The 49,826-nt window shown below is 67.3% G+C and carries 48 protein-coding genes, 1 tRNA gene and 2 pseudogenes (1 of these 51 cut by a window edge); 20 read left to right on the top strand and 31 right to left on the bottom strand.

Going from position 1 to position 49,826, the window contains the following annotated elements; translation table 11 throughout:
- Positions 1–214: pseudogene (locus ROA7023_RS13355) on the top strand (IS3 family transposase); the annotation flags it as partial.
- A gap of 19 nt (positions 215–233) precedes the next feature.
- Positions 234–719, top strand: coding sequence for a hypothetical protein (locus ROA7023_RS13350; protein WP_085879534.1), 486 nt, complete (start codon positions 234–236; stop codon positions 717–719).
- 131 nt (positions 720–850) lie between these two features.
- Here the strand turns inward: ROA7023_RS13350 and ROA7023_RS13345 are convergent.
- From ROA7023_RS13345 to ROA7023_RS13330, 4 genes are all read right to left on the bottom strand, one after another.
- A tRNA-Pro gene (locus ROA7023_RS13345) sits at positions 851–927 on the bottom strand.
- A 45-nt stretch (positions 928–972) separates the two neighbouring features.
- Positions 973–1,935 carry a DMT family transporter gene (locus ROA7023_RS13340; protein WP_085879533.1) on the bottom strand — a complete coding sequence of 321 codons (963 nt, stop codon included), beginning with the start codon at positions 1,933–1,935 and terminating at the stop codon, positions 973–975.
- Positions 1,936–2,082: 147 nt separating this feature from the next.
- Positions 2,083–3,183, bottom strand: coding sequence for a 3-isopropylmalate dehydrogenase (leuB, locus tag ROA7023_RS13335; RefSeq protein WP_085879532.1), 1,101 nt, complete (start codon positions 3,181–3,183; stop codon positions 2,083–2,085).
- A gap of 57 nt (positions 3,184–3,240) precedes the next feature.
- A complete protein-coding gene (locus tag ROA7023_RS13330) occupies positions 3,241–4,134 on the bottom strand; it encodes a LysR family transcriptional regulator (RefSeq protein WP_085879531.1) in 894 nt (297 codons plus the stop codon).
- A gap of 89 nt (positions 4,135–4,223) precedes the next feature.
- On the opposite strand from ROA7023_RS13330, the gene ROA7023_RS13325 reads away from it, so the two are divergent.
- Positions 4,224–5,129: an NAD-dependent epimerase/dehydratase family protein gene (locus tag ROA7023_RS13325; protein WP_085879530.1), complete on the top strand. Its 906-nt coding sequence runs from the start codon at positions 4,224–4,226 to the stop codon at positions 5,127–5,129.
- Here ROA7023_RS13325 and ROA7023_RS13320 read toward each other — a convergent pair.
- The 5 genes from ROA7023_RS13320 to ROA7023_RS24455 form a co-directional block, all read right to left on the bottom strand.
- Positions 5,064–5,996 carry an endonuclease/exonuclease/phosphatase family protein gene (locus ROA7023_RS13320; RefSeq protein WP_306372493.1) on the bottom strand — a complete coding sequence of 311 codons (933 nt, stop codon included), beginning with the start codon at positions 5,994–5,996 and terminating at the stop codon, positions 5,064–5,066. The genes ROA7023_RS13325 and ROA7023_RS13320 overlap by 66 nt on opposite strands.
- A 119-nt stretch (positions 5,997–6,115) precedes the next feature.
- Complete coding sequence (locus ROA7023_RS13315; protein WP_085879528.1) at positions 6,116–6,961, bottom strand: hypothetical protein; 846 nt, start codon at positions 6,959–6,961, stop codon at positions 6,116–6,118.
- 351 nt (positions 6,962–7,312) lie between these two features.
- Positions 7,313–7,918, bottom strand: coding sequence for a 3-isopropylmalate dehydratase small subunit (gene leuD, locus ROA7023_RS13310; protein WP_085879527.1), 606 nt, complete (start codon positions 7,916–7,918; stop codon positions 7,313–7,315).
- Positions 7,919–7,929: 11 nt separating this feature from the next.
- Positions 7,930–9,354, bottom strand: coding sequence for a 3-isopropylmalate dehydratase large subunit (gene leuC / locus ROA7023_RS13305; protein ID WP_085879526.1), 1,425 nt, complete (start codon positions 9,352–9,354; stop codon positions 7,930–7,932).
- A gap of 249 nt (positions 9,355–9,603) precedes the next feature.
- Positions 9,604–10,209 carry a VPLPA-CTERM sorting domain-containing protein gene (locus ROA7023_RS24455; RefSeq protein ID WP_085879525.1) on the bottom strand — a complete coding sequence of 202 codons (606 nt, stop codon included), beginning with the start codon at positions 10,207–10,209 and terminating at the stop codon, positions 9,604–9,606.
- A gap of 197 nt (positions 10,210–10,406) precedes the next feature.
- On the opposite strand from ROA7023_RS24455, the gene ROA7023_RS13295 reads away from it, so the two are divergent.
- Positions 10,407–11,750: a mechanosensitive ion channel family protein gene (locus ROA7023_RS13295; protein WP_085879524.1), complete on the top strand. Its 1,344-nt coding sequence runs from the start codon at positions 10,407–10,409 to the stop codon at positions 11,748–11,750.
- A gap of 125 nt (positions 11,751–11,875) precedes the next feature.
- Here the strand turns inward: ROA7023_RS13295 and ROA7023_RS13290 are convergent, their stop codons facing one another.
- Entirely contained in the window at positions 11,876–13,390 is a 1,515-nt protein-coding gene (locus tag ROA7023_RS13290; RefSeq protein WP_085879545.1) for an ABC-F family ATP-binding cassette domain-containing protein, read from the bottom strand.
- Positions 13,391–13,733: 343 nt separating this feature from the next.
- On the opposite strand from ROA7023_RS13290, the gene rsfS reads away from it, so the two are divergent.
- Positions 13,734–14,132, top strand: coding sequence for a ribosome silencing factor (gene rsfS / locus ROA7023_RS13285; protein ID WP_306372492.1), 399 nt, complete (start codon positions 13,734–13,736; stop codon positions 14,130–14,132).
- A 6-nt stretch (positions 14,133–14,138) separates the two neighbouring features.
- On the top strand, positions 14,139–14,609 hold the full coding sequence (gene rlmH / locus ROA7023_RS13280; protein ID WP_085879523.1) for a 23S rRNA (pseudouridine(1915)-N(3))-methyltransferase RlmH: 471 nt from the start codon (positions 14,139–14,141) through the stop codon (positions 14,607–14,609).
- Between the two features lie 128 nt (positions 14,610–14,737).
- Here rlmH and ROA7023_RS13275 read toward each other — a convergent pair whose 3' ends face one another.
- The 4 genes from ROA7023_RS13275 to fghA are packed head-to-tail and all read right to left on the bottom strand — an operon-like array spanning position 14,738 to position 17,536.
- Positions 14,738–15,643 (bottom strand): ornithine cyclodeaminase family protein, encoded by a 906-nt coding sequence (locus tag ROA7023_RS13275; protein WP_085879522.1) that lies wholly within the window; start codon positions 15,641–15,643, stop codon positions 14,738–14,740.
- On the bottom strand, positions 15,640–16,260 hold the full coding sequence (locus ROA7023_RS13270; RefSeq protein ID WP_085879521.1) for an HAD-IA family hydrolase: 621 nt from the start codon (positions 16,258–16,260) through the stop codon (positions 15,640–15,642). The genes ROA7023_RS13275 and ROA7023_RS13270 overlap by 4 nt, the downstream gene beginning before the upstream one ends.
- A complete protein-coding gene (locus ROA7023_RS13265) occupies positions 16,257–16,715 on the bottom strand; it encodes a YaiI/YqxD family protein (RefSeq protein WP_085879520.1) in 459 nt (152 codons plus the stop codon). Before ROA7023_RS13265 ends, ROA7023_RS13270 begins: the two co-directional genes overlap by 4 nt.
- Positions 16,706–17,536, bottom strand: coding sequence for an S-formylglutathione hydrolase (gene fghA / locus ROA7023_RS13260; protein WP_085879519.1), 831 nt, complete (start codon positions 17,534–17,536; stop codon positions 16,706–16,708). The genes ROA7023_RS13265 and fghA overlap by 10 nt, the downstream gene beginning before the upstream one ends.
- Before the next feature lie 127 nt (positions 17,537–17,663).
- Here fghA and ROA7023_RS13255 point away from each other — a divergent pair, with 127 nt between their 5' ends.
- Positions 17,664–18,317 carry a trimeric intracellular cation channel family protein gene (locus ROA7023_RS13255; protein WP_085879518.1) on the top strand — a complete coding sequence of 218 codons (654 nt, stop codon included), beginning with the start codon at positions 17,664–17,666 and terminating at the stop codon, positions 18,315–18,317.
- A 6-nt stretch (positions 18,318–18,323) separates the two neighbouring features.
- Here the strand turns inward: ROA7023_RS13255 and ROA7023_RS13250 are convergent, their stop codons facing one another.
- Both ROA7023_RS13250 and ROA7023_RS13245 read right to left on the bottom strand, forming a co-directional pair.
- On the bottom strand, positions 18,324–19,265 hold the full coding sequence (locus tag ROA7023_RS13250) for an AEC family transporter (protein ID WP_085879517.1): 942 nt from the start codon (positions 19,263–19,265) through the stop codon (positions 18,324–18,326).
- A gap of 1 nt (position 19,266) precedes the next feature.
- A complete protein-coding gene (locus ROA7023_RS13245; RefSeq protein WP_085879516.1) occupies positions 19,267–20,238 on the bottom strand; it encodes an asparaginase in 972 nt (323 codons plus the stop codon).
- Positions 20,239–20,431: 193 nt separating this feature from the next.
- Here ROA7023_RS13245 and ROA7023_RS13240 point away from each other — a divergent pair, with 193 nt between their 5' ends.
- From ROA7023_RS13240 to ROA7023_RS13230, 3 genes are all read left to right on the top strand, one after another.
- Positions 20,432–20,962 (top strand): invasion associated locus B family protein, encoded by a 531-nt coding sequence (locus ROA7023_RS13240; protein ID WP_085879515.1) that lies wholly within the window; start codon positions 20,432–20,434, stop codon positions 20,960–20,962.
- A 159-nt stretch (positions 20,963–21,121) separates the two neighbouring features.
- A complete protein-coding gene (rlmN, locus tag ROA7023_RS13235) occupies positions 21,122–22,303 on the top strand; it encodes a dual-specificity RNA methyltransferase RlmN (protein WP_085879543.1) in 1,182 nt (393 codons plus the stop codon).
- A gap of 3 nt (positions 22,304–22,306) precedes the next feature.
- Positions 22,307–23,077, top strand: a complete 771-nt coding sequence (locus ROA7023_RS13230) for a hypothetical protein (RefSeq protein WP_085879514.1) — start codon at positions 22,307–22,309, stop codon at positions 23,075–23,077.
- Here ROA7023_RS13230 and ROA7023_RS13225 read toward each other — a convergent pair.
- The 8 genes from ROA7023_RS13225 to ROA7023_RS13190 form a co-directional block, all read right to left on the bottom strand.
- Positions 23,074–24,552: a hypothetical protein gene (locus ROA7023_RS13225; protein WP_085879513.1), complete on the bottom strand. Its 1,479-nt coding sequence runs from the start codon at positions 24,550–24,552 to the stop codon at positions 23,074–23,076. The genes ROA7023_RS13230 and ROA7023_RS13225 overlap by 4 nt on opposite strands.
- A 145-nt stretch (positions 24,553–24,697) precedes the next feature.
- Positions 24,698–25,828, bottom strand: coding sequence for a Gfo/Idh/MocA family protein (locus ROA7023_RS13220; RefSeq protein WP_085879512.1), 1,131 nt, complete (start codon positions 25,826–25,828; stop codon positions 24,698–24,700).
- Positions 25,829–25,841: 13 nt separating this feature from the next.
- On the bottom strand, positions 25,842–26,588 hold the full coding sequence (locus tag ROA7023_RS13215) for a sugar phosphate isomerase/epimerase family protein (protein WP_085879511.1): 747 nt from the start codon (positions 26,586–26,588) through the stop codon (positions 25,842–25,844).
- Positions 26,589–26,604: 16 nt separating this feature from the next.
- Complete coding sequence (locus tag ROA7023_RS13210; protein WP_085879510.1) at positions 26,605–29,025, bottom strand: beta-mannosidase; 2,421 nt, start codon at positions 29,023–29,025, stop codon at positions 26,605–26,607.
- Entirely contained in the window at positions 29,022–30,125 is a 1,104-nt protein-coding gene (locus ROA7023_RS13205; RefSeq protein ID WP_085879509.1) for an ABC transporter ATP-binding protein, read from the bottom strand. Before ROA7023_RS13205 ends, ROA7023_RS13210 begins: the two co-directional genes overlap by 4 nt.
- Before the next feature lie 4 nt (positions 30,126–30,129).
- On the bottom strand, positions 30,130–31,143 hold the full coding sequence (locus ROA7023_RS13200) for a carbohydrate ABC transporter permease (protein ID WP_085879508.1): 1,014 nt from the start codon (positions 31,141–31,143) through the stop codon (positions 30,130–30,132).
- Positions 31,144–31,150: 7 nt separating this feature from the next.
- Complete coding sequence (locus tag ROA7023_RS13195) at positions 31,151–32,023, bottom strand: carbohydrate ABC transporter permease (RefSeq protein ID WP_234992205.1); 873 nt, start codon at positions 32,021–32,023, stop codon at positions 31,151–31,153.
- A 163-nt stretch (positions 32,024–32,186) separates the two neighbouring features.
- A complete protein-coding gene (locus tag ROA7023_RS13190) occupies positions 32,187–33,419 on the bottom strand; it encodes an ABC transporter substrate-binding protein (RefSeq protein WP_085879506.1) in 1,233 nt (410 codons plus the stop codon).
- Positions 33,420–33,594: 175 nt separating this feature from the next.
- On the opposite strand from ROA7023_RS13190, the gene ROA7023_RS13185 reads away from it, so the two are divergent.
- The 3 genes from ROA7023_RS13185 to ROA7023_RS13175 are packed head-to-tail and all read left to right on the top strand — an operon-like array spanning position 33,595 to position 36,839.
- Complete coding sequence (locus tag ROA7023_RS13185) at positions 33,595–34,629, top strand: LacI family transcriptional regulator (protein ID WP_234992204.1); 1,035 nt, start codon at positions 33,595–33,597, stop codon at positions 34,627–34,629.
- 39 nt (positions 34,630–34,668) lie between these two features.
- On the top strand, positions 34,669–35,724 hold the full coding sequence (locus ROA7023_RS13180; RefSeq protein WP_085879542.1) for a sugar phosphate isomerase/epimerase family protein: 1,056 nt from the start codon (positions 34,669–34,671) through the stop codon (positions 35,722–35,724).
- Positions 35,721–36,839, top strand: a complete 1,119-nt coding sequence (locus ROA7023_RS13175; RefSeq protein WP_234992203.1) for a Gfo/Idh/MocA family protein — start codon at positions 35,721–35,723, stop codon at positions 36,837–36,839. Before ROA7023_RS13180 ends, ROA7023_RS13175 begins: the two co-directional genes overlap by 4 nt.
- A 22-nt stretch (positions 36,840–36,861) precedes the next feature.
- Here ROA7023_RS13175 and ROA7023_RS13170 read toward each other — a convergent pair.
- Positions 36,862–37,706: pseudogene (locus ROA7023_RS13170) on the bottom strand (LOG family protein).
- Between the two features lie 91 nt (positions 37,707–37,797).
- On the opposite strand from ROA7023_RS13170, the gene ROA7023_RS13165 reads away from it, so the two are divergent.
- On the top strand, positions 37,798–38,715 hold the full coding sequence (locus ROA7023_RS13165) for a threonine/serine dehydratase (RefSeq protein WP_200812514.1): 918 nt from the start codon (positions 37,798–37,800) through the stop codon (positions 38,713–38,715).
- Between the two features lie 64 nt (positions 38,716–38,779).
- Here the strand turns inward: ROA7023_RS13165 and ROA7023_RS13160 are convergent, their stop codons facing one another.
- A complete protein-coding gene (locus ROA7023_RS13160; RefSeq protein ID WP_085879502.1) occupies positions 38,780–39,052 on the bottom strand; it encodes a hypothetical protein in 273 nt (90 codons plus the stop codon).
- Positions 39,053–39,263: 211 nt separating this feature from the next.
- Between ROA7023_RS13160 and dapD the strand changes: the two genes are divergently transcribed.
- From dapD to ROA7023_RS13145, 3 genes are all read left to right on the top strand, one after another.
- A complete protein-coding gene (gene dapD, locus ROA7023_RS13155) occupies positions 39,264–40,091 on the top strand; it encodes a 2,3,4,5-tetrahydropyridine-2,6-dicarboxylate N-succinyltransferase (protein WP_085879501.1) in 828 nt (275 codons plus the stop codon).
- A gap of 161 nt (positions 40,092–40,252) precedes the next feature.
- Positions 40,253–40,429 carry a GlsB/YeaQ/YmgE family stress response membrane protein gene (locus ROA7023_RS13150; protein WP_306372491.1) on the top strand — a complete coding sequence of 59 codons (177 nt, stop codon included), beginning with the start codon at positions 40,253–40,255 and terminating at the stop codon, positions 40,427–40,429.
- Positions 40,430–40,481: 52 nt separating this feature from the next.
- A complete protein-coding gene (locus ROA7023_RS13145; protein WP_085879500.1) occupies positions 40,482–40,805 on the top strand; it encodes a DUF8846 family protein in 324 nt (107 codons plus the stop codon).
- Positions 40,806–40,807: 2 nt separating this feature from the next.
- On the opposite strand, the gene ROA7023_RS13140 is transcribed toward ROA7023_RS13145, so the two are convergent.
- Entirely contained in the window at positions 40,808–41,878 is a 1,071-nt protein-coding gene (locus ROA7023_RS13140) for a Hint domain-containing protein (protein ID WP_085879499.1), read from the bottom strand.
- 255 nt (positions 41,879–42,133) lie between these two features.
- Between ROA7023_RS13140 and dapE the strand changes: the two genes are divergently transcribed.
- From dapE to ROA7023_RS13125, 3 genes are all read left to right on the top strand, one after another.
- Positions 42,134–43,303 (top strand): succinyl-diaminopimelate desuccinylase, encoded by a 1,170-nt coding sequence (gene dapE / locus ROA7023_RS13135; protein WP_234992202.1) that lies wholly within the window; start codon positions 42,134–42,136, stop codon positions 43,301–43,303.
- Between the two features lie 147 nt (positions 43,304–43,450).
- Positions 43,451–45,712 carry a ribonuclease R gene (gene rnr / locus ROA7023_RS13130; RefSeq protein WP_085879498.1) on the top strand — a complete coding sequence of 754 codons (2,262 nt, stop codon included), beginning with the start codon at positions 43,451–43,453 and terminating at the stop codon, positions 45,710–45,712.
- A 144-nt stretch (positions 45,713–45,856) separates the two neighbouring features.
- Positions 45,857–47,095, top strand: a complete 1,239-nt coding sequence (locus tag ROA7023_RS13125; RefSeq protein WP_085879497.1) for a lytic murein transglycosylase — start codon at positions 45,857–45,859, stop codon at positions 47,093–47,095.
- Between the two features lie 34 nt (positions 47,096–47,129).
- Here the strand turns inward: ROA7023_RS13125 and ROA7023_RS13120 are convergent, their stop codons facing one another.
- From ROA7023_RS13120 to ROA7023_RS13105, 4 genes are all read right to left on the bottom strand, one after another.
- Positions 47,130–47,525: a nuclear transport factor 2 family protein gene (locus ROA7023_RS13120; protein ID WP_085879496.1), complete on the bottom strand. Its 396-nt coding sequence runs from the start codon at positions 47,523–47,525 to the stop codon at positions 47,130–47,132.
- 87 nt (positions 47,526–47,612) lie between these two features.
- Positions 47,613–48,095, bottom strand: coding sequence for an RNA pyrophosphohydrolase (locus ROA7023_RS13115; RefSeq protein ID WP_085879495.1), 483 nt, complete (start codon positions 48,093–48,095; stop codon positions 47,613–47,615).
- Between the two features lie 151 nt (positions 48,096–48,246).
- The gene (locus tag ROA7023_RS13110; protein WP_085879494.1) at positions 48,247–49,587 is read right to left on the bottom strand and encodes a S41 family peptidase; all 1,341 of its coding nucleotides are present in this window, start codon (positions 49,585–49,587) and stop codon (positions 48,247–48,249) included.
- On the bottom strand, positions 49,584–49,826 hold the 3' end of the coding sequence (locus ROA7023_RS13105) for a murein hydrolase activator EnvC family protein (protein WP_085879493.1). Its footprint extends 897 nt past the window's final position; the window shows 243 of its 1,140 coding nt (coding positions 898–1,140); the start codon falls outside the window, past its right edge — the gene reads right to left on this strand; the stop codon is at positions 49,584–49,586. The genes ROA7023_RS13110 and ROA7023_RS13105 overlap by 4 nt, the downstream gene beginning before the upstream one ends.

Genomic DNA, 49,826 nt, shown 5'->3' with positions numbered 1-49,826 from the left:
GATCAAGGACGCCACGGTCAAACGCTACCACTACGACAGCCACGGCCAGTTGCGGACGCACCTCGCCGACTTCCTCGCAGCGTACAACTTCGCGCGAAGGCTGAAGACCCTGAACGGCCTCACGCCTTACGAATACATCTGCAAAATCTGGACGTCAGAGCCAGATCGATTCATCCTCGACCCGATCCACCAGATGCCGGGACTGAATACCTAGGGGGGCGGAGCGGCGGCAGATGACCTATGAAGACGTCGAGCCATTGAGGGCAAGGTATCGGCCCGCGAAGATCAAGGTCGTTTTCGTCGGAGAAAGCGCGCCCGCCGGGGGCGCGTTCTTCTACAAACAGACCGGTCAGGTTCACGGGCAGTTTCGCCAAGCCCTCGCGCCACACATCGGAGACAGCCCGTCCTTTGTCGAAGCGTTCAAGCAAGCGGGCTTCTATGTGGATGATCTGGTGCTGGAACCGGTGAACTGGCTGTCCCGGTCGGAGCGACAGGCGATCCACGATGCCAGTATTGCCTCACTGACAAAGCGATTGCGGGACTACGATGCGCCGCTTGTTGTGGCCTTCATGAAAGGTATCGCGGCACCAGTCAAAGCAGCGATTGCAGCGTCGGGAACACCGTGTCAGTTTGCGGTTGTGCCGTTTCCCGGCAATGGGCGACAGGGTGAGTTCCGTTCAGCTATGACGGCGATCATGCCGAGGCTTCTAAACCTTTAGCCGGAAGGGCCAGATAGCCCGAAGGGCCAGATTCGACCGGAAATGACCCGGATTTACCCGCGCCGTGCTTACTATGTGCTTGCCGCATCAGTAAGCGCATTCGTGGAGGACTTGTAAGTTATTGAAATCATTGGTCGGAGTGAGAGGACTCGAACCTCCGACCCCTGCCTCCCGAAGACAGTGCTCTACCAGGCTGAGCTACACTCCGACCGTGGCGGTGCAGGTAGCCCCGTGACGCCCCGTTTGCAAGCCTTCATTTGCCGTTCGGGTGCGTTCCGCGCATCCGCAGGAAAGGCCCGATGCGAAAGCTGGTGCCGGTCTCGGCCCGGGACCGGGTGCGCAGAACCGGCGTAGTGCGCGAAGCGCCCGACCGGCTCTCTCGAAGTACGATGTAGAGCCCGCTCGCGATGATGATTCCCGCGCCCAGCGCGGTGTTCAGATCGACGGTCTCGTCGAAGAACAGCAGGCCGTAGGCGCTGGCCCAGAGGATCTGGGAATACTGCATCGGCGCGACGATCGCAGCCTCGCCCACGCTGTAGGCCGAGACGATCAGGCGCCCGCCCGTCCAGCTGAGCGCGGAAATCACCGCGAGCAGGCCCAGATGCTCTATCGGCATCGGCTTGTAGACCCAGTAGAGCGCGGCCCCCATGATCAGGAAATTGGCCACCATGGGGTAGAGCAGCAGGATCACCGGACGCTCGTCCGCGCCGATCTTGCGCACCACGATGGAGGCGACGGAGCCGCCCATGGCCGCGGTCAGGGCGGCAAGATGGCCCAGCGTCAGCTCGGTGCTGCCGGGGCGCAGCACGACGAAGACGCCGATGAGGCCTACGATGACGGCAAGCCCACGACGGATGCGCACGGTTTCGCCCAGCACCGGGATTGCAAGGATGGTGATAAGCAGCGGCGCCGCGAACAGGATCGAGTAGGTCTGTGCCAGCGGCAGGACGGAGAACGCGTAGAACGCCGAGATGCCGGTGATGACCGCCGCCCCGGTCCGCAGCGCCATCCACCACGGATGCACCGGCAGCAGGGTTCCGGGCTTGGAATCGCGCATCATCATCAGGGTCGCCAGCGGAAAGCTGAGCAGGACCGAGAAGAAGACGATCTGCACCGGTGAATACTGCCCGCCAAGGAACTTCACGATCACGTCGTGGCTGGCGAAGACCCCGAAGGCCACGAGCGCGATCAGCGCCCCTTTTGCATTGGCGGACATGGTGGCTCTTTCACTCTTCGGGTGGTGGCTGACCATCGGACAGGGCGCCTCGAAGGTCAAACGACGGTTCTGCCGCCCCGCGCAATCCCGGCGGTCCCGATCCCGAGGGCGACAACTTCGCCCTCGGCGATCAGTCGCGGATGCCGGTCAGCTGGCGGCGAGGGCGGCCACGATCGCCTCGCCCATCTGCGAGGTCGTCACAGGCTCGACACCTTCCTCGCCCAGCAGGTCGGCGGTGCGCAGCCCGTCGGCCAGCACCTTCTCGACCGCGGCGTCGACCCGGTCAGCCTCGGCCCCGGCGTCGAAGGAATACCGCAGCGCCATGGCGAAGCTGAGGATGCAGGCGATCGGGTTGGCCTTGCCGGTGCCGGCGATGTCGGGAGCGGAGCCGTGCACCGGCTCATACAGCGCCTTGGGCCGGCCATTGGCCATCGGCAGGCCGAGCGAGGCGGAGGGCAGCATCCCAAGCGACCCGGTCAGCATCGCCGCCAGATCCGACAGCATGTCGCCGAAGAGGTTGTCGGTCACGATCACGTCGAACTGCTTGGGCCAGCGGGTCAGCTGCATGGCCCCGGCGTCGGCATACATGTGCGACAGCTCGACGTCGGGATATTCGTCGTCATGGATCCGCTGCACGACCTCGCGCCACAGCACGCCCGATTCCATCACGTTGGCCTTCTCCATCGAACAGACGCGGTTGTCGCGCTTGCGGGCCAGCTCGAAGGCGGACCGGGCCACACGGGCGATCTCGCTTTCGGTATAGCGCTGGGTGTTGATGCCCACACGCTCGTTGCCCTCGGTGAAGATACCGCGGGGCTCGCCGAAATAGACGCCCGAGGTCAGCTCGCGGATGATCATGATGTCGAGGCCGGCGACCACGTTCTTCTTCAGCGAGGAGAAGTCGGCCAGGGCGTCGAAACACTGGGCGGGGCGCAGGTTGGCGTATAGGTCCATCTCCTTGCGCAGGCGCAGCAGGCCGCGTTCGGGCTTCACGCTGAAGTCGAGATTGTCGTATTTCGGCCCGCCAACGGCGCCCAGCAGGACCGCATCGACGTTCTGCGCCATCTCCATCGTCTCGTCGGTCAGCGGCGTGCCGTGGGCGTCATAGGCCGCGCCGCCCACCAGAGCTTCGGAGACGTCGAAGGTCATCCCCCGGGTGCCGAACCAGTCGATCACCTTGCGCACCTCGGTCATGACCTCGGGGCCGATGCCGTCGCCGGGAAGGATGAGCAGGGAAGGGTTCGCCATGGGTCTGATCCTGTCTGAGCAATGTTGGCGTTGCGGTAGCCTGACAGGGGGCGAGGTTCAAGTGACGAGCGGCCTCAGCCCGTCGGCCAGGATCTCCCACACCCGGCGGACGCGCGGTGTCTGGCGCATCGCCTCGTGGGCCGTCAGCCAGACCGGAAGCGTCGGCAGATCGAAGCCGAGCGGGATCTGCTCTATCCCCGGGGTCCGGTCGGCCACGACCTCCTGCGCGAAGCCGGCGCCGGCGCCGGCGCGGACCAGTTCCCAATAGACGGCGTTGTCATCGCAGCGCACCACGAACCAGTCGCGGCCGACCTTCCGCCCGGCCGCGGCGAAGCCTTCGAGGATCATCGGGTTTTCGTCGTAGCCGATGAAATCGAGCCTCATGGTGTCCTCGGGCCCGGTCGGGCGGCCGACCCGGTCGAGATACCCGGTCGCTGCGAAAAGCCCCAGCCGGAGATCGCCCAGGTGGCTGGTCACAAGGTCAAGCTGGCGCGGGCGATACATCCGCACGGCGATATCCGCCTCGCGGTACATCAGGTTGCGGCTGCTGTTGGTCGGGACGAGGTCGATCCTGATCGCAGGCTCATCGCGCCGGATCCGCGCGATGATCGCCGGCATGTGATAGAGTGACATGGCGACGCTCGCCGTGATCCGCACGGTGCCGTCGAGGCGTTCCGCCTGCCCCGCCGCCGCGAGGCTGATCCGCGTCGCCGCCTCGCGCATGGCGCGGGCGGGGGCGACCATGGCGGCGCCGGCCTCGGTCAGCGCCAGGCCCTTGGCGTGGCGGCGGAAGACAGGCGTGCCCAGCGCGGCCTCCACCGCCTTGACCTGTCGCCCGAGCGTCGGCTGCGAGGTCCCCAGGCGGCGGGCGGCGGCAGAGAGGCTGCCTTCCTCGGCGACGGCGAGGAAGACCTGGATCAGGGACCAGTCGAGGCGGGCGAGGGCATCCATTCAATAATGAATACACGACCGTCATTTTTTGGCAATTCCTATTCATTTTGCCGCGGGTGAGAAGAGGGCATCAGCAAAGGAGACCCCGAATGTCCAAAGTCCTCATCCTCGGTGCCAGTGGCAAGATCGGCGCCCGCGCGGCCGACGCCTTTCAGCAGGCGGGCTGGTCCGTCGTCCGCTATCGGCGCGGCACGGACATGACCGCCGCCGCCATGGGATGCGATGTCATCGTCAACGGCCTCAACCCGCCGAACTATCACAACTGGGCGCAGATCCTGCCCGAGATCACGGCGCAGGTCATCGCCGCGGCGCGGGCCTCGGGGGCGACGGTCATCCTGCCGGGCAACGTCTACAATTTCGGCGACCGGGGCGGTGTCTGGGATGAGACGACGCCCCAGCGGCCGTTCTCGCGCAAGGGTCGGCTGCGGGTCGAGATGGAGGCGCAGTATCGCGCCTCGGGGGTGCGGACGATCGTGCTGCGGGCCGGCAATTTCATCGACCCAGAGCGCAAGGACGATGTCATGGGCGTGGTCCTCATGCGGGGCATCACGAGGGGAAAGCTCACCTCTCCGGGGGATCCGGGCGCGATGCAGGCCTTTTGCTATCTGCCCGACTGGGCGCGGGCCGCCGTCATGCTGGCCGAAAGGCGCGGGGACCTGGCGTGTTTCGAGGATGTGCCCTTTGCCGGGCACAGTTTCACCGTCGAGGCGCTGCGGGAGGCCGTGAGCCGCGCCACCGGCCGCGAGATCCGGATCGCAGGCTTTCCCTGGCTGGCGTTGCGCCTGCTGGGCCCGGTCTGGGAGATGGCGCGTGAAGTGGTCGAGATGCGCTATCTCTGGTCGGTGCCGCACCGGCTGTCGGGGGAGAAGCTCGCCCGGCTGCTGCCGGAGTTCCGGGCGAGCGATGCGGAGACAGTGATGCTGGCCGGGCTACCGGACCAGGTCCGCCCAGACCAGGCGATGGGGCCCGGCAAGCAGCCCGTCGTCACCCAGTAGCGCGGCGCCGGGTTCCCCCGGGGCGGGCCAGAAGACGCCCGCCCCGGAGACCGTCCAGTCGACCGAGGGCAGCACGTAGCTGACGCGCAGGTTGCCGGCCCAATCCTCGGCCCAGTCGGCGGTATCAAACGCGTCTCCGCCGGGCGCCTCGGCGCCGCCCCGGCTTTCGGGCCGCGGGTCCTGAATGTCGGGGCGGGCGAGGAAGGTTGCCATGGCTTCGCGAAGGCCGTCGCCGTCCTGCGGGTCGAGGTTGGTGTTGGCCAACAGGACAAAGCCCGCGTCGGGGCGGGTACCGAGCTTGCCGTCCAGAAAGACCTCCCACAGGTGCAGTTCGTCGCGGTTGCGCAGGCCGTTGCGGTCCTCGGGGCCGTCGAAGACCGGCGGTGTCGCCGAGGAGACGAGCAGGGTGACCGTCCCGCCGGGCGCGGTGATCGGCACGACCCAGTGCCCGGTCGACGACAGGCGCTGGACCGCCTGCGCCTCGGCGCTGGGGAAGGGCGCGCCATCGATGACGGGCAGGATCGCGCCGGGCAGGTCGCGCCAGAGAAGGCCCGAGAAATCCTGCACCGCCTCCACCTGCACCGGCCAGCGGGACAGGATCGCAAGCCCGCCGTCACCCGAGAACCGGCCATATCCCTGGGCGTCGCGGGCGTTGTCGTCATAGCCGTCGCCATCGAGGTCGAGGCCCGAGGGCAACCCCGCATTCGGCCGGAGCGCGAAGGCGTGGGGAAAGCCCCCGGCTGCGGCGGCAAATGTGCGCAGCGTGGCCAGCCCGGCATCATAGTCGAAATCGGTCAGAACCAGGATATCCGGAGAGACTTCGGCGACGATCGCCGCGGCGGCCATGGCCTGCGGATCGTCCCGCAGGATGTCGCGAAGCAGCAGCCCCGGCCCGTCGCGCGACAGCGGGGCCGCGAAAGTCGCGACCCGCAGCGTCTCTGCCCCCGCCCAGAGCGGCCAGAGCAGCGCAAGCAGAACGGGAAGGATCAGGCGGTGATCAGGCCGTCTTCGCCAGCTTCGGCCGCCGCGTAGACGCGGCGCCGCTGGTTTTGGATCATCTGTGCGACCCGGTTCATCGCAATCCCGCGCATGAACAGGGACGCCGGAAGGAATGCCCATGCCGTCATCGTCCAGATCAACGTGTGCGGATTCTCCAGAGAGATCGGGTTCAGGAGATCCGAGGCGAGCTTTACGAGCGCCGGTATCACGAATGGCAGAAGGAACCCTAAGATCAGGTTAACGGAGGCATCCCGCTGCAGCCGGGCCACCACGTCGTCGCCGGCCGTGGGGTCGAAGGTCGGCAGGTTGACCCAGACGTTGAACCCGCCGTGCCGCGCCGGCCAATGGGCCACGCGCATCACCATGACGAAGATCGACAGGGACAGGATAGAGATCAGGTAGGACAGCCCCGCCGCCGTGCGCACGTTGTCGAGCAGGACGCGGCTCGTCTCCTCGGGCATCATCAGAACCACGAGGCGGACGGGCGAATAGGGAAAGTCGATCATGTCGCCGACCCGCCGCCCGATCACGGTGAAGAAATCGGTGATCGTCGTCGGGTCGTGATGGCCGCGCGCGATCACCGACAGAAAGAAGACGCAGGCGAACAGCGCGAAGAACCGGACCCGGTTGAAGGGCGGCGCCTCGCGGAACTCGACCAGGCTGGGATAATGGGAATTGTACTCGATGAAGGTGAAGACGAACGCGAGCAGCGCCACAAGCGCCACGATCTGCGTCGTGTCGGCATGCGTCGTCGGCAACAGAATCGACGGCGTCGCGATCAGCAACACCACCATCAGCGCACGCAAAAGCGCTCCTGTCAGCCGCGAAATCATCGCCCGATTCCCTCAATCCGGTCGCGGACGATGCATTGCCGTCCGCTTCTCCCGTTTTGATCTCGGCCGAGTGCGGCCGGATGCCTCATTCTTGCCATACTTTTGCCCACTTCCCACAGACCCAACAAGCCTGTGTAATATATGGCATTTCGAACGGGGCAGTTTTGCGGCATCACTGGTGCGGAACTGCAACCATTTCGCAGCCCACCTGTGACACCGTTAACGGGGTACCGAAATGTAGCGGGAATCCGTGTGGCGCACCCCACCATCTAGCGGTATTCGGCAGGCCTCGCGTTAATCAATGAGGCACTGCCGAAATACTGCGAATACACACCAAATAAGTGTATTCCGTCAGACCCAGGGGCGCGCCTGGGCTGCCGCGGCCTCGAACGCGTCGATGGCGGCGGCCTTTTCCATGGTCAGCCCGATGTCGTCGAGGCCGTTCAGAAGACAGTGCTTCTTGAAGCTGTCGACCTCGAACGAGAAGACCTGACCGTCCGACGAGGTGATCTGCTGCGCTTCCAGATCGACCGTCATCCGGGCGTTTGCGCCCTTTTCAGCGTCCTGCATCAGGATATCGACCTGCTCTTGCGGCAGGACGATGGGCAGGATGCCGTTCTTGAAGCAGTTGCTGTAGAAGATGTCGGCGTAGCTGGGTGCCACGATGCACTTCAGCCCGAAATCCTTGATCGCCCATGGCGCGTGTTCGCGCGACGAGCCGCAGCCGAAGTTCTCGCCGGCCACGAGGATCTCCGCCTCGCGGTAGGCGGGCTGGTTCAGCACGAAATCGGGGATCTCGTTGCGGTCGTCGTCATACCGCATCTCGTCGAACAGGCTGACGCCGAGGCCGGAGCGCTTGATCGTCTTCAGGAACTGCTTGGGGATGATCATGTCGGTGTCGACATTGATGATCGGCAGCGGGGCGGCGACGCCCGTGAAGGTTTCGAATTTGTCCATGGGTCTGGTCCTTATGCCGCCACGCCGTCGGTCATCATCTTGCGCACGTCCGTCAGCCGCCCGGTCACCGCCGCCGCCGCCGCCATGGCGGGCGACATCAGGTGGGTCCGGCCTCCGCGGCCCTGACGGCCCTCGAAGTTGCGGTTGGAGGTCGCGGCACAACGCTCGCCCGGGGCAAGCTGGTCGGGGTTCATGGCAAGGCACATGGAACAGCCCGCGAGGCGCCACTCGAACCCGGCATCCTTGAAGATGTCGGCCAGCCCCTCCTCCTCGGCCTGGGCCCGCACCAGGCCGGAGCCCGGCACGACCATGGCGCGAAGCCCGTCCTTGATCTTCTTGCCCTTCAGGATCGCAGCCGCTGCGCGCAGGTCCTCGATCCGGCCGTTGGTGCAGGAGCCGATGAAGACCGTGTCGATCTCGATCTCGCTCAGTTTCTGGCCGGGGGTCAGGCCCATGTAGTCGAGTGCGCGGCGCACACCGGCGACCTTGCCGCCGGTAAAGCTTTCGGGGGTCGGCACGTATTCGGTGATCGGCAGGACGTCCTCGGGCGAGGTGCCCCAGGTGACGACGGGGGCGATATCCTCGCCGCGGATGGTGATGACCTTGTCCCAATGGGCGTCGTCATCGGAATAGAGCGTCTTCCACCAGGTCAGCGCGGCCTCCCATTGGGCACCTTTCGGGGCGTGGGGGCGGCCTTTGACGTAGTCGAACGTGGTCTCGTCCGGCGCGATCAGGCCGGCGCGGGCGCCGCCCTCGATGGCCATGTTGCAGACGGTCATCCGGCCTTCCATCGACAGCGAGCGGATCGCCTCGCCGCAATACTCGATGACATAGCCGGTGCCGCCGGCGGTGCCGGTCTTGCCGATGACGCTCAGGGTGATGTCCTTGGCGGTGACACCGGGCGCAAGCTTGCCGGTGATCTCGACCTTCATGTTCTTGGACTTCTTCTGGATCAGCGTCTGGGTGGCGAGCACATGCTCGACCTCCGAGGTGCCGATGCCGTGGGCGAGAGAGCCGAAGGCGCCGTGAGTCGCCGTGTGGCTGTCGCCGCAGACCACGGTCATGCCCGGCAGGGTCCAGCCCTGTTCGGGCCCGACGATATGGACGATGCCCTGGCGGACGTCGTTCATCTCGTAATAGTTGATCAGGCCGAAATCGCGGGCGTTCTTGTCCAGCGCCTCGACCTGGATCCGGCTTTCGGGGTTCTTGATGCCGGCGGTCCTGTCCGCGGTGGTGGGCACGTTGTGATCCGGCACCGCGATGGTCTTGTCCGGCGCACGCACGGTCCGGCCCGTCATGCGCAGCCCCTCGAAGGCCTGCGGGCTGGTCACTTCGTGGACGAGGTGGCGGTCGATATACAGAAGGCAGGTGCCGTCCTCGCCTTCGTGGGCAAGGTGGGCATCCCAGATCTTGTCATAGAGCGTCTTGGGGGACATCGGTCCTCTCCATCTGGCTGAAATCAGGTCGAAACGTCTACAGGCGCACGGCAAGGTGCGCGGCGGCTCATAGGAGGCCGAGGATCGAGAAGGTCGCGCCGTAGAATCGCCAGGGGAGGCGGGCGCGGTCGTCCATGTCGAAGAAGCGTTTCATGTCGGCTGGAATAGCTGACGCCGCGGGCTTGCGCAACACGCGGTTGCGCGGCCGGACCTTGCCCCGCCGCGCGGAATGCAGGTTGCGGGACAGGGTCAGGCTGCCTGGCGCCGCAGTGCGAGGGCAAAGGCGCCCAGCCCGGTCAGCAGCAACAGCGCCCCCGCGGGCAACGGCACGGTCGAGATGGTGAAGCTCGCACTGCCCGAGGGGGCCAGGCTCTTGTACACGCCGAGCCGATAGGACGCTGGAAGTATGTCGTTGATCGGGCTGTCGCCGACCTCGGCGACGGGCACGCTCAAGCTCCCGGGATCGACACCGAAGAAATTGCAATTGCCGGCGATCTCGGCCGCCGCGCCAGAGCAGGCACCGGTCTCGGTCGACAGGTCGTTGAGCCGGGCACCGACGGGGCCGCTCGTGTCCGGCACGAAGAAGATGTATCCGGCGGTGCCGCTTGTGGGGGTGTAGCTTGTGAGAGTGAGGGAGTAGCGCGTGGAGGAAGAGATGCTGAAATCCACCCATTCGCTCGCTGCGCCCGGCCCCCATGCAAAGGTGAAGGTCTGCGCGAGGCCGGTGCCGGAGGCGCTGGCCCCAGCCGTCGTGTCCGTGACCGTGATGGTCGGCAGGGCCGCGGCGGGCGCGGCAAGCCCGGCGTAAAGCGAGACCGCGGCGGCGGCGCAGAGCGCCTTGGCAGTCTTGATCACCGGCCCCCCCCCCCCCCCATCCGCTTCGAATGCCAGACTGTCGCCGGAACCGGGCTTACGCGAGGGAATAGTGCGGCGCGTTGACGGGAAAACGCGGTCGGGGTCCGGATGAGGCCGGGGTCCAAACGGCTCTCGACCGTTTGGCGGTGACGTCCCCGTGTCTTGCGGCCCCAAGCGCCAGGGGACATGATCGGGCGATGGATCCGGAAACGTCAGACCTGGCCGATCAGGCCGAGCAGATCCTCGAGATCGGCCAGGGGCTTCTTGCGCAATCGCAGGGAGTGCTGAACGCCATGTTGCGGCCCTGGAACGCCTACCAGATCGCCATCGCACTGGGGCTGTGGATGGTGGCGCATGTGCTGATGAAGCTGCTGCGCCCGCGCCTGCATGAGTGGATGCGGGCGCGTGAGGGCTGGCCGAAGTGGCAGCTGCGGGTGCTTGTCGTCATTCACCGCCGGCTCCGGATGGTCTTTTTCGTGGCGCTCATCTGGACGGTCGTCGTTGTCATGCGCGAAGTGACGTGGCCGTCGCGGAGCTATGTGCTGGGGATCATCGCCAACCTGGCGCTGGCCTGGCTGATCGTCGCGCTGACCACCCGGCTGATCCAGAATTCCCTGCTGCGCGGGGTCGTGCGCTATGGCGCCTGGGTCTGGATCACCCTGCGGATCCTGGGGCTGACCGACGAGGCGGCGGAGTTCCTGGATACCGTCGCGATCGAGTTCGGGGCGACCCGCATCTCGCTGCTCATCCTGTTCCACGCGGCGCTGGTGATCGGGGTCCTGTTTGCCCTCGCGCGGCTGATCAGCCACCAGACCGCGGTGCGCGTTCAGACGAACGAGGACATCAGCCCGTCGATGCGGGTGCTCGTGGTCAAGGCGGCGCAGGTGCTGCTGTTCGGGGCGGCATTATTCATCGGGCTAAAATCGGTGGGCGTCGATCTGACCGGGCTCGCGGTGCTGTCGGGGGCCATCGGTGTCGGCCTCGGTTTCGGTCTGCAGAAGGTGGTCTCGAACCTCGTGTCCGGGATCATCATCCTGCTCGACAAGTCGATCAAGCCCGGCGACGTGATTTCCTTGGGCGAGACATTCGGCTGGATCAACAGCCTTGGTGCGCGCTACGTCTCGATCACCACGCGGGACGGCAAGGAATACCTGATCCCGAACGAGGATCTGATCACCGGGCAGGTGGTGAACTGGTCGCACAGCAACGATTTCGTGCGGTTGGACATTCATTTCGGCACGGCCTACGGCGACGACCCCCATACGGTGCGGCGCATCGCCGTCGCTGCGGCGATGAAGGTCGACCGGGTGCTGAGCGACCGGGCGCCGGTGTGCCATATCGTGGGGTTCGGCGATTCGTCGGTGGATTACATCCTGCGGTTCTGGATCCGTGATCCGACGGGCGGGCTGACCAACATCCGCGGCAATGTCTACCTCGCGCTTTGGGACGCGTTCCGGGAGAACGGCATTTCCATTCCCTTCCCGCAGCGCGAGGTGCGCGTGCTGGAAGGATCGCGGCTGCGGACCTCGGCGCAGGACTGATCCGTCCCGCCCCGACCTTGCGGCGCGACGGACCTGCGGCCCGCCGCACAGGTCTTGTCCGGCCCCTGCTGGCGCAGGGACCGTCCGGATTGCAGGTCGCCGATGGTGGACCCCCGCGGCCTGGTTCAGGCCTGCATCAGGCGGTCGAAAACCCGGTCCGGGGTCTCGTGTTCGACCAGGCGGCCGTTCTCGATCGACCAGACGCGTTCGGCAACCGCCCGGACGAAGGCGCGGTCGTGGGACACGAGCAGGCAGGCGGCGCCCTGCCGGGCGAGTTCGGCCTGGAGCGCCTCCTGCCCCTCGATGTCGAGGTGGTTGGTGGGTTCGTCCAGGAGATAGAAGTTGGGCTCTGCCAGCCGCAGGATCAGCATCGCGAGCCGCGCCCGCTGGCCCCCCGACAGGGCGGACATCGGCCCGGTCTGCAGGTCGATCCGCAGCCCGGCGCCCGCCAGCAGCGCCCGCGCCCGCGCGTCGCCGCCGGTGAAGGTCCGGGTGACGGCCTCCATCGGGGTGGCGAAAGCGTCGAGCAGCGAGAGGTGCTGGTCGACCTCGCCGAGCCGGACGGCGGCCGCCGTCCGGACCCCTTCGGACCCGCCGTCGATGGCGCGGCGGATCCGGGCGATGAGCCGGGATTTTCCGGCGCCGTTGGGGCCGAGCAGGACGATCCGGTCGCCCGGTTCGATCCAGGCCCGGGGAAGGCAGTAGAGGGCGCGGCCGTCGGGCGCGGTCAGGACGCCTTCGTCGATGCTGACCAGTGCGCGGGCATGGGTGCCGCTGCTTTCGAGCCTTATGCGGCCGGCGCTCTCGTCTCGGTGGGCGGGGCGGGCGGCAGCCTCCATCTTCGCGGCGCGGTCGGAGAGCTGCTTGGTCTTGGTGATCAGCAGGTCCGAGCCGGAGTTGATGCCGATGTTCTTGAGCTTGGCCGCCTGTTTGCGCAATTGCTGCGCCCGCTTCATCTCGTTGTCGAAATGGCGCCCGTCGGCGGCGTCGGCCTCGTCAAGCGCGAGGCGGGCGGCGCTGTAGGGCAGCGGGAAGCTGCGGCTGGTCTCGGGCCGCAGAAACAGGGTGCGCGTGGTCACGGCGTCGAGGAAGGCGCGGTCGTGGCTGGTCACGATCACGCCGGTGTCGCGGGGCAGGGCCGCGATCCAGGCCTCGAGCTGGCCGAGGCGGGCGAGGTCCAGGTGGTTCGTGGGCTCGTCGAGCAGCAGCAGGTCCGGCTCGGTCACGATCGCGGCCGCCAGCAACGCCATCCGTTGCCAGCCGCCCGACAGCGTCTGCATCGGCCGGTCGCGCAGGTCTTCGGGCACACCGAGGTCATCCAGCGCGATCTCGGCCCGCCAACTTTCGTAGTCGAGCGTTTCGGGGTCGAGCCGAGACAGGGCGGCCTCGCGCGCCGTCGCGTCGCGCAGGGCCGGCGGCGTGTCCTGCGCCAGCAGGGCGGTCTTGAGGCTGCGGGCGGTCGTGATCTCGCCGGAGGTGGGCTCTGTGCCCTCGGCAATCAAGCGCAATAGCGAGGATTTGCCGCGCCCGTTGGCGGCGATCAGGCCGAGGCGGTCGCCGCGTTCCAGCGTGAGGTCGAGGCCGGCGAAGAGCGGCGTGCCAAGGGTAAGGGACAGGGATTTCAGGGTCAGGAGGGACATGGTGATCTCGTGGGTCAGGGGCCGGGTGGCAGGGCCGTCCACGGGGGGACTGCCCGGTCGGGCTGACCGGAAGAGACGCGTCTCGCTCCGATGTCAGCCCTGCGAACGAATCCACAGGGCAAAGACAGGGCCGCGCGTGCGATGTGGGTCCATCCTGAGGATCATCGGACCGCCTCCTTTGTGTCGTCGGGATAGCAATCCCGCATCGTTCTGTCCATCTGCGGTGACGCCGGCGGGCTGTTCATTGAAAAGCGGGGGCGGCGATGATATAAACATCCCATGCCCGGTGCCGGGGTTGATCAGGTGCGCAAACCAGGAGGACATCGACCTGTCTTTCACTTCATTGGCGGCATCACCCGCTTCTGACGGCGCGGCCCGTGCCGCGCATTCCAAGGCGACAAGCGATCTGATCCTTGCCGCCATCCTCAATTCCCTCGATGACGACAAGGCCGAAGAGGTCATGCAGATCGATCTGCGTGGGCGCTCGGAAATGGCCGACTGGATGGTGATCGCCTCCGGGCGGTCCTCGCGCCAGGTCGGGGCGATCTCGGAGAAGCTCGCGGATCGGCTGAAGGCCGAACTGGGGGTGGTCTGCAAGGTCGAGGGCAAGGAGACCGGTGATTGGGTGCTGATCGACGCGGGCGATGTCATCGTCCATGTCTTCCGGCCCGAAGTGCGCGAGTTCTACCAGCTGGAAAAGATGTGGCAGCCCACCGGGGCCGCCGCGGGCTCCAGCCGCTAGGGTTTCGTGCGGGTCGCGATCTGCGCGGTCGGCCGGCTTCGGGCCGGGCCGGAACGCGTTTTGCTTGACGATTACCTGAAACGATTCGACCGGACCGGCCGCGGACTGGGGCTTGGGCCCGCCTCCGTGGTCGAGGTCGAGGACCGCAAGGGAGGTGGCCCTTCGGGCGAAGCGCAGCGGCTGGAGAAGGTCCTGCCGGAGGGGGCGGTGATCTGCGTGCTCGACGAGCGCGGGGCGGTCCTCTCGTCGCCGGATTTCGCCGAGCGGCTCGGCGGCTGGCGAGATGCCGGCCGCAGCGCCGTGGCCTTCGTCATCGGGGGGGCGGACGGGCTGGATGCGGCCCTGCGGGACCGGGCAGAGATGCGCCTGTCGTTCGGAAAGATGGTCTGGCCGCACATGCTGGCCCGGGTCATGCTGGCCGAACAGCTCTATCGCGCTGCCGCCATTCTGGCCGGGACCCCCTATCACCGGGCTTGACGCGCCGGGTCCCGCGTCCGGTGCCCGTTGCTGTCGGTGGAGGCCTCCGGCGGGGATATTTTCAGGCAATGAAGACCGGACGGGCCGCGCTTGCTGGCGCGGCTCCGGTTCGTGTGGGGCTGTCGGGATCAGGGGGCGCCGACGGCGTCGAGAATGTAGCGGGCGGTCATCAGGTCGAGATGAGCGCCGCCGCCATTTTTGAAGAGCGTGATCTCGTCGTCCGACGTCCGGGCGAAGGGACCGTCGTAATAGTCGGCGCGGACATCGGCCTCGGTGATGGCGCCGGTTTCCAGGGGAATTTTCAGTTCTCCGATATGGTGCAGCGTTGTGTCGCGGCTGTCGACGAAGAGCGTGGCGCGGCCGAGGGCCGCGTCGTCGGCCTCGCGCATGTCGGGGCGGTAGGCGCCGATCAGGTCGATGTGCTGGCCGGGGCGGAGCCAGGCGCCCTCGATGATCGGCGCGGTAGACATCGTGGCGCAGGTCACGATGTCGGCGGCCTGAACCGCCGTGGCCAGATCGCGCGCCACGGTCGTGTCCTGGTGATCGGCCGCAAAGCGGTCGGCCGCGTTCGGCGAGCGGTTCCACACCACGAAAGAGGCATTCGGGAAGGCCGCGCCATAGGCTGCCCGCAGGGAGCGGCCCACCGTGCCCGCGCCGACGATGAGGATCGTGCGACTGTCGGGCCGTGCCAGGCGCCGCGCGGCCAGCAGGCTGTCGCCGGCGGTCTTCCACTTGGTGACCAGGTGGAAGTCGAGCAGCGCCTCGAGCATCCCGGTCTCGTCGGAGAAGAGGTTGACGGCGCCGTTGACCATCGGCCGCCCGGCGGCGGGATTGCCCGGAAAGACGGTGGCGCATTTGACCGCAAGGCCCAGCCCTTCGATCCAGGCGGAGCGGTTCAGCAGGGTGTCCGTGTCGCGGTAGAGGAACACGTCCTCGATCCGGGCGCGGGGCCGGTCGTGGCCGGCAGCCATGGCGTCGGTGAGGGCGATCCAGTCGAGGTGGCGCTCGGCGTCGAAGGGAACGATCTGGGTCATGCGGCGGTCTCCTCGGTCAGCAGCCCTTCGGCCACCAGGCGGGCGGCAAAGGCGGCGGGGCCATCGAAATGGTGGGTTTGCCAGCCCCGCGCGGCGGCGGCGGCGATGTTGTCGGCGCGGTCGTCGGCAAAGAGCAGCGCCCCAGGGGCGACGCCACAATCCTGTTCGACCATTTCGTAGATCCGGGGGTCGGGCTTGATGACGCCCATGTGGCCGGAGATATAGCGCCGGTCGAACTCCTCTAGGAACGGGTATTCGGCCTCGCCGATCGCGAAGGTTTCTATCCCGAAGTTGGACAGCGCAAAGACCGGAACCCGGGCCCGGCGCAGGCCTCGTAGCAGCCGCACAGAATGGTCGATGGCGGGCGCGGCGAGCGCCGCCCAATTGTCGTGCCAGGCCATGATCTCGGGGGCCCAGTCGGGGTTCTCGGCGGCGAAGCCCCGGACCACGGCTGTGAAATTCTCGCCCCGGTCCACGCGGTCGTTCATGCCGTGCAGGTCCAGCGCGGCGAACATTGCCTTGCGCTGTTCAGGGCCGATGGTGCGGTCGTAATACCGTTCGGGTTGCCACTCGATCAGGACGTTGCCGATGTCGAAGATGACGGCGCCGACTTTCATGGGGTCTCTCGCTTGATGGCTTGCAGGATCCGCTCCAGCGCGTCGAGAAAGCGGGACCGGTCGGCCTTGGTGAATCCCTTGCCGCCGCCTTGCCGGAACGGGTCGGCGGCGCGCAGGTCCGCCATCAGGTCGCGCGTCGCCAGCACGTTGCCGATATTGGCGGCGGTCAGCGCCTCGCCGTTGTGCTTGAGCACCCTCGCGCCGGCCTCGACGCATTTCGCGGCCAGCGGGATGTCGCCGGTGATGACCACGTCGCCGGGGCCGGCGCGCTCGGCGATCCACATGTCGGCCACGTCCGGGCCGTCGGGGACGATGACATTCTCGACCAGCGGGTTCTGCGAGGGCCGCAGCCCGCCGTTCGAGACGACATAGGTCTGCAGGCGATGGCGGGTCGCCACGCGCTCGACCTCGGCCTTGACCGGGCAGGCATCGGCATCGACGTAGATCACGACCAGAGCGCCTCGGCGTGGAAGGCCACGTGATCCGGGACGAAGGTCGAGATGAAGAAATAACTGTGGTCATAGCCCTTCTGTAGCCGCAGCTGGGCGGGCTGGCGGCGGGTGGCGATGGCCTCGGCCAGCGCTTCGGTCTTGAGCAGGTCGCCGAACTGGTCCGCGGTGCCGGTGTCGATCAGCAGGGGCGCATCAAGGCCGGTCTCGCGCATCAGCAGGGTGGCGTCGTGGGGTGCCCATTTGGCGGTGTCCGCACCGAGATAGGCGGTCAGCTGCTTGCGGCCCCAGTCGCTGTCGCTCGGGTGGCAGATCGGCGCGAAGGCCGAGACCGAGCGGAAGCGCCCGGGCAGGCCCATGCCCAACGTCAGCGCACCGTGCCCGCCCATGGAATGGCCAGTGATCCCCTGCCGGTCGGGGTCGATCGGGAAATGCTTTGCCAGAAGCGCCGGAAGCTCGGTCCCGACGTAGTGCCACATGTTGAAATGCGGGGCCCAGGGCGCCTCGGTCGCGTCGACGTAGAAACCGGCGCCCTGGCCAAGGTCATAGGCGTCGTCATCGGCAACCCTCTCGCCGCGCGGCGAGGTGTCGGGAAAGCACAGCGCGATGCCCGCCTCGGCGGCATAGGCCTGTGCGCCGGCCTTGGTCATGGCGTTCTCGTGGGTGCAGGTCAGGCCCGACAGGAACCACAAGAGCGGCACTGGCCCGTCCGCCGCATCGGGCGGCAGGTAGAGGCCGAATGTCATGTCGGTCCCGGTCGCGCTGGAGGCATGGGTGTAGACTCCCTGGGTCCCGTAGAAACAGCGGTTCTCGGATAGGGTCTTCATCGGCGGTCTCCTTTCCGGGGGCAGACTAGGGCGGAACCGATCCGGGTGCAGCCCCGGAATTTCATCGGGGATGGCGAGGGCCGGTGCCGCGGCCTAGGGTGGTGCGCCAACGGGCCGGAGGATCATCATGGACGCAGCGACTTTCCTCGATTTCGTCGGAGTCACGCTTTTTGCCGCGACCGGGGCGCTGGTGGCCTCGCGCAAGCAGCTCGATATCATCGGATTCATGTTCCTGGCGACGCTGACAGGCACCGGCGGGGGCACGGTGCGCGACCTGGTGCTGGGCGTGCCGGTGTTCTGGGTGGGGCAACCGCTTTTCATCCTGACCTGCGCGGGAACAGCCGTGGTCACCTATTTCACCGCGCATCTGCTGGAATCGCGGTATCGCTGGGTGCTGTGGCTGGATGCCATCGCCCTGTCCGCCTATGGCGTCTTTGGCGCCTACAAGGGGTTGGTGGTGACCGGCTCGCCGACGCTGGCGGTGGTCATGGGGATGATGACGGCCACGCTTGGCGGCGTGTTGCGCGACATCGTTGCGGGCGAAGAGACGGTTCTGATGCGGCGCGATCTTTACATCAGCGCGGCGATGGCCGCCTCGGTGGTGCTGGTCCTCGGATATTGGGCGGGTCTCGGCCTGATAACGTCCAGTGCGCTGGGCTTCGCCACCGGGTTCGCCCTGCGCAGTGGGGCGCTGACGCGCGACTGGGCGCTGCCGACCTATCGCTCGACGCCGGGCCGGACGCCGGAAGACAGCCTTGCGGGCCGGCCCCGCCGGGACTGACCGGGATCAGAGGCCGAAGCCCGGCGCGGTGACCCAGGCGATGGCGGCCGAGACCGTGAGGATCGACAGGAACGTCGAGATCAGGATCGAGGCCGAGACCCGGTGGGGCGCCACCCCGTAGTGCTGCGCCAGGATATAGACGTTGCCCGCCACGGGCAGCGAGGCGGCGGCGATCATGACGGCGGCCGCGAAGGGCTCCACATCGAAGATCCAGAGGGCGCAGATCGCCACGGCGGCGGGATGCAGCACCAGCTTGGCAAAGCTGAGCCAGCCCGCGACGGCCAGCCGCTCGGCGGATTTGGTGGCCAGCGACGCGCCGATGGCAAAGAGAGCGCCGGGCGTGGCAGCGGCGCCCAGCAGGATCAGGAAGTCGTTGACCGGCGTCGGGATCGGCACCCGGGCCGCCGACAGGATCAGGCCGAGGCCGATGGAGACGATCATCGGGTTCGCCAGAAGCCCCAGGCCCACGGTCTTGAGCACCGCCGGTTTCAACCGCCCGTCCCGGCCGCCGGTGATGACGATGACGATCAGCGAGCCGAACACCACCAGATCGACGGCCAGCACCAGCATGTTGAAGCCGATCGCCTCTTCGCCCATCAGCAGCGCAAGCATGGGAATGCCCAGAAAGCCCACATTGCCGATCACGGCGCATTGCGCCTCCACCGCGGCCTCTTCGATGCCCCGGCGTCGGAACAGGGCGACCAGCGTGGCGAGGACGTAGACCGAGGTGCCCGCCAGCAGATAGGCCAGCACGAAATCCCAGTCCCAGAGGTCTCCGATCGAGAGGTTGGCCGAGAACCGGAAGAGCATCGCCGAGAGCGCGAAGTAGAACACGAACTTGGTCAGGTAGGCGGTCGCCTCGGGCGTGAAAAAACCGATGCGGCCCGCCCCGTAGCCAACCGCGATCAGCGCGAAGAACGGCAAGGTTTCCAGCAGGACGGCCAGCATGTCAGGACAGGACCGCGTGCATTTCGCCGACCACCTGGCCATCCCAGTTGGTCAACTCGGGGGTCAGATAGCGGCGCACCGCCGGGTCGGCCGGGTCGAGCACGCCTTCGCGCACCAGCAGTGCTGCCATCACGCAGTCCGAGGCGCGCTGGGCGCCGTCGGAGATCTTGACGGCGATCCCGATCCCGAGGTCCGGAACGATGGCGATATGCATGCCCTCGGCTCCGCTCTTGATCGCCGCGCGTCCCCTTGCGGCGCGGCCGAGCACGGTACAGGAAATGCCCTCGCCGGCGATCAGTTCGGGGTGCGCGATCATGGCCCCGGTCAACCGGGTCATCGCCGCGCCGCGCACACCGGGGCCGGGCGCGGCAAAGCGTGCGATGGCGCGGGCGAAGCCGGACAGACTGCAGGCAAAGTTGGGCGCGGAGCAGCCGTCGATCCCGTAGCCCGGGCTCGTCTCTCCCGTCACCTCGTCGAAGGTCGCGCGGATCTGCTGCTGCAACGGGTGGTCGGGGTCGCAATAGGCATGGTCGGCCCCGAGATGCCGGGTCATGTGAAGAAAGCCGGTATGTTTGCCGGAGCACCAGTTGTGAATGCGACCGGGCGTGTCGTCGGCGCGGATCATTGCGTGGCGGGTCTCTCGTTCCTTGGGGGGCATCGGGCCGCAGAGGAGGTCCGCCTGGCTCAGGCCGATATCCGAGAGCCAGCGCGACACCAGCTCGGTATGGATCCGGCCGCCGGAATGGCTGGCGCAGGCTATGGCCAGTTGCTGGCTGTCGAGCGCGACGCCGGATTCTGCCAGCGGCAGGGCCTGGATCATCTTGCAGGACGAGCGCGGGTAGATCAGCGCGTCGGGGTCGCCCCAGGCCTGTCGGATCGTGCCGTCCGCCTCGGCGATGACGGCGTGGCCGATGTGATAGCTTTCAAGCCGGCCGCCACGGCTGAGCTCAACAAGGCGTTCTGCGTCGGGCATGGGGGGCGTCCTTTCGGGCTGGCGTTGGCGATTCCCACGGTGGCGTGACCGGCTGGGGCTTTTCCAAGGCGGCGGATTCCTGCTAAGTGAATGGCTATCGGGTTGAACCGGGCCCTGCCACCCGGAAAAGGTGCCGACAGAAGCCGCCTTGGGGCAGGGACACAGAGGCAAGGACAGCTTGGAGGCTGTAGAGATGATTTCAGGATTTCTGCGGGGCGCAATCGTTGGTTTGGCTGCATTGGCGGCGGGATCGGCTTGGGCCCAGGAATCGACGAACCGTGTCGCCGCCGACACCGACTGGAGCGTTTTCGTCGAGGACGATCCCCAGGAGTGCTGGGGGGTGAGCGCCCCGAAGGAGACGGCGTTGGTCGACAGCAATGGCAATCCGACAACGGGCCGGCGCGGCGACATCCTGCTGTTCGTGTTCTATCGGCCCGGGGCCGGGGTGAACGGGCAGGTGACCTTCACCGGCGGCTATCCGTTCGCGGGCGGCTCCACCGTCACCGCGACCGTGGGCAGCGATGCCTACGAGCTTTTCACCGAGGGAGAATGGGCCTGGCCCGCCACGCCCGAGGATGACGCGCGGATCATCGCCGCGATGAAGCGCGGGGCCACCGCGGAGTTGCGCGGTCGGTCGGGGCGCGGGAACGTGACGATCGACGAGTTCTCGTTGTTGGGGTTCACGGCGGCGGTCGAAGAGGCCGAACGCCGCTGCGGCGGCTGACCGCGGACGCCTCCGGCGGGAGTTTTTCCGCCAAGATGAAGATGGGCAGGTCCGGGGCGGGGCTTGTCGGTACGGCCGGCGGTGCGACGGGGCCCTTCGGGGCCTCTTTCGCGTTGTGGGCGGGCCTGATAGAAGCCTTTCGTTACCGTGGAGACCGAGATGACCCAGGCGCCGATCACCCAGGATGTGCTGACCATCCCCCGCAAATTGCCGGAAGGGGAGCGGGTGAACCTTGTCGGACTGACGCGCGATGCGCTGAAGGCCGCGCTGATCGCGGCCGGGACACCGGAGAAACAGTCGCGGATGCGGGTCAACCAGATCTGGCAATGGGTCTATTTCTGGGGTGTCCGTGATTTTGAGTCGATGACCAACCTTGCCAAGCCCTACCGGGCGATGTTGGCGGAGAATTTCGTGATCTCCTTGCCGGAGGTGGTCTCCAGGCAGGTGTCGACCGACGGCACGCGCAAGTACTTGGTGCGGATCGCGGGCGGGCATGAGGTCGAGGTGGTCTATATTCCGGAGGCGGACCGGGGCACCCTGTGCATCTCGTCGCAGGTGGGCTGCACCTTGACCTGTTCGTTCTGCCATACCGGGACCCAGAGGCTTGTCCGCAACCTGACCCCCGGCGAGATCGTCGGCCAGATCATGCTCGCGCGGGACGACCTGGGCGAATGGCCCGAGCAGGGCGCCCCGCGGAACGAGACGCGGCTGCTGTCGAACGTGGTGCTGATGGGCATGGGTGAGCCGCTCTACAATTTCGAGGCCGTGCGGGACGCGATGAAGATCGCCATGGATGCGGAGGGTCTGTCGCTGTCGCGGCGGCGGATCACCCTGTCGACCAGCGGCGTCGTGCCCGAGATCGCCCGGACCGCGGAAGAGATCGGCTGCCAGATGGCGGTGTCGTTCCATGCCACCACCGACGAGGTCCGAGACAAGCTGGTGCCGATCAACAAGCGCTGGCCGATCGCGGAGCTGCTGGAGGCGCTGAAGGCCTATCCGAAGGCGTCGAACTCGGAGCGCATCACCTTCGAATACGTGATGCTCAAGGGGGTCAACGATACCGACGAGGATGCCCGGCGGCTGGTCAACCTGATCAAGGGCATTCCGGCCAAGATCAACCTGATCCCGTTCAACGAATGGCCCGGCGCCCCCTATGAGCGGTCGGACTGGGCGCGGATCGAGGCCTTTGCCGACATCGTCTACAAGGCGGGCTATGCCGCGCCGATCCGCACCCCGCGGGGCGAGGACATCATGGCCGCCTGCGGCCAGCTCAAGTCGGCGACGGAGCGGGTGCGCAAGAACCGCGCTCGGGCCGCGGCCGAGACCGGCACGGCGGGCTGAGCGATGGGCAACGTCTTCAGGCTGGGCGCCGCGACATTCGAGGTTCAGCCCGTCGCGGCGCAGACCGCAGAGGCCGTGCTGCGCGACGACGTGATCAAGCAGGGCATCTGGCGGCGGGTCTGGTCGTGGAACGGCGAGACCGGCACCTTCCGCGTCGCCTCGACGGCGGAGGGCGCGGTGCCCCTGCCCAACGCGCTGGTCTTCTTCGTGCCGAGCGTGCAGCCCGGCGGCGCGGTCGGACGGGATCCGGCGGCCTCGGCCCGGATGGCTAAGCGGTTCCTTAGCCAGACCGGCGCCGGCGACATGACCACGCTGCTGAGGGGGGTGTCGAAGATCCTCCACATTCCCCAGAAGACCCTGCCGCTGGATGACTTCGCGCCGCTGCGCCCGGTCGTGGCCTTCGATATCAACCAGCACACGGATTTCGCCGTCCTGCTGCTGCGGGATGCGGCCCGGGATCTGAGCGGATACCTCTGCCTGCCGTCGCGGGTGAGCTATCACCACGAGATCACGCGGGTGCTGGATGCCGAAGGGCTGGAGGCGTTGCTGGCCGCGCGGCCCGAGCTTCGGGCGCCGCAGCCGAGCTTCGTCGTGCCGGCGCGGTCCGATGCCAACAGGCACCTTCGGCGCATGGCGCTGACGCAGAAGGAGGGCGAGCTCGCCGAGGCGCTGGCCGCCCTGCCGACGGGCACCGGCGGCGACGTGGCGCGGGGCAACCTGGAGGCGCGGCGCGACAGGACCCGGGCTGAGGTGGCGGCGCTGTCCGGGGCCTAGCTCAGAAGGAAGTGATCGGCGCCGAGCTCGTCAAGAGCCACGCCCTTCAGCATGATCTCGAACCGGTCGTCGCCGAAACCGACCATGATCTGAAGGTATTCGGGGCCGCGTTCGAGGATGCGGACATCCGACCAGTCATACCCGGTCTCCACGAGGCTGAACATGTCCTTCGATGGCTCGAAATCCGGGATGAGGTCGCGGCCGACCAGCCCGTTGGAAGGGACGTCGAGGACGAAGACATCGGCGTCGCTGCCGCCCCAGAGCGTGTCGCGGTCGGCATCGGCATGGAGCACGTCCGCGCCGATGCCACCGAACAGCCTGTCCTTGCCCTCGCCTCCGAACAACTGATCGGCCCCGGGACCGCCGTTCATCCGGTCCTCGCCGGTGCCACCGTAGATGATGTCGTGACCATTGCCACCGGCGATGCTGTCGTCGTCCTGCCCGCCGTAGATGATGTCGTGACCATTGCGACCGGCGAGGCTGTCGTCGTCCGGCCCGCCGTAGAGCCAGTCGCTGTCGCCGTCGCCGAAGATCCGATCCTCGCCATGTTGTCCGAAGAGCGAATCGCGCCCGTTCCCGCCAAAGATCCTGTCCCGGTCACTTACGGGAAAGCTTGCGCCGGCCAGGTTGCCGTAGATCGTGTCGCGGCCAGCCATCCCCCGAAGGATGTCGTCGCCGCCGAGCCCCTGTAGCAGGTCCGACCCGCTTTGCCCGTTGAGTGTGTCGTCGCCACCGCGCCCCCAGAGACTGTCATGCCCCCCGCCGCCGAGGATGCGGTTCGGCTGGTCTATGCCGACCAGCACGTCATCGCCGTCGCCGAGATGGGCTTCCAGCCGCTTCAGCCGCGTGTGCCAGAAGATCTTGCGATCCGGGTCATCCTGCGCGAAGCCGTAGAGATGTTGCAGGGCGCTTGTGTCGAACGGCGCGAGGTCCTCGGAATAGGGGGCCGCGATGTTGTAGGTCATGACCGTGTGCGAGAGGTCGTCCACATCCTCGGCCAGGGTGGTCGCGCCCTGGTGTGGATGCTTGAGACCCAGCGCGTGGCCAAGCTCGTGCAGGATTGTCAGAAAGCCGTAGCTGCCCTCGTGGTAGGCGCCCTTGTTGTCGATCACCAGGTCGCCGCGGTAGATCCAGCTTTCGCTGACCGAGGGCATGTGCGCCCAGCCGCCGTAGGACGACCCGGTCGCGCGGTAGACGTCGAGCATCCCGGTGCCGGACTCGACCTCGACGAAGACGGCGCCGGTGTTGGCCGCGTAGATCGACAGGGCATCGCGGAAATTGGCCCTTTGGGCGGGGCCGAAGCGGTGGTAGCCCTCGACCGAATAGGCGCCGTCGTCGGGTTCCGGCAGGTTGCTGTCCACGAGGAAGGAATAGCTGACGACGACCGGCGTGCCGAGCTCTGCGAAACTGTTCCAGCGCGCATTGGCATCCTGGTTGGCGGCCAGCAGGGCTGAATAATCTGACACCTCGGTCATCGCACGGCTCCATCGCAATGCCGGAGGTCGTGGCTTGCGGGTGGCGCGCGGGGCGCGTCAGATGGCCATGATCCGGCGCCTGCCGGGGAGGATCCCCGACAGGCACCGAATGTGTCGCTCTGTTCCGGTTAAGGTCCGGTATAGATCAGGCGAGCAATGCGGCCGCGTCGGTGGGCGACAGGGCCTCGGGGCGCTCGCATGTGGTCGTCATCGCGACGAATTCCCCGGTTTCGGCAGCTCTGAGGATGCCGGTCATCACGTCGACCGCGTGAACGGCCAGGTCGATGTCGCAGCGATGGTTACGCCCCTCGGCCACGGCCTGGGCCATGTCCGCCAGCCCGGCACAGCGATAGTTGGCCACAAAGCGCGTCTTGTCGTCCTGATTCGGGATGCCGAACGGGTGATCGCGTTCCGGTAGCGGGTGGCGGTCGACGCCGGGGCCGGCCACCTCGACCGCGCCGCCGAAGAAGTTCGGGTCGGGAACGAAGATCGACCCGTCCTCGCCGTAAAGCTCCATGTTGGCGTGGTCATGGGACCAGACATCCCAGCTGGCGCCCAGGGTCACGATGGCGCCGTTGGCGAATTCGAGGATGGCGTGGATGTTGGTGGGGGTGTTCACGGTCACGGTCTCGCCCTCGCGCGGGCCATTGCCGATGGTGCGCGTCGGGAAGGTGGCCGAGGCCATGGCCGTCACCTGTTTCACCGGTCCGATCAGCTGGATCAGGTTGGTGACGTAGTAGGGCCCGATATCCAGGACCGGCCCCGCGCCGGGCTGATAGAAGAAGTCGGGGTTGGGGTGCCAGGCCTCCATCCCGTGGCCCATGACGTGGCAGGTGCCGCCGATGATACGTCCCACCGCGCCCTCGTCGATCGCGGCGCGGGCCAGCTGATGCGCCCCGCCGAGGAACGTGTCGGGGGCGGAGCCGACGCGCAGGCCCCTGGCCTCGGCCAGCCCGCGCAGCGATTCGCCCTCTTCGAGGGTCAGCACCAGAGGCTTTTCCGAATAGGCGTGCTTGCCCGCCTCGAGGATCTGGCGCGTGACCTGGTAATGCACCGCCGGGATGGTGAGGTTCACCACCACGTCGATATCCTCTGCCGCCAGCAGGTCGGCGACGGAGGAGGCGCGGACGCCGAATTCCTCGGCCCGCGCCTTGGCCGCGTCCATGTTGATGTCCGCCACCGCCCGCATGTCGAGCGCCTTGAACAGGGGGCCGAGCCGCAGGTAGGCGGCCGAGATGTTGCCGCATCCGATGATGCCAACGCCAAGCTTTTCCATTGAGGTCTTTCCTTCAGAAAGCCTGCACGGTCGCAAGCGACCGGCGGGCAAAACGTTCGTGATCCGTCGGGTTGTCGTGCTCGATGACGTAGTGGGTCACGCTCTGCGCCTGCAACGCGGTGTGGATCGCGGGCCAGTCCATGATGCCGTGGCCCACGTCGGCCCAGCCGTCCTCGTCGGTGGCCTCGCCGTCGGGGGCGATGTCCTTGACGTGCGCGGCGATCATGCGGGGGCCGTATTTGGCGATCCACTCGACCGGATCGTGGCCGGCGACGCGGACCCAGCCGAGGTCAAGCTCTATCCCCAGGTCGTCGGACCCGGCCAGGATCAGGTCCAGCGGCAGGAGGTCGCCATCGACCGTGTCGAACTCGAACGCATGGTTGTGCCAGCCGAACCTGAACCCGGCGTCGAGCACCGGCTTGCCGGCCTCGGCCAGACGCTTGCCGAAGGCGGCCCAGCCCGCCGCGTCCGTGGGCCGCATCTCGGGCGGGATGGCGGGGACCATCACCGCCTTCATGCCCATCGTCCGGGCCACGTTGATCGCTTGGGCCGGGGTATCCTCGACCATCGACAGGCCGAAATGGCCGGTGGTCATGGCCAGCCCGTTGCTGGTGAGCTGGTCCTTCAGCCGCGCCGGGTCGTCGTAGAGACCGCCGTAGCCCTCGACCTCCTTGTAGCCGAGGCCGGCCAGCATGGTCAGCGTGTCGGCCAGCGGCGGGAAGTTGCGCGAGCAGTAGAGCTGATAGGAAATCGTCGTCATGGTGGTCCTTTCGAAGTCAGGCCGTGGTTGCGGCATGCAGATGCCGCAGGGTGAATGCGGGCCGCGCGGAGGGGTCGGCCGGCACGAAGGTCAGCGCGGCGCCCGTGCTGTCGGTCATGTGGAACGCCGCGTCGGAGAACCGGCCCGGCACGTCGGCCTCGACCGTCACGAAGAAGGCCGGGGCGGTCTCGGCGCTCAGCTCGACGGTCCAGACGCCGTCGTCGTTCCGGGTCTGGGCCAACGCGATCCCGGGCGGGTTCAGCATGTAGGTCTTCCAGGGCTTCGGCGCGAAGATGTCGCTGGAGCGGCCCATGGGCCCGGTCCAGTCGATCACCATCACCTCGCCCTCCTCCAGCGCATCGAGGGCGATTTCGCCGATCATCTCGGCCTCGGCCTCGATCGTGGCGCCAAGCTCTGCCAGGACGCGCTTGCGGCCGGACATGTCCAGTGCCGTCACCTCGACGGTGACCCGTGCCGGCTCGGGCCGGTCGTTGATCGCCACGATCTCCCACGCGTCGACCTCGGGGCGCACGACGACGCGGACCGGCGCATAGAAGTCCCGGGCCATGTAGTGCAGCATCTTCCAGCCGCCGCCATGGTCCAGCGAGGACCACGAGCAGACCGGCCAGGTATCGTTCAGCTGCCAGATCAGCGTGCCCATGCAATGCGGCTTGAGGCTGCGCCAGTGCTCGACGGCGGTCTTGATCGCCAGACCCTGCTGGATCTGCGAGAGCCAGACGAAATCCTCGAACTTTTCCGGCCAGCGGAAGTAGCGGAACATGGTCTCGGCGATGCGGGCGTTGCCGCCCGCGTTCTTCTGATGCGATTCCAGCACCGGGGCGGCGATGTTCATGTCTTCGGGCCCGGCGAAGCGGCGGATCGCCTGTATCGACGGGTAGGATTGAAAGCCGAATTCGGAACAGAACCGGGGCGAGACGTCGCGGTAATGCTCGAAATCGCGGCCCTCGTGCCAGACCGACCAGAAGTGCATGTCGCCGTTGCCGTCGTCATGCCAGCTGTCGCCGAAGTTCAGCGGGCCGGGGCAGGGTGAGGAGGGCCACCAGATCGCGGTCGGGTCGGTGGCCTTCAGCGTCTCTTCGATGGTGCGGTTCAGGCGGTCGTAGTTGACCAGGTAGCGGTCACGGTCCTTCACGCTTTCGGGGAACCAGGTCAGCGCGCCCACCAGCTCGTTATCGCCGCACCACAGGGCGATGCAGGCGTGGTGGTGCATACGGGCGACGTTCTCGGCCACCTCGGCGCGGACCTCGGCCAGGAACGCGGGGGTGGAGGGGTAGAGGTTGCAGGAGAACATGAAATCCTGCCAGACCATCAGCCCCATCTCGTCGCAGAGGTCGTAGAACCAGGTCGGCTCGTATCGACCGCCGCCCCAGACCCGGATCATGTTCATGTTGGCGTCGACCGCCGATTGCAGCAGGCCGCGCACCGCGTCCCGGTCGATCCGGCCCGCCAGCGCGTCGGCGGGGATCCAGTTCGCGCCCTTCATGAAGACCTCGCGCCCATTCACGCGGAACGCAAAGCGCGAGCCGGCGGGGTCGGGATCCGTCAGCAGCTCGACGGTGCGCAGACCGATGCGGCGGGTCTCGGCCGTGCCGCCGACGGTGACGGTCAGCTCGTGCAGCGGCTGGGGGCCCTGCCCGGCCGGCCACCAGAGGGCGGGGTTCTCTATATCGAACCAGGCGGATACGGCGGGGCCCTCGACGATTCCGGTCAGGGTCTGCCCGGCGAAGGTGATGGCATATTCCTCGTCCTCGGCATCCTCGGCATCCTCGACATGGACGGTGACGCCAAGCGAGACCGTGCCTTGCCCATGGTCCTGGACCACGTCGATGCGGGGGATGCGCGGGGCCCCCAGCTGCTCCAGCCGGATGTCGCCGTAAAGGCCAAAGGGCGCCAGCGCGATGTTCCAGTCCCAGCCGTAATCGCATTGCACCTTGCGCAGCATGTTGCCGTTCGGAATCGGCGAGTTGCTTGCCTGGTAGGGGATGTAGAACGGCTGTGCCGCCTGCAGCGCGTCGGCGGCGGCGGTGCTGGAATGGAACACGATCTCGACCGTGTTGCTGCCCGGGCGGGCCACATCGCCGAGGTCGACCCGGTAGCTGCGGAAGCTGTTCGTGGCCTCCAGCACCGTCTCTCCGTTCCAGCGCACCGTCACGACCGTATCGAGCCCGGACAGCACCAGGGCCAGGCCGGTGTCGTCAAGGTCCACCGTGCGGCGGATCGTCCAGTCGCGGTCGGCGATCCAGCGCAGGCCATACTCGTTCCGGCCCCAGTAGGGGTCGGGGATCAGGCCGGCGCTGGCCAATGCCGAGATGGCGTCACCGGGAATGGTGGCGTCACAGCTGTAGTCGCCGCTCGCGTCCGAGAGGATCCAGGTGCCCGACAGGTCGATGCCGTCGGGCGCAGGGGCTTGGGTCAAAGTCGTTTCTCGCTGGTCTTGTCAAAGAGAGAGCCCTTGGCGGGCACCAGGCCGATCGGCAGCGTCTCGCCGATCCGGACCGTCGCATGGCCGTCCATGCGGATGCGGAACTTATCACCGCCAAGCTGGGCATAGACCAGCGTGTCCGAGCCCATGGGCTCTACCAGGTCCACCGGGACGCTGGTCTGGACGGGGGCCGATTGCACCAGCCCTCCGGTGACGACATGTTCGGGGCGGATGCCCAGGATCGCGGGGCCGTCCGAGACCTGCGGCGCCGAGAACTCGTAATCCTCCATCGGCAGGCGCAGGTCCTCGGTGACGAAGGTGCCGCGTTCCAGCCGCCCGGCCATGAAGTTCATCGAGGGCGAGCCGATGAAATCGGCCACATAGATGTTCTGCGGCCGGTTGTAGATCTCGTCCGGGCTGCCCAGCTGCATGATCTTGCCGCCCTTCATGATCGCGATGCGGTCGGCCAGGGTCATCGCCTCGATCTGGTCGTGGGTCACGTAGATCATGGTGTTCTGCAATTGCTGGTGCAGGCGCTTGAGCTCCACCCGCAGGTCGGCGCGCAGCTTGGCGTCGAGGTTCGACAGCGGCTCGTCAAACAGGAACACATCCACGTCGCGCACCAGCGCCCGGCCGATGGCCACCCGCTGACGCTGACCGCCTGACAGCGCCCCCGGCTTGCGCTTCAGCAGCGGCTGGATCTGCAGGACCTCGGCGGCGCGGGCGACGCGGCGGGCGATTTCGTCCTTGGGCACGCGGGCGTTGCGCAGGCCGAAGGTCAGGTTCCCCTCGACCGTCATCTGCGGATAGAGCGCATAGCTTTGGAACACCATGCCGATGCCGCGTTCTGAGGGTTCGGACCAGGTGACGTTCTCGCCCTTGATCCAGATCTGGCCGTCGGTGATCTCCAGCAGGCCCGCGATGCAATTGAGCAGGGTGGACTTGCCGCACCCGGAGGAGCCGAGCAGGACCAGGAACTCGCCCTCGTGGATATCGAGGTTGAGGTCCTGCAGGACCTTCACCGCGCCGAAAGACAGGTCGAGCTGCCTGATCTCGACGGAGTTGCGGCCGGAGGTTTCGGACATGTCGTTCATGGTTTTATCCTTTCACCGCACCGGCGGCGATGCCGCGGACGAAGAGCTTGCCGGAGAAGAAGTAAACGACGAGCGGCACGAGGCCGGTCAGAAGCGTCGCCGCCATGTTGACGTTGTATTCCTTCACCCCCTGCACCGAGTTGACGATGTTGTTGAGCTGAACCGTCATCGGATACTGCTCGGCCCGGGTGTAGACCACGCCGAAGAGGAAATCGTTCCAGATACCCGTGACCTGGATGATGCCCGAGACCACGATGATCGGCAGCGACATCGGCAGGATGATCCGGAAGAGGATGCCCCAGAAGCCGGCCCCGTCGACGCGGGCAGCCTTGAACAGCTCTTCAGGGATCGCCGCAAAGTAGTTGCGGAACAAAAGCACGTTGATCGGCATGCCAAAGATCGTGTGCACGATCACGAGCCCTGAGAGCGACCCGAAGAGCTGGACCCGGATGCGTCCGCATTCCTCCGAGAAGAGACCGCAGGTCGGTTGCCAGAACCAGGTCAGGACGTCACCGAAGAAGTTGCCGGTTTCGCGCAGGCCGATGACGATCGGGTAGAGCATGACCTGGTAGGGGATGAAGGCGCCAACGAGGAGCATGGTGAAGAAGACCTCGGACCCCTTGAAGCGCCATTTCGACAGCGCGTACCCCGAGACCAGCGCGAGGGACATCGACAGGATCAGCGAGGGGATGAGGATCCGGACGGAGTTCCAGAACCCCCGGCTCAGCCCGTCGCAGTTCACCCCTGTGCAGGCCTCGGACCAGGCCTTGACCCAAGGCTCCCAGGTGATCTCGACCGGCGGCGAAAACACGTTGCCCACGCGGATCTCGGCCATGTCCTTAAGCGACGTGACGAGCATCACGTAAAGCGGCAGGAGGTAATAGATCGAGACGATGATCAGCGTGCCGTAAAGAACGATGTTCCGGCGGCTGAAGGCGCTCTTGGGGCGGGGGCCACGTGGGCCGTCGCCAAGGCGATCCGTGATCGGATCCTCCGCGGCGAGCGTGCTGGCGCGCATTCCGGATTTAGCCACGCTTGCGTCCTCCGAATTCGAGAAGGGCCCATGGGACCAGGATGATGACGACGCTCAGAAGCATCATCGTGGAGGCCGCGAAGCCCTGGCCAAGGTTCTGGCCGCCGAACATCGCCTGCATGACGTATTTCGCGGGCACTTCGGAGCTGATGCCGGGCCCGCCCGAGGTCTGGGCGACGACGAGGTCATAAAGCTTGATGATGCCCGACGCGATGAGCACGACCGAGGTGACGAAGACCGGACGCATCATCGGAATGATGATCTTCACGTAGGTCTTCCACGCGGGGATGCCGTCGACGCGGCTGGCCTTCCAGATATCGTCGTCGATGCCGCGCATGCCGGCGAGCATGATGCACATGATAAGGCCGGTGCCCTGCCAGAGACCGGCGATCAACAGGCCGAACATGACGATGTCGGGGTCGTTCAGCGGGTTGAAGGTAAAGCTCGTCCAGCCAAGGTCGCGAACCACACCCTGCACGCCGAACTCGGGGTTCAGGATCCACTGCCACACCAGGCCGGTGACGATGAACGACAGGGCGAACGGGTAAAGGAAGATGGTCCGGAACGTATCCTCGAACCGGATCTTGCGGTCGAGCAGGGCCGCGAGGACGAAGCCGATGACCAGCGTGAAGATCAGGCTGAAGAAACCGTAGAGCGCGAGGTTCTGGATCGAGATGATCCATTTGGCGGTCGACCACAGCCGTTCGTACTGTGCGAGGCCGACCCAGTCACGGCGCGGAAGCAGGCCCGAACTCGTGAAGGAATAGACCACCGTCCAGATTGTCCCGCCGAAGAAGATGATGACGGCGGTGGCGATCATCGGCAGCAGCGCGATCTTGGACCAGAGATTTCGGAAGATCCGCATGGGACGCCGGGCGCCCCTCGTCCCTCCATTCGCCGGCGCGCGGCCGGAATCGTCGGCGATTGCCATGATACCCTCCCGAGGTAGCCCTGCCGATCATCCAGGCACGGGCCTTAAGGAATGGGCCCCGCTTGGGGGCCCATCCGTCAGTTATGACAGGCCTGGATCAGTTGGCGCTTTCGATGATCTGGGCGTAACGCTCCTGAGCGTCTTCTGCCGTCATCGAGGGCGTGTTCCAGAACTCGGTCATCAGGTCGTTGAGCTGGGTCGTCGTGTCCGGCGAGAGCAGCTGGTTGCCCGACGGCATCGTGTCGCCGTTGGCCAGAAGGTCGAGACCTTTCTGGGTGCAATCGTTCACGGAGGTCAGGTCGACGTCGCCGCGGATCGGCAGCGAGCCCTTGACGGAGTTGAAGGCCACCTGGACTTCCGGCGACAGCAGCAGCGCAGCCATCTCCTTCTGGGCGGCTTCGATCTCCGGGTCGCCGGTGACGGGGAAATAGAACGCGTCTCCGCCCGTATCGAGGATGGCGATCTCGCCCAGGCCCGGCAGGCAGGAGTAGTCTTCACCAGCCGTCATCCCGGCCACGGCGAATTCGCCCTGAGCCCAGTCACCCATGATCTGCGCGGCAGCGGTGCCGGTGATCACGGCATTGGTCGCCTGGTTCCAGTCCTGCACGTCGAGGCCCTCGGCCATTTCGCGGGCGTCGGCAAAGGCCTGGAAGACCTCACCGTAAGCTTCGCCGCGAACAACGGAGGCGTCCTTGTCACGGTTGACCGCGAGAAGGTTGTCGAGACCGGCGAGCGCCACGGCCATCACCCCAAAGGAGCCGTTCTGCTGCCACGACTGACCACCCATGGCGAGCGGTACGATACCGGCCTCGCGCAGGGCGTCGGCGTCGGCGACGAACTCTGTCCAGGTCTCGGGGACTTCAAGGCCGGCTTCTTCGAAAGCGCCGTTCGACAGCCACATCCACTGCCAAGAGTGGATGTTTACAGGGGCGCAGTAAACCCGGCCCTCGTAGGTGCAGGCATCGAGAAGCGACGCGGGGTTGACCATGTCTTCCCAGCCTTCGGCTTCCGCAACGTCGGTGAGGTCGAGCATCAGGCCGGCTTCGATCAGTTCCTGGGCCTGCAGGCCGTGGTTGAACTGGAACGCGGCCGGCGGGTCGCCACCAATGATGCGCGAGACCATGACCGGACGGGCGGTGTCGCCGCCGCCGGCGATGGCGCCGTCGATCCAGTTGTGCTCGGTATTCTCGTTCACGGCCTTGGCAAGTTCGTTGACTGCAGCGGCTTCACCGCCGGAGGTCCACCAGTGCATGACCTCGAGGTCGACCGCATAGGCCGAACTGGCGCTTACGATAGCGCTAGCAGCCAGAAGTTTAGTGGTCAGTTTCACGATTATCTCCTCCCTGGACTAAATCGTTGTAGTAGAGGCTATATCGATTTAGAAATAGGACTCAAGAGTTTTTCGAGTGGCAAACGAGATGACTTCTTGGGCAAGCGCCCTACTTGGTGGAAGTTGCTTCGTCCTGTAACTCGGGCAGTGGGGAAGTCTGGAGCGGGGTCGGCCAGTGGCGCCAAAGAAAACCGAAGAAGACCTTGCTCTGGCAAGGGTCATGTCGCCGGTCAAGCCGACGCTGAAGACGATCGCCGAGATCAGCGGCCTCGCGGTTCCGACCGTGTCACGGGCGCTGAACGACGCCCCCGACATCGGGGCGCGGACCAAGATCCTGGTGCGCAAGATCGCCGACGAGCTGGGCTATGTCCCGAATCGCGCCGGTGTGCGGCTTAGGACCGGGCGGACGAATGTCATCTCTCTGGTCCTGTCGACCGAGCATGACATGATGAACCACACCGCGCGCCTGATCTCTGCCATTGCGGGCGAGATGCAGGGCACCTCGTTCCACATGAACATCACGCCCTATTTTCCCAGCGACGATCCGATGAAGCCGATTCGCTACATCGTCGAGACCCGCTCCGCGGATGCCGTGATCATGAACCAGATCCTGCCCGAGGATCCGCGCGTCGCCTATCTGCGAGAGCGGAACTTTCCCTTCGTGACCCACGGCCGCACGCGCTGGGCCGACAGCCACCCCTATTTCGACTTCGACAACACGGCGTTCGGCCGGATCGGCGTCGAAAAGCTGGTGATGCGGGGCCGGCGGAACATCGTGATGATCTCGCCGCCGCGAAACCAGAACTACGCCCAGAACATGATCGACGGCGGGACCGGGGCGGCGCGGGCCGCGGGCTGTTCAATGCGGGTGATGCAGGGGACCACCAGTGACAACCGCAACGAGGACATCCAGCTCGGTGTGGCCCGGCACTTGGCCGAATTCCCCGAGACGGACGGAATCGTCTGCTCGGCCACTGCGGTGGCGATGGCCGCGGTCGCGACGCTGGAATCGCTGCAGCACAGGCTGGGCGAGGACGTGGATGTCATCGCAAAGGAGGCGGTGCCCTTCCTGACCCTGTTCCGGCCGCAGATGCTGACCGTCCACGAGGATGTGGCCCGCGCGGGGCAGTTCCTGGCGCAGGCGGCAATCCAGGCCGTGAGGCATCCCGAGAAACCGCCGTTGCAGGGGCTGGACGTTCCGACCGGCTGACGCGACAATCTTGACTGACTGAAAGACGAGGAGGTGCCGGTGGGTGCGCAAATCAAGGGGCCGGGCCTGTTCCTGGCGCAGTTCGCGGGCGACGAGGCCCCGTTCAATTCGCTGGGCGGCATTGCCGAATGGGCCGCGGGGCTCGGCTACAAGGGCGTGCAGATCCCGACCTTCGACGGGCGGCTGTTCGACCTGGCCCGCGCCGCCGATAGCCAGGACTACTGTGACGAGGTCAAGGGCATCTGCGCCGAGGCCGGGGTCGAGATCACCGAGCTGTCGACACATCTTCAGGGGCAGCTGGTCGCGGTCAACCCGGCCTACGACGCCGCGTTCGATGCCTTCGCCCCGGCCGAGGTGCACGGCAACCCCAAGGCCCGGCAGGCCTGGGCCGTGGACCAGATGATGAAGGCGGCCATCGCCTCGAAGCGGCTCGGCCTGTCGCACACGGTCAGCTTTTCGGGCGCCCTCGCCTGGCCCTATCTCTATCCTTGGCCCCAGCGCCCCCCCGGCCTGATCGAAGAGGCCTTCGCAGAGCTTGCCCGACGCTGGACGCCGATCTTCGACCATTACGCCGAGCACGGGCAGGACATCGGGTTCGAGCTGCACCCCGGCGAAGACCTGCACGACGGCGCCACCTGGGAGATGTTCCTCGATGGCGTCAAGGAGCACACGGCCGCCCGGATCAACTACGACCCGAGCCATTTCCTGCTGCAACAGATGGATTACCTGGCGTTCATCGACCTCTACCACGACCGGATCAGCACGTTTCACGTCAAGGACGCCGAGTTCAATCCGGACGGGCGGCAGGGCGTCTATTCCGGCTATCAGGCCTGGGCGAATCGCGCCGGACGGTTCCGGTCGCTGGGCGACGGGCAGGTGGATTTCTCGGCCATCTTCTCGAAGCTCACGCAATATGGCTACGACTCATGGGCCGTGCTGGAATGGGAATGCTGCATCAAGTCCGCCGAACAGGGTGCGGCCGAGGGCGCGCCCTTCATCGCCGCCCATCTGATCGAAGTGCCGAAAAGGGCGTTCGACGATTTCGCGGGGGCCGAGCGGGACGAGGCACAGATCAAGGGGATGCTGGGACTATGAGACGGGTCAGACTGGGAATGGTCGGCGGCGGGCAGGGCGCCTTCATCGGTGGCGTGCACCGCATCGCCTCGCGCATCGACGACCGGTTCGAGCTGGTGGCGGGTGCGCTGTCCTCGACCCCCGAAAAGGCGGCGGCCTCGGCGGCCGAGCTGGGCATCGCGCCCGACCGCTCCTATGCCGATTTCGCCGAGATGGCGCAGGCCGAGGCCGCGCGTGCGGACGGGATCGAGGCGGTCAGCATCGTCACCCCGAACCACATGCACGCCGACCCCGCAATCGCCTTCCTTCAGGCCGGTATCCACGTGATCTGCGACAAGCCCCTGACCACCTCCATGGCCGACGCGGAACGGATCGCCGCGGCGGTGGAGGCCTCGAAAGCGCAGTTCATCCTGACCCACAATTACACCGGCTATCCGCTGATCCGTCAGGCAAGGCAGATGGTCGCCGACGGCGATCTGGGCACGATCCGCGTGGTCCAGGCCGAATACGCGCAGGACTGGCTGAGCCGGAAAGAGGACGACGGCAACAAGCAGGCCGCCTGGCGCGTCGATCCGTCCAAGACCGGCGGCGGCGGGGCGATCGGCGACATCGGCACCCATGCGCTCAACCTCGCGACCTTTGTCACCGGGCTCGCCCCCGAGGCGCTGATGGCCGATCTGCAGGCCTTCGCGCCGGGGCGGCAGGTCGATGACAACGCCCATGTCCTGCTGCGGATGACGGGCGGGGCGCGGGGCATGCTCTGGGCGTCCCAGGTGGCGGTCGGCAACGAGAACGCGCTGACCCTCCGGGTCTATGGCGACAAGGGCGGGATCTCCTGGGCGCAGGAAAACCCCAACCTGATGACCTTCACCCCGTTCGGAGAGCCCAAGCGCCTGATCACCCGCGGCGGCGCCGGTCTTGGCGCGGGTGCGGGGGACTGGACCCGTGTCCCGCCGGGCCACCCCGAGGGCTACCTGGAGGGCTTTGCCACGATCTATGCCGATGCGGCGGACCTCATCCAGGGCAAGGGCGACGGTGCGCTGCTGCCCGGAATCGGCGCGGGGCTGGAGGGGATGTGGTTCATCGAGGCCTGCATCGAAAGCGCGGCCGCCGGGGGCACCTGGATCCCACGCTGATCAGCGCCCCCGGGGGCGCTGATCAGCGGCCGGGGATGGCGTGGCGCTTGTGGCCCGCGCCCTCCAGGTGTCGATGGCCTCCAGCGCCTCTTCGGCGGTCTCGACATAGCGAAAGAGCTTGAGGTCGTCGGGAGAGATCGTGCCGGCCTCGCTCAGCGCGTCCCAGTTGACGATCTTCTCCCAGAAACTGCGGCCGAACAGCAGGACGGGCACCTGCTCCATCCGGCCGGTCTGGATCAGGGTCAGGCTTTCGAACAGCTCGTCCAGCGTGCCGAACCCGCCGGGAAAAACGCAGATCGCGCGGGCCCGCATCAGGAAGTGCATCTTGCGGATCGCGAAATAGTGGAAGTTGAAGCACAGTTCCGGCGTCACGTAGGGGTTGGGCGCCTGTTCATGGGGCAGCACGATGTTCAGACCGATCGAGCGTCCGCCCGCCTCGGACGCGCCCAGGTTCCCCGCCTCCATCACCCCCGGCCCTCCGCCGGTGACGATGACATCCTCGTGCCCGCCATTGGCCAGCGAGCGTTCCGTCACGATCCGGGCAAAGCGGCGCGCGTCCTCGTAGAATTCCGACAGGTCGGCCAGCGTCCTGGTGCGGGCGGTGTCCCGGTTCGCCGGAGACGGTATCCGCGCCCCGCCGAACAGCACGATGGTGGAGTTCACCCCGGCGTCATCCATCGCCAGCTCGGCCTTAAGAAGCTCCAGCTGCAGCCGGACAGGCCGCAATTCCTCGCGCATGAGGAAATCGACATCGTCGAAGGCGAGCCGGTAGCTGGGCGAGAGCGCCTGCGGCGTCGCCGGCACATGCTCGGTCGCCTCGCGGTCCTCGCGGCTGTGGCGGAAAGGGTGACGTTGGCTGTCTTCCATGACGGCTCCTTGTTGGCGGCTGCCTTTTGATGGCAGTGTCCGCGCCATAAGCCAACCTGGGAAGTCCCGCAGGAGTATAGCCTTGACCCAATTGCCCGGCCAAGATGACATCCGCGCCGCCGCCGCGCTGATCGCGCCACACGTCCACCGGACGCCGGTGATGCAGACCGACATGCTGACCGAAGGCATGTCGCTGCAGGTCAAGCTGGAGAACACCCAGAAGACCGGCGTCTTCAAGGTGCGCGGCGCGTTCTACACCTTGCTGACGCAACCGGTCCCCGAGGCCGGGGTCGTGGCCGCGTCGGGGGGCAATCACGGCGCGTCGGTGGCCTTTGCCGCCCGTGCGCTGGGCCATCGCGCCCGGATCTACGTGCCCGAGATCGCCGGGCCGGCGAAGATCGGCCTGATCCGCGAGACCGGGGCCGACCTCGAGGTCGTGCCCGGCGCCTATGCCGATGCGCTGAAGCTCGCCCGCGCCTTTGAGGCCGAGACCGGCGCGATGCAGGTCCATGCCTATGACGGCTTCGGCACGGTCGCGGGGCAGGGGACCTGCACGCTGGAATGGGAAGAGCAGGGGCTGGATGCGGACACCGTCATCATCGCTGTCGGCGGCGGCGGGCTGATCGCGGGCGCGATGGCCTGGTTGCAGGGCCGGCGCAAGGTCATCGCGGTCGAGCCCGAGCTTGCCCCGACGCTCTGGACCGCCCTGCGCGACGGGCCGGACGCCGAGGTCGAGGTCGGCGGGATCGCGGCCAATGCGCTGGGTGCCCGGCGGATCGGCACCATCTGCTACGATCTGGCCCGGCAGTTCGGGGTCGAAAGCCTGCTGGTCACCGACGAGGCCATCGCCGAGGCGCAGGACGCCCTCTGGCGGGGCCTGCGGCAGGTGGTGGAGCCCGCGGGGGCCACGGCGCTGGCTGTCCTGCGCTCCGGCGTCTACCGGCCGGAGCCCGGAGAGAAGGTCGCCGTGCTGGTCTGCGGCGCCAACCCGGCGCCCGCGGTGGCCTGAAGGGCGCACACCATTCCGCGCGACGCAGCCATCGACGCCGGGCGGCGGGCGGGCCCATGCCGGATCAGTTGCGAGAGGTCAGCATTCCGGCGCAGCCCGCGCGGGCATTGGTCAATCCGATCTGCGCGCCGTTCATGATCAGGTGCCATGTGGGCGCGTATCCCGGCGCCTGGGCGCGGGAATAGGAACAGCCGGTGCGCGGGTCGGTCCAGTGCTGCGCTGTATAGCTTGCGGGCGGGGCGACCGACTGGCTGCGGGTCGAGAGCGTCTGCGCACCGGCCGCAAGGGGCGCTACGCCGGTGAGTGCGACGGCGGCGGCAAGAAAAAGGCGTGTCATGTCTGTCTCCTGTTGAGGCGTCCGACTGATGCGTCCGCGGGTCCGAGGGCGACTGTCCCGTGGGCCGGGGGCCTGCTCCGGCCCCCTCCGTGGCAGGATCGTGGCCTTTGCCCGCAATTTTCGACGAAGGCCCCGGGTGCGCCCGCGATTGCGCCGGGGCGGGGGTTCGGGCAAAAGGCGGTCCAGAGACAACGCCCGAGGAACCTGCCCCATGTCCAATGACCAGCTGGAAGCCGCCATCGAAGCCGCGTGGGACACCCGCGACCAGATCACGCCCTCGACCGGGGGAGAGACCCTCGAAGCCATCCAGGACACGCTGAACGCCCTCGACAGCGGCAAGCTGCGGGTGGCCGAACGGGGCGAGGACGGCACCTGGCACGTCAATCAATGGGCCAAGAAGGCGGTTCTTCTGGGCTTTCGCATCAAGGACATGGAACAACAGCCCGGCGGCCCCCAGGGCGGCGGCTGGTGGGACAAGGTCGACAGCAAGTTCAAGGGCTGGGGCGACAACCAGTGGCGCGCCGCCGGCTTTCGCGCCGTGCCGAACGCGGTGGTCCGCAAATCCGCCTATATCGCGCCGGGCGTGGTGCTGATGCCGTCGTTCGTGAACCTGGGCGCCTATGTCGACAGCGGCACCATGGTCGACACCTGGGCCACGGTCGGCAGCTGCGCCCAGATCGGCAAGGACGTGCACCTGTCGGGCGGCGTCGGCATCGGCGGCGTGCTGGAGCCGATGCAGGCCGGCCCGACGATCATCGAGGACAATTGCTTCATCGGGGCGCGCTCGGAGGTGGTCGAGGGCTGCATCGTCCGCCAAGGCTCGGTTCTGGGCATGGGGGTCTTCATCGGCCAGTCCACCAAGATCGTCGACCGGGAGACGGGCGAGGTCATGTATGGCGAGGTGCCGCCCTATTCGGTGATGGTCGCGGGCTCGATGCCGTCGAAGAACGGGATCAACCTCTATTGCGCGGTGATCGTGAAGCGGGTGGACGAGCGGACACGCTCCAAGACCGGCATCAACGAGCTTTTGCGCGACTGACCCGGCCCGGCCTGTCCGCGCCCGGGCGGTGTCCCGCGGAACTTGTGGCGCCAAGCGGCGTTTGAGTAGCGACCAGAACAGGAAAGAGGGACACCATGGGTATCGGATTTTTCGGCGCGATTATCATCGGCGGGCTCGCCGGCTGAATCGCCAGCAGCATCATGAACGCGGGCACCGGCCTGATCGGCAATATCCTGATCGGCATTCTGGGCGCCATCGTCCTGAACGGCATCCTGCGGTTCCTGGGCATCTACGCCGCCGAGGCCTGGTTGCCGCAGCTCATCGTCGGCGCGGCGGGCGCCTGTCTTCTGATCTGGGGCTGGCGCAAGGTCACCTGACCGCCGATCGAGGGATCTGGCACGGGCGCGCATGACATGCTAGCCGCAGGGCATGAGCAAGGGTGCCAGCAAACAACAGGTCTTCACGCTTCTCGTGGAGGTCGGCCGCAAGACCGGAGACGGCCTGCCCAAGACCGCCACCGGCGCGGCGCTGATGGTCTATGCCTCCGGCGTGGACGAGGCCGAGGCCGTGCGCGAAACCGTAGCGATCCTCAAGCAGGCCGACCTCGCGCCGCTGGACGTCTCCGGCTATGGCACTTTGAAGGAGCGTGAAGACGAGGGCCACGACATCTCGGACGACGAACGCGCCCTGATGCAGCGGGCCCTGGAAGAGAACTCGGTGATCGTCGCGCAGATGACGCCATTCTTCGACTGACCTCAGCCGCGCCGCGCCAGAACCCCCCGCACCTCGTGGATATCGAGGGGGCGCAGGCTGGCCCCGCCGCGATCTGCCGGCGAAAGCTCCGGCGGCATCTGTCCCAGAACAGAGTGGCGCAGGTCCCCGGCCGGGCCGAGGGCAAGCGGCAGCACCGGCAAGCCGGCCACGTCCAGCAGCATGCCGGGCTGATCCAGCAGCACATTCCAGAACCGATGCAGCGCAAGCCCGTCGGCGGGCAGCCTCCGGGTCTTGTCGAGAAGATCGCCGGCGGCGCAGCGCACCCGGTCGGCACCGAAGAGGTATTCGACCTGCGACCCCGACAAGGCCACGTCCTGCCAGGGCGCGACGACGATATCCTGCGTCAGACCCCGAAACGGCGCCCGCAGCAACACCGGCGCCAGCGCCCCGCGCGCCGGCAGTCCGATCGACGCGCACCAGCGGACCTGGGCCTCCTGCCCGCCATGGGTCACGACCATGTCCCCGGTCCTGAGGGTCGATACCGGCCGCCGCCCGCGCGTTGTCATCACGGGTGTCTCGGCGGCGAGGCCGGGCCAGGGGCCGATGGGCGTCACATGGTCCGCGAGCGCGGCAAGGCCGACGCCGGGGCCAAGGGTGCAGAGGTCGGTATCCCGCCCGATCCGCGCCGCGTCGCGCCAGCTCAGCGGGACAGGTGCCGCCACCGCCGTCTCGGCCCGCAGCCGCCCCCCTCGGTCCAGAAGGCGCAGACGGCCGGCCCGCTCCGGCGCGTCCCAGGTGTAGAGGATCGCCATGTCTTCCATCGGCCGGATCGTGCCCACCGGCAGGTGCGCCTCGGCGACATCTGCGCCTTGCCAGGTCCGCAGCCGCAGCGGCCCGTCGCTCTCTCGTGAAAGGCAAAGCCCGGCGTCCCATGGCGCTTGGGCGCGATAGGTCAGGATCGGTTGCGCCGCCTCGCCCGGATCTGGCCGCCAGTCCACCAGCAGCGACCCGCGCACCATCGGCGCGTCAAACAGGATCGCCTCGCCCCGGCGCCCAAGGCCGTTGGGCGCGAAATCCTTGTCGAGGGCGCCGCGCAGCGCAACCCAACTCATGCAAGGAGCCCCCGCAGGATGACCTGCGCCGGAGCGGGCGCCCCGCCGTCGCGAGGTCGAAAGCTCTCTGCTGACGCTTGCATGCCTGTCCTGTCACAGGGTCGATGACTGGCCGCCACGCTACGCGCACGGCGTCGGACTGTCAGGCATCGCGGCTCGCGCCCCGTGCCATGGCCTCGGATCTGTCGCGCCCCGGCCACAAGTGATTGCAGCCCGCGCGACGGCGCGATACCGCAATGACAAAGGAGCCTCGCCGTGTCCCACCAGACCCTGCCCGACCAGGTCGACCTCGTCGCCCTCACCGCCGATCTTGTCCGCTGCGCCTCCGTCACGCCCGAAGAGGGCGGCGCACTCCGGCTGCTGGAGCGCCTGCTCACCGCCGCCGGCTTCGATTGCAGCCGGGTCGATCGCGGTGGCGTGTGCAATCTGTTCGCCCGCTGGGGGCCGAAAGGCGCGGCGCGAAGCTTCGGCTTCAACGGCCATACGGACGTGGTGCCCGTGGGCGATGCCGCGGCCTGGAGCGTCGATCCCTTTGGCGCCGAGATCCGGGACGGTGTGCTCTGGGGCCGGGGCGCCGTGGACATGAAATCCGGCGTCGCGGCCTTCGTGGCCGCCGCCGTGGATTTCGTGCGCGAAACACCGCCCGAGAGCGGCGCCGTGGTGCTCGCCATCACCGGCGACGAAGAGGGCGATGCGCAGGACGGCACCCGCGCCCTGCTGGACTGGATGGCCGCGCAGGGAGAGGCGATGTCGGTCTGCCTGGTGGGAGAACCCACGTCGCCCGACCACATGGGACAGATGATCAAGATCGGGCGCCGCGGCTCGCTGTCGGCCTTCTTCACCGTGCGCGGGGTGCAGGGCCACGCGGCCTATCCGCACCGGGCCTGCAACCCGCTGCCGGCGATGGCCCGGCTGATGGACAGCCTCTCGACCAGCAACCTCGATCACGGCACCGACCATTTCGATCCCTCGACGCTTGCCGTGGTCACGATCGACACCGGCAACCCGGCCACCAACGTGATCCCGGCCGAGACCCGGTCGACCGTCAACATCCGCTACAACGACCTGCATTCCGGCGCCGCCCTCTCCGACTGGCTCCGGCAAGAGGCCGCCTCGGTCGCCGATACCTTCGGCGTCCAGATCGACATGGAGGTCAAGAATTCCGGCGAGGCGTTCATAACCCCCCCGGGGGCGCTGTCCGACCTCGTCGCCGCCGCGGTCACGGCGGTCACCGGCGTGACCCCCGAGCTGTCCACCACGGGCGGCACCTCCGATGCGCGCTTTGTCAAGGATCACTGCCCGGTGGTCGAATGCGGCCTGGTCGGCAAGACCATGCACCAGGTGGACGAGCGTGTGCCGGTGGATGACATCGCCCAACTCAAGGCGATCTACACCCGCATCCTGTCGGACTACTTCGCAGCCTGAAATCACCGAATCACGCCGGGGCCCACCAGCCAACCGCCCCCGTGCCTTCATTGCCTTCCCAATATCCCCGCCGGAGGCATCCGGCATCGGCCAGCCGCGCCTCCGTTTCCCGATGACGCGCCCGGCCGGACATGCTAGCCCTCACCCATGGCCCGTATTCCGTCTCGCGACGAGGTTCTTCAATGGATCTCCGACAATCCCACCCAGACCTCCAAACGCGACATCGCCAAGGCTTTCGGCCTGAAGGGCGCCGACCGGATCGACCTCAAACGCGTCCTCCGGGAACTCGAGGCCGAAGGCCAGCTTCAGAAGCGCCACAAGAGCTATCGCGACCCCGACCGCCTGCCTCCGGTGTCGATCCTGCAGGTGACCGGCCCCGATGCCGACGGGGATCTTCTGGCCCGCCCGCTTGAATGGCATGGCGGCGGGCCCGAGCCGAGCATCCTCCTGCTCCCACGCGAGAGCGATCCGGCGCTGGGCGCGGGCAACCGCATCCTGGCCCGGCTGACCGAGACGCCCGGCGAGGACCACGCCTATACCGCCCGGCTGATCCGCCGGATCGGGTCGAACCCGCTGCATGTGCTGGGAATCTTCCGCAAGGGCTCCGAAGGGGGCCGGATCGCCCCGATCGACAAGGGGTCGGACAAGGAATGGGCCGTCGCCGCCGGAGAGGACCACGGCGCCCGCGACGGCGAGCTGGTCGAGGCCGAACAAGCCGGGCCGCGCGGCCGGATGGGGCTGCCCCGGGCCCGCATCACCGGCCGGCTCGGCGATCCGAGCCAGCCCCGCGCCGTCAGCCTCATCGCGATCCACCAGCACGGCATCCCCGACCGCTTTCCCGACGAGGCCGTGGCCGAGGCGGACCGGCTCAAGCCAGCCGGGCTCAAGGGCCGCGAGGACCTGCGCGAGCTTCCCCTGATCACGATCGACCCCTCCGACGCACGCGACCATGACGACGCCTGCTTCGCCGAGCCCGACAGCGTCCCGGACAACGACGGCGGCCACGTGATCTGGGTCGCCATTGCCGATGTCGCCCATTACGTCCGGGCGGGCACGGTGCTCGACCGCGAGGCGCGCAAACGCGGCAACTCGACCTATTTCCCCGACCGCGTGGTGCCGATGCTGCCCGACCGGCTTTCGGGCGATCTCTGCTCGCTGCACGAGGGCGTGCCGCGCGCCTGCATCGCCGTGCGGATGCGGGTCGATGCAGGCGGAGAGCTGCTGGATCACAGCTTCCACCGGGGCCTCATGCGCTCACCCGCCTCGCTGAACTACGAAGAGGTGCAGGCCGCGATCGACGGCCAGCCCAATGACAGGACGGAACCGCTGCTCGAACCGGTGCTGAAGCCGCTCTACGCCGCCTATGAGGCGCTCAAGATCGCGCGAAACGCGCGCCAGCCGCTCGACCTGGACCTGCCCGAGCGCAAGATCGTCCTGTCCGACGCGGGCGAGGTGGCCAGCGTGGATTTCAAGGACAGGCTCGACGCGCACAAGCTGATCGAAGAGTTCATGATCCTCGCCAATGTCGCCGCGGCCCGGGCGCTGATCGCCAAGAAGACGCCGCTTCTGTTCCGCGTCCACGAAGAGCCCGACCCCGACCGCCTGGATGCCCTGCGCGAAACGGCCGAGTCCGCGGGCCTGGTGCTGGCCAAGGGGCAGGTCCTCAAGACCTCGCACCTCAACCGGCTGCTGGCGCAGGCCGAGGGCTCCGACCAGGACGAGCTGATCAACATGGCCACCCTGCGGTCGATGACCCAGGCCTATTACAGCCCGCAGAACTTCGGCCATTTCGGGCTCGCCCTCAAGAATTACGCCCATTTCACCTCGCCGATCCGGCGCTATTCCGACCTGATCGTGCACCGGGCTCTGATCACCGCGCACGGCTGGGGCAAGGACGGTCTCTCGCCGGACGAGATCGAGGGCCTTGAGGAGACGGCCAAGCACATCTCGGAGACCGAGCGCCGCTCGATGACCGCCGAGCGGGACACCACCGACCGCTACCTGGCCGCCTTCCTCGCCGACCGGATCGGGGCCGAGATGGGCGGGCGGATCAGCGGGATCGCGAAGTTCGGCGTGTTCGTCCGGCTCGACGGCTCGGGCGCCGACGGGATGATCCCGATCCGCACCCTGGGCAACGAGTTCTTTCACTACGACCGCGACAGCCAGACCCTGATGGGCGCCGACACCGGCACCGAGATCCGCCTGGGCCAGCGCGTCACGGTGCGCCTGGTCGAGGCGACGCCGATCACCGGCGGGCTGATCGTCGAGCTGATCGACCTCGCGGGCGAGCCGATCCCCAAAAGCACCCGCGGCGGCGGCCGGCCGGGCAAGCCGCCCCGGCGCAAGGCGGGGGCGGCCAAGAAGAAATCCGCCAAGGTCGCGCGCAAGGTCAAGCGCACCCGGCGCTAGGGTCTTGCCTGGCCGTGGCAAGCGGCTAGGCTCTGGCCCGGAACCTCGGCCCCGGACACCCGCGCGGAACGCCCGGCCCCGAAAACCCGGGCCAGAAGACCGGGCCCAGAAAGATCAGGCGCAGAGCACTCGGCGGAGAACACCATGCGGCAGACAATCGCGATGATACTGGCCATGGGGCTTGCCCTGCCCGCGGCGGGTCATGCACAGGGGGCCCTGGGCAACCTGGCGGAGGAGACAAGCGTGCGGGACGGTGAAATCGGAGAGGGGCAGTTTCAGACCTGGCTGTCCGGGTTCCGGGACAGGGCGCTCGAGCGGGGTCTGACCGAGGCGACGCTGGACCGGGCGCTGGCGGGCGTCAGCTACCAGTCCGACATCATCGCGCTGGACCGCAACCAAGCCGAATTCGTCAAGCCGATCTGGACCTATCTCGACACCGCCGTCTCGGACCTGCGGGTTTCCAACGGGCGGGCCGCGGTGGCCGAGCACGGCGCCCTGCTGGACCGCATCGAGGACCGTTATGGCGTGGACAGGCACGTGGTCGCCGCGATCTGGGGTCTCGAGAGCGCCTATGGCACGTTCCGGGGCCGCACCGACACGCTCTCGGCGCTGGCGACCCTGGCCGCGGATTCCCGGCGCGGCGCCTTCTTCGAGGGCCAGCTGATCGCGGCGCTGCGGATCCTGCAGGCGGGCGATGCGCGGTCCGGCGACCTGCGGGGCAGCTGGGCCGGGGCAATGGGCCATACCCAGTTCATGCCGACGTCTTATCTCGCCTATGCCGTGGACTGGGACGGGGACGGGCGGCGCAACATCTGGGGCGACGATCCGGCCGATGCGCTGGCCTCGACGGCGGCCTATCTTGCGCGGTTCGGCTGGGTGCCGGGCCAGCCCTGGGGCGTCGAGGTGCGCCTGCCGGAGGAGTTCGATTATCTGCTGGCGGATCGGGACGTGACCCGGATGCCGAGCCAATGGGCCGAGATCGGCATCGTCGCCACGGACGGAACATCGGTGCCGGACCACGGGTCGGCCTCGATCCTGCTGCCGGCGGGGCACGAGGGCGCGGCATTCATGATCTTCGACAACTTCGCCGCCATCGAGCATTACAACACGGCCGATGCCTATGTGGTTGCCGTGGGCTACCTCGCCTCGCGGATCGCCGGCGGCCCGGAGCTGGAGGCGCCCTGGCCGCGCCACCTGCGCGGCCTGTCCGGGGACGAACGGTTCGAACTGCAACAGCTGCTGACCGACGCGGGCTTCTCGACCCAGGGCGTCGACGGCAAGATCGGGCCGAACACGGTGGACGCGATCCGCGCCTACCAGGTGGCAGAGGGGCTGTTGCCCGACGGATATGCCTCGACCACGCTGCTCGACAGGCTTCGGTGACCCCGCCGCCTGCGGTTGCCAGCGTCTCGGGGTCTCAGGTCCCGGCGGCCTGGCGGGCGTATTCCGCCGCATCGAACCACCCGCGCGATGCCATCACCTTGCCGTCTGCGCTTAGGTCGCACTCCTCCCAGCCGCGGATGTTCAGAGGGTTGCCGCGGGCCGCGTCGTGTCCGGTGAAGGTCCAGACATAGACGGCGTGGTCGCCTGCCATGCGGATATCGTCGCAGGTCAGGCCGAGGTCGGGCACGTCCGCATGGAACCCCGAGGCCATGTCCGCGACCCGCGACCGGCCGAGCCACGGCTCTCCGGCGTTGATGACGATGCTGCCGTCCTCGGCGAAAAACGAGGCCACGGCGTCGGCCGAGCCGGAATTCCAGGCTGCGGGGTCGTCGTGCGCGAGGCTCGAAAGCGCCTGTGATGTCAGTGCCATGGCGCCGCTATTGGTATTTGATGCGATATGGCTTCGATCTTTGCCGAGACCGTGGCCCTGCGCCAGCGCGACGGCGCGCCGCGAACGTCAGATCCGCCCGGCGAACTCCGCGAGGACGCTGGCATAGACCTCGCGCTTGAACGGCACGATCAGGGCGAGCGCGGCGTCCGGCGCCACCCATTTCCATTCCGAGAATTCAGGATGCTCCGTGTCGATCCGGATCTGGTCGTCCTGCCCGTGAAACCGGGCGAGCAGCCATTTCTGGGTCTGACCGCGAAACTTGCCGTTCCAGCGTGTCGCGGCGACTTCGGTGGGGAAATCATAGGCGACCCAGTCTGCGGTCTCGGCCTCGACGGTGACAAGCTCGGCGCCGACGCCGGTTTCCTCCTGCAATTCGCGCAGGCCCGCGTCGCGGGGGCCCTCGCCGGGGTCGATCCCGCCCTGGGGCATCTGCCAGGCCGGCGTCGTCCAATCCGCGCGCTGGCCAACGAAAACCTGGCCCGCCGGGTTCGCGAGCACCACGCCCACGCAGGGGCGATAGGGACGGCGGGCGATAGTGTCTGAGGTCATCTCGGGCCTCCGTGTCTACACCCGCCCCTGATGCCAAGGCACGCGGCGGATGGAAAGGGGGCCCGCCGCTGCCGCGCCCGCCAGGCATTGTCCCGGAGTGGGGGGGGGGGGAGAGGTCCCGCCCCGACAATTCGGGGCGGGGGACGGGGCGCTATTGCCGGGCGGGGCCCAGCGCGGACAGGCCCTTGAGGATGTCGATGGCATAGGCCAATTGATAATCCTCTTCGCGCAGGGCTGCGGCGGCCTCGGCGCGGGCGCGGTCGGATTCAAGCTGCTCCAGCTCTTCGGGCGACAGGCTGTCGTTGTCGAGCGCTCCGCGCAGGTCGGCTTCGGATCGGAACTGCGGCGTTTCCTCTTCCTCGGCCTCGGTCGCGGTGGGGTCGACGCGGGGCTGTTGCACGATGATGTCGGGCGAGATGCCCAGCGCCTGGATCGACCGGCCCGACGGCGTGTAATAGCGCGCCGTGGTCAGCCGCATCGCCGCATCCCCGCGCAGGGGCATGACCGTCTGGACCGACCCCTTGCCGAAGCTCTGGGTGCCGACAACGATGGCGCGGCGGTGATCCTGAAGGGCGCCGGCCACGATCTCGGACGCCGAGGCGGAGCCGCCGTTGATCAGCACCACGATGGGCTTGCCCTCGGCCAGATCGCCCGGCCGCGCCTGGTAGCGGTCGCTGTCGGCGGCCTCGCGGCCCCGGGTCGAGACGATCTCGCCCTCTTCGAGGAAGGCGTCCGACACCCGGATCGCCTGGTCCAGCAGACCGCCCGGGTTGTTGCGCAGGTCGAGGACGAAGCCGTTGACGTTTTCCATCCCGCCGGCGGCCTCCACCTGTTCGGCCAGCCCCTCGGAGAGGTTGCCGTAGGTCTGGTCGTTGAACGTGGTGACGCGCAGGACGACCGAGTCGCCCTCGGTGCGGGTGCGCACGGCGGTCAGGCGGATGGTGTCGCGGACGATCGAGACGTCGAAGGGTTCGACCGTTTCCTCGCGCACCACGGTGACCGTGATCTCGGAGCCGACGGGGCCGCGCATCAGCTCGACCGCCTCGTCCAGCGTCAGGCCCAGCAGCGATTCGCCGTCGACGGCGGTGATGAAATCGCCGGCCATGATGCCGGCGGCGTCGGCGGGGGTGCCGTCCATCGGCGAGACGACCTTGACGAAGCCCTCCTCCTGCGTGACCTCGATGCCCAGCCCGCCGAACTGGCCGCGGGTCTGCACCCGCATGTCGGCGGCGTCCTCGGGCGAGAGATAGCTGGAATGGGGGTCGAGCGAGGTGAGCATCCCGTCGATCGCCGCCTCGATGAGGTCCGATTCATCGACCTCCTCGACGTATTGGGCGCGGATCCGCTCGAATATGTCGCCAAACAGGTCGAGCTGCTCGTAGACGCTCGCCGATTGCATGTCTTCCTGCGCGAGCAGGGGCCCGACGAATTGTGTCGTGACCAACCCGCCGCCGATGATTCCGGCTGCGGCCGCCATGGCGAATTTCTTCATTCTGTTCTCCCTGAAAGAGGTGCGAACCAGTCGCCCGGATCGGCTGTATCCTGCCCGTCTCTGACCTCGACATAAAGGGTCTCGGAGCGGGGCGCATCCATCCCCTGCGCCGCTTCGGTCAAAATCGCTTGAGCGTTGGGTGTTTCGCCGGGCATCAGGCCAAGCGGCGCGCCCTCGGGCACGACCTCGCCGGGGTTGCCATAGACCTCGCCGAGGCCGGCCAGAACGATCAGCACGTC

Origin of the sequence: Roseisalinus antarcticus (genome assembly GCF_900172355.1) — a bacterium.
Lineage (GTDB): Bacteria > Pseudomonadota > Alphaproteobacteria > Rhodobacterales > Rhodobacteraceae > Oceanicola > Oceanicola antarcticus_A.
This window is presented reverse-complemented; position numbering and strand designations above follow the sequence as displayed.

Bases quoted from the DNA above. Each gene is read 5' to 3' on its own strand.
- rnr (WP_085879498.1), top strand. From the start codon at position 43,451: ATGGCCCGTATTCCGTCTCGCGACGAGGTTCTTCAATGGATCTCCGAC.
- ROA7023_RS13175 (WP_234992203.1), top strand. From the start codon at position 35,721: ATGAGACGGGTCAGACTGGGAATGGTCGGCGGCGGGCAGGGCGCCTTC.
- ROA7023_RS13315 (WP_085879528.1), bottom strand. From the start codon at position 6,961: ATGATTTCGCGGCTGACAGGAGCGCTTTTGCGTGCGCTGATGGTGGTG.
- ROA7023_RS13125 (WP_085879497.1), top strand. From the start codon at position 45,857: ATGCGGCAGACAATCGCGATGATACTGGCCATGGGGCTTGCCCTGCCC.
- ROA7023_RS13240 (WP_085879515.1), top strand. From the start codon at position 20,432: ATGATTTCAGGATTTCTGCGGGGCGCAATCGTTGGTTTGGCTGCATTG.
- ROA7023_RS13290 (WP_085879545.1), bottom strand. From the start codon at position 13,390: ATGTCCCTCCTGACCCTGAAATCCCTGTCCCTTACCCTTGGCACGCCG.
- leuC (WP_085879526.1), bottom strand. From the start codon at position 9,354: ATGTCCCCCAAGACGCTCTATGACAAGATCTGGGATGCCCACCTTGCC.
- ROA7023_RS13195 (WP_234992205.1), bottom strand. From the start codon at position 32,023: ATGCGGATCTTCCGAAATCTCTGGTCCAAGATCGCGCTGCTGCCGATG.
- dapD (WP_085879501.1), top strand. From the start codon at position 39,264: ATGTCCAATGACCAGCTGGAAGCCGCCATCGAAGCCGCGTGGGACACC.
- ROA7023_RS13275 (WP_085879522.1), bottom strand. From the start codon at position 15,643: ATGACCCAGATCGTTCCCTTCGACGCCGAGCGCCACCTCGACTGGATC.
- ROA7023_RS13140 (WP_085879499.1), bottom strand. From the start codon at position 41,878: ATGAGTTGGGTTGCGCTGCGCGGCGCCCTCGACAAGGATTTCGCGCCC.
- leuB (WP_085879532.1), bottom strand. From the start codon at position 3,183: ATGGCGAACCCTTCCCTGCTCATCCTTCCCGGCGACGGCATCGGCCCC.
- ROA7023_RS13145 (WP_085879500.1), top strand. From the start codon at position 40,482: ATGAGCAAGGGTGCCAGCAAACAACAGGTCTTCACGCTTCTCGTGGAG.
- ROA7023_RS13230 (WP_085879514.1), top strand. From the start codon at position 22,307: ATGGGCAACGTCTTCAGGCTGGGCGCCGCGACATTCGAGGTTCAGCCC.
- ROA7023_RS13215 (WP_085879511.1), bottom strand. From the start codon at position 26,588: ATGACGACGATTTCCTATCAGCTCTACTGCTCGCGCAACTTCCCGCCG.
- fghA (WP_085879519.1), bottom strand. From the start codon at position 17,536: ATGAAGACCCTATCCGAGAACCGCTGTTTCTACGGGACCCAGGGAGTC.
- ROA7023_RS13110 (WP_085879494.1), bottom strand. From the start codon at position 49,587: ATGAAGAAATTCGCCATGGCGGCCGCAGCCGGAATCATCGGCGGCGGG.
- ROA7023_RS13225 (WP_085879513.1), bottom strand. From the start codon at position 24,552: ATGACCGAGGTGTCAGATTATTCAGCCCTGCTGGCCGCCAACCAGGAT.
- ROA7023_RS13205 (WP_085879509.1), bottom strand. From the start codon at position 30,125: ATGAACGACATGTCCGAAACCTCCGGCCGCAACTCCGTCGAGATCAGG.
- leuD (WP_085879527.1), bottom strand. From the start codon at position 7,918: ATGGACAAATTCGAAACCTTCACGGGCGTCGCCGCCCCGCTGCCGATC.
- ROA7023_RS13200 (WP_085879508.1), bottom strand. From the start codon at position 31,143: ATGCGCGCCAGCACGCTCGCCGCGGAGGATCCGATCACGGATCGCCTT.
- ROA7023_RS13325 (WP_085879530.1), top strand. From the start codon at position 4,224: ATGTCCAAAGTCCTCATCCTCGGTGCCAGTGGCAAGATCGGCGCCCGC.
- rlmN (WP_085879543.1), top strand. From the start codon at position 21,122: ATGACCCAGGCGCCGATCACCCAGGATGTGCTGACCATCCCCCGCAAA.
- ROA7023_RS13245 (WP_085879516.1), bottom strand. From the start codon at position 20,238: ATGCCCGACGCAGAACGCCTTGTTGAGCTCAGCCGTGGCGGCCGGCTT.
- ROA7023_RS13255 (WP_085879518.1), top strand. From the start codon at position 17,664: ATGGACGCAGCGACTTTCCTCGATTTCGTCGGAGTCACGCTTTTTGCC.
- ROA7023_RS13120 (WP_085879496.1), bottom strand. From the start codon at position 47,525: ATGGCACTGACATCACAGGCGCTTTCGAGCCTCGCGCACGACGACCCC.
- ROA7023_RS13350 (WP_085879534.1), top strand. From the start codon at position 234: ATGACCTATGAAGACGTCGAGCCATTGAGGGCAAGGTATCGGCCCGCG.
- ROA7023_RS13115 (WP_085879495.1), bottom strand. From the start codon at position 48,095: ATGACCTCAGACACTATCGCCCGCCGTCCCTATCGCCCCTGCGTGGGC.
- ROA7023_RS13160 (WP_085879502.1), bottom strand. From the start codon at position 39,052: ATGACACGCCTTTTTCTTGCCGCCGCCGTCGCACTCACCGGCGTAGCG.
- ROA7023_RS13270 (WP_085879521.1), bottom strand. From the start codon at position 16,260: ATGAAAGTCGGCGCCGTCATCTTCGACATCGGCAACGTCCTGATCGAG.
- ROA7023_RS13250 (WP_085879517.1), bottom strand. From the start codon at position 19,265: ATGCTGGCCGTCCTGCTGGAAACCTTGCCGTTCTTCGCGCTGATCGCG.
- ROA7023_RS13150 (WP_306372491.1), top strand. From the start codon at position 40,253: ATGAACGCGGGCACCGGCCTGATCGGCAATATCCTGATCGGCATTCTG.
- ROA7023_RS13340 (WP_085879533.1), bottom strand. From the start codon at position 1,935: ATGTCCGCCAATGCAAAAGGGGCGCTGATCGCGCTCGTGGCCTTCGGG.
- ROA7023_RS13220 (WP_085879512.1), bottom strand. From the start codon at position 25,828: ATGGAAAAGCTTGGCGTTGGCATCATCGGATGCGGCAACATCTCGGCC.
- ROA7023_RS13330 (WP_085879531.1), bottom strand. From the start codon at position 4,134: ATGGATGCCCTCGCCCGCCTCGACTGGTCCCTGATCCAGGTCTTCCTC.
- ROA7023_RS13295 (WP_085879524.1), top strand. From the start codon at position 10,407: ATGGATCCGGAAACGTCAGACCTGGCCGATCAGGCCGAGCAGATCCTC.